Origin of the sequence: Heyndrickxia coagulans 36D1 (genome assembly GCF_000169195.2) — a bacterium.
Lineage (GTDB): Bacteria > Bacillota > Bacilli > Bacillales > Bacillaceae_C > Weizmannia > Weizmannia faecalis.
This window is the reverse complement of sequence record NC_016023.1, coordinates 1,038,089-1,095,759: the sequence shown is the minus strand read 5'-3', so window position 1 is coordinate 1,095,759 and position 57,671 is coordinate 1,038,089. Positions and strand designations below refer to the sequence as shown.

The window sequence follows — 57,671 nt, the reverse complement described above, 5'->3', positions numbered from 1 at the left end:
GAAATTAGATAGTAATAATCATTCAGTATTCCTACTGCATTATCACCTTGTATTGGTTGTAAAATACCGTAGACAAGTATTCGATAGCGAAATATCTGATTTTGCAAAAGATATGTTCGCTGAGATTGGAAGTAAATAGGGCTTGCTGAACGAATCAAATTTGGTCAGATACAAGCCAAATTCCGATTATCAAAATATAAAATAGTGTTGTGTAAAAATTTCAAAAAAAGAACCCTGAGCTTGCGCTCCAGATTCAGTATGAGGAATTGAAGGGCTACTACTGTTTCGCTGGTCTCCTGAAGGCGTGCTCGAATAAGGCCCAGCCCATACTTGCGCTTGCCTTCGCCAAATTTGCCTTCAACGGCATTACGTTCAGAGGCATCCTGCCTTGCGACATGTTCTAAGGTTTTGTCTTCCATTTTGGATGGACGTCCTAACCTTGGCCCACTCCGACGAATGCCAAGAGATTTACAGTATGCCAGATTATTACGGTTTCGGTAAATTTTATCTGCCAAGATCGCTTCCGGATAAAATCCGAACCGGTTGTAGTAGTTTTCAACAAATTCCTTGAGAGTGGTCCCTTCATTGTAATTTTCCCAGTCGAGGTGCTCAATCAAGGCATAACCATCTACGACACTGATGGCGACTTTTGAACCGAACTCCACGTTCGCTTTTGCCTTGTCGCGCACAATTGGACGTACATGTGGCTGAGATATGCTAATAATCCGGTGTGTCTTTGTCCGGTACATTTTTTTGTTTCCGGTAAAGTTCATGAATAGCCAAAAGTTGTCTGTATTCATATTTCCTCAATAAGGATAATCTGTTTCCGCTGTCGTAACTTTGCGATCGATAGGTATTTTTTTCTTGCTCGTTATCAATAAGTCCGTGGCTTTTTTATAGTTCCTTTTAATGGTTCATGTAAGACATCAATGATATGATCTAGTTTTTCACTTGTTTCGTTCAATAGTTTAAAATCGGTGGGGTAGGAAATATCAGCCAGTGCACAAGTTGCATCTAGAATCAGTTCTCCTCAATTTTCTTTTGTATCGGAAACATTGTTATCTGTTTGGGCCTTATTAACAGAATAGTCGTTACCATCATTATTGTCTTGATTGTTATTTTGATTCTGCTCCCTCTATTCTCTATACGTGTAGTATATAATATTCATGATAAATACCCAATGTAATAAATATTTATAACTACAAGATATAGTCGTAAATTATAAAAAAAAGACGGTAATTCATCTCCCCATTAAATTACGGAGGATAATGACCGCTTTACCTAAATGCCCTTGAGAACCTTTTCCTTGTTTTTTTAAATGTCACAGAACTAGTTTTATATTGTTGGTTTTCCTGGTTGTCTTGGGAATACAAAATAGGAAAGGGAAATAAGTAAATCAATGATTAAAACAAGCGACCAAATCCCCAGTACTTGAATAAGCGCCTTTGTCCGTTCATAGTCATTAATAAAATAGTAAATAATTCCAATTAAACTTGCCCCAATTAAGTACGAAAGAAGATGACGCCCCCAGCTTTTCAAATTCTGTTTGGCAAATTGTAATCCATATAATTTAACCGGTTTTGGTCCGGTTTTTGTGATATAGTACTGAAAATGCTCATCAGCCCAACGAATCATGCTTTTTCCAAATCCAACAGAAATACCAATATAGATAGCTGCGAGTGCATGAGCTTTTGTTGCCGTCGTCCCGCTATAAAGGTCGAAAGTTGCAGCAATTATCAAGATCAGGTCTACAACAGGTGTTAGTGCCAAAAAGATGAAACCCAGCTTCTCCTTCTTCAATAAATAACGGAAACTCAACCCAAGTAAAATAAAAACCCAAAAGCCGATTTCACAAGCAATTATTAACCAAATTATCCAATTCATTTCCATCACCTTTTTTTACAAAATAAGAATCAAAATACAGGGAAAAATTTTGATAACGATTTTTCCCAAACACCAGGCATCACCGTTTTTTAATACAAATGTGCTAAATAAATCATAACAAACATTTTTATTTAATACAAGTGTATTATTTAAATTTTTATGGTAAACTGATAGTATGCCAAAAATTGTTGATCATGATAATAGAAAAAAAGCAATTGCTGAAGCGACTTGGCAAGTTATTTTAGAGCAAGGAATGAAAGGGGCGACAGTACGAAATATTGCTAGGAAAGCGGGGCTATCATTAGGCGCTCTTAGACACTATTTCTCCACCCAAGAAGAATTGTTAATTTACGCGATGGATCTGGTGAAAGAGAGAGTGGCTGAACGGGTTGAAAAAATTGCTTTAAAAAACTTGCCGCCAAAGGAAATGATTTTACAGATGCTTTTGGAAATTGTTCCGACAAATGAAACGACAAGAGCTGAAATGGAGGTTTGGCTTGAATTTGTATTATATTTCCGCAATAAAGGAAACAGGGAAAGCCAAAATGATGGGATTTTGGAGGGGATTCAAAAGCTGTTGGATTCACTGGATCGGGCGCAATTTCTAAAAAAAGAGATCGACAAAGATTTGGAAACGGAGAGATTGTGTGCATTAATTGACGGATTGGCTATTCACGCCATCTTGAACCCAACAAGACTGACAAAAGAGCGGATTATCTCGATATTGGCTCATCATATCGACGAAATTTGTCATTTTTAATTTTCGGTACATTTAAGGGGTTAGAAAACACGCCCCTTTTCATTCGCGGTGTCTCTCTTCTATATTTTGATTCATTTTCAAGTATAATGTTTAAGAAGTTTTATGTTTCAGAGCCCTTGCCAAAATGCTATATCCCCTGAAACTGTAAGCAGTCAGACAATTAAAGGTCGTTGATTTATTCCACTAAAGAAAAAAGACGTTTGTAGGAACATTATGACAAATGTAAAAAGAAATTGTGAGTTTTTGATTTTAATGGGGTAAATTTATTTATGATAAGTGTCTAAATTTTTCCACTTTGGTCGGTTTTAGGCGGGTTTCAATAGATTAAGCTACTCATTCCTGTGGTAAATATTGTAAAACGGAAAAGGATGATTTTTTTTGAAAAAAAAGAGCCATGAAAGCCACTCCTTTGTTAAGATATAAGTACGACCAAATATCCAGGGAGTGATTTCATGACTATTTCTATTCTAACACAAACCAGAGACTTTTCAATACAACAAAATTTGATTCCCCACAATTGGCAAGACTATGCCGATATACCATTTGTCATTCCATCCATGTGTTTCCCATGGGAGATTTTTAAGCCGATTGAACGAGAATACTACACCCTTTTATATTTGCACCTAAAAAATGAAAGAGCACATGATCCTTCTAATGAAATACAACCGGCACTATTTTCAATAACGGAGGAAGAAGACAAGTCTGCGTCTTCATTATTTCATCTCCCTTCCACTGGGAGAAAACCGCATCCTTTCATGCCCTTTTTTCGTGCTTTTGAACTGGCCTCTTTACAGTATATTGAAGTGATGGTGGAGAGTGTCTATTTGCAAGTGAAATCAAACCCGCTATTTGCCACCATGTGTGGATTTACGGAGAAAATTCCGAGCTACCGTTCCTTTGCTCGTTTTGATCAAATCATGACAACAAATGGTCTTTGGGAAAAAGCCCGGCTATTGGTTGTTGAATATCATAAAGGGGAAGGCGTGGTTGAAACGAATGAGGAAGCAGCCGCCGTGGATACATCGCATATAGAGGCAGAAGCAACCTTGAATAAAACAAGGAAGACGTGTTCTTGTGAGGGTAATTGCGATTGCCCCAGAGTCCTTACGGACGACAATGTAGGGGTAATGCGTAAAAGTAATGCAGTCTCCTATATTGCGCATAAATTATCAATGGTAAGCGGGGTGAGATCCGGTTTGCCTTTGACGCGGGAAGTATTTAAAGGAAATACACCCGATGGGAAAACATTAGAACCGACATTGGAAACGTTTAAGGCAGAGCACCCCGAGATGGCTGAGCAGTTGAGCTTTATCCTGGCAGATGGAATCTACCAAACGCCGGAAAATCAAAAAGTGACAAAGGATGTATTACAGGCGAAATTGGTGGCACCGATCAATCCACGGAACCGTAAAGATAAACCAACTACCGCCCGGGGGATTGAAAAAATCAACCGGTACGGCACTCCCATCTGTATCAGTGGACATAAAATGGAACTTAGAGGATCTGATCGGGAAAAGGGGCAATATATTTACACTTGTCCTGTATTTCATCCAAATGCCAAGCAAGAAGGTCTCACCTGCCCGCTAGCGAATCACGCGGAATGTTGTAATGGGGCAGCACAAGGAAGAGTATTTAGGATAGACTTTGATCAAACGCCTCAAGTAGATGTCGAGTTGCCGCAACATGGGCGCACATTTGAAGTGTTATATAGTGCCAGAACGGTCATCGAACGAATCTTTGGCATTCTAAAAGACGGATACAGTCTCCGTCGTGTTCACAAGCGTGGGAAACAGGCAGTTGAAGCTCATGTAGATCGATGCATGATATCTATGCATATCATGGCAAATATGGCGTACCATCAGACTGGAAAGGCCAATTGTGGATGGACACGCAATCGGCTGCAAAGAGCAAATTAAGTTATTCACAGGTGAATGTGTGAATAACTCAAATGAACGTTTTCTTTCCACAAAGGGTAGTGAAAAAAACCATTTTGTGAAGGCGGGATACGTATGCCCTTTTTTTGAAGAAAAATGACCGTTTTACTTCTATTTGAATTGAAAATCTGGATGTGAATTGAAAATCTGGATGAAAAGGCAAAAAAATCGGGATAATTAATTTTCCAGAGCCTCGCTCAAGGGTATATTTTTATTTTGGCAGAGGCTCTCATCATAAGTCAAAAGAATTAGCTTCTAACTTTGATGCTGTCGTGATTGAGGACTTGAACATGAAAGGGATGTCTCAAGCCCTTCACTTTGGGAAAAGCGTTCACGACAACGGTTGGGGGATGTTCACTACTTTCTTAGCGTATAAGCTAAAAGAACAAGGGAAACAACTTGTGAAAATTGATAAGTGGTTTCCCTCCACTAAGAAGTGTTCTTGTTGTGGTGCAGAAAAACCTGTGAAACTATCTGAACGCACCTACCGTTGTTCGTGCGGTTATGCGGCAGATCGCGACTATAATTCAGCAATCAATATCAAAAATGAAGGTATACGTTTATTAGCGTTATCATAAGTAACAAAACTCTTGGAACAAGAGGGATAGCTCGGTCAGTTTTCGTTGGCTAGTAAAAGCAACGATAAGTCAAGAAGCCCCCACTTCAATTAGACCGCAAGGTCAATAAGTGGTGGGTAGTTCACTTCTGAAATCACGAACACACCTGCCATGCGAAACAAATTTTGCAATCATGAAACAGGAAAAATCATCTGAAAAATCGTAAACTATTACTCGAAGGGAGATGGAGCTATGGAAGACTATTTGATGTACTTGAATGGTGAATGGACGGGGGAAGGACTGCCAAAAATCAAAGTGGACAACCCTGCGTCCGGCGAAGTGATTGCGACGATTCCAAAAGGCGGGGAAAAGGAAGCTAAGCTCGCTGTTGACGCGGCGCATGCGGCTTTTCCGGCGTGGGCGGCGCTTTCTGCCTATGAACGAAGTGCCTACCTCCGCACGTGGTTTGAACTGATCCGTCAACATGAAAACGAGCTTGCCAGGACGATGACCATTGAACAGGGCAAGCCGCTCAAGGAAGCACTCGGGGAAATGCGTTACGCAAATGGCTTTATCGAGTGGTTTGCCGAAGAAGGAAAGCGTGTGTATGGCGAAACGATTCCGGCATCCGCTACCAATAAACGCCTGTTTGTCCATAAACAGCCGGTCGGCGTTGTCGCGGCAATTACCCCGTGGAATTTCCCGGCTGCCATGATTACCCGCAAAGTTGCACCTGCGCTTGCTGCCGGCTGCACCGTTGTCATCAAACCGGCAAAGCAGACACCGCTTACTGCCTTGAAGCTTGCTGAGCTTGCTGCAAAAGCCGGCATTCCGAAAGGCGTCATGAATGTGATAACCGGGAGTGCGAAGGAAATCGGGGACACGTGGCTTGCCGATGAGCGTGTCCGCAAACTTACTTTTACCGGATCGACCGAAATCGGGAAAGAGCTGATGCGCGGTTCAGCTGACACGGTGAAAAAAGTGTCGCTGGAACTTGGCGGGCATGCACCGGTTATCATCACGAAACATGCGGATCTCGATAAAGCTGCTGAGGGCACGGTCGCTGCAAAATTCCGCAACGCCGGCCAGACTTGTGTATGCTCGAACCGCATATATGTACAGGAAGAAGTGTATGAAGCTTTTACCAAGAAATTCACAGAAAAAGTGAAAGCGCTCCGTGTCGGGGACGGACTTGCAGAAGGCACGGATATCGGGCCGCTGATTGACCGGAATGCGGTTGAAAAAGTAGAACATCACGTCAAAGACGCGGTGGAAAAGGGAGCTACCGTGGAAACAGGCGGCAGCGCGAAAGATGGGCTTTTCTTTGAACCAACTGTCATTTCCAATGTTACCGATGAGATGATATGCATGAAAGAAGAAACATTCGGGCCGCTTGCACCGGTAACGAAATTTACGGATATTGATGAAGCGATCCGGCGTGCCAATGATTCCATTTACGGTCTTGCTGCGTATGTATTTACGGAAAATATTTCGGAAGGCATTCAAATTGCAGAGGGGCTGGAGTATGGCATTGTCGGGCTGAACGATGGGCTTCCGTCCACGCCGCAGGCTCCATTCGGCGGTTTCAAGCAGAGCGGCCTCGGCAGGGAAGGCGGCCGTTACGGTATAGAAGAATTTTTGGAAGTCAAATATATTTCCCTCGGTTTATAAGTGCCTGGCCCGGCACACCGAAATAGGCGGGATCCCTAAATGGGGGTTCCGCTTTTTTGGTTCCAAACCGATTGCGGGAAGAGGACGAAATATTTCGGCAAAAAAGAATTAAACTTGGTTCCCAATGCCGGGAAGCCTACTAAGATCCGGGTAGTGCCCGTTAGTCTTTTAGAGTTCTTCGACAAGACAAAGGCCATCCCAACCACGGTTCAAGAAAACTTTAAAAAAAGATTCAGGCCTAGGTCCCAATGCCCCAGCCTCAGGACAAAGGGCATCCGGGCAGTGGCCGGTAAAAAGACAAAATGCAGCAAATTTCCCGGGAAAGCGTCCTTTATGGTAAAAAGAAGATAAAACAAACACGATGAGAGACAACTTGCAACAAAATTTTCGACACGTGGGCAATGAAAGACATATCGCAACAAACTCACGCGCATTGGCTCCGCGGAAGATCAAATGTCCTGTTGGGGCGTCTTTCACTTGCAGGATGAAGCAAAGCCGGTGAAAATTTTGTATAGAAATGTTTTTCGACGCCATCATCATGACAAAAGACACCAAGTTTCCCCGGGAAATGATTTTTATAGAGGATTAAAAATGACAAATATTCGGAAATCATCATCCGAAAAAAACGCCTCTGCTGCAAGAGGGATAAAACAGCCGGCACGTATTTTCAGGACACCCATCCATGCTGCGGCGGGTGCGGCGACACCAGAGAACGAAAATGGGCAAACGCATATTTTCAAAATAGAAGCCTGCCGCATTGGATACGGAATGGGCAAAAGAATGAAAATAGGCCGGCACAATTTTTAGGGTAGGCCAAAGAACATTTCTTCACCAAACAAGCACTACAGCTACTCTCCAGGATTCAGACTGGGATTGCAAAGATTCGACCGGAATTCGGTTTTCTTCAGACAAAGGAAAGATTTCCGCGCAGATTCTCTCTCTGAATTGATCGAGCATTACAACAGTACGCATTTGTCTTTGCCCTTGATCCGTTTCGCATTTTGAAACCCGCTGATTTCTACATTTTTCAAGATAACATTTTTTGCACGGTACTGGATGGCGACAACAGGATTTCCCTTGAAATCGTAATCCGGGTCGCCAAGTGCTGTCAGCCCGTTAATGACAACGTTCCGATAAGCGGAAACAACGAGGCTGCGCGGCGTTGAACCTTCATATAAATCCGTAAACACCGGCGCGATGGAAACAAGATTGGCCGCCACAATATGGTCCGCGCTTTTCGAATCGCTATCCTTACCTTTATGGTGACCGATATGCCGGAAATTGAAAGAACGGTTGTCGCGGACAGAAAGATGGCCGTAAAGGTGGACATGAGAAGCAGCCGAAGCATTGTGATGGGCTTTGATTTCGACACCTCCGAAACAGCCGCTTGAAGCATTATTGTAAAGCCAGACATGGCGCGACCCGTCATCAATCTCAATGCCATTGGAGTTGGAAAACCCTTTTTTGTGGGCCTTTCCACTCGGGTTGTAACAGAAAGAATTTGAAATAAAGCAATAGTCGCTATGGTGGGTGGTAATGCCGTCATCACCGAATCCGCTTGCCGTAAGCCCGTCCAGCCAGATATAGCGGCTCCTTCCCGGGGCGAGAAAGCCGTCGCCCAAATAATGATACCGGGCAGACGATACATCAAAACCATGCAGGCCGGCCCCCGCCGCCTCCACATTTTTCACCCAGCCGAACGTGACGTGCGCAAAAGTCAGACAGCTTGAACGGTTATTTCCTGCTGCCGTTCTTTCCTCATTTCCGAGCCTTTCGACATTCCAGTCCAGCGAGAGCCCTTCCACCGATATATGGTGATTGCCGCGGTGGAAATGGGCGTTTTGGATAAGACGCGTTTTTTTCGGCGCATGCGGATGGAGTTTGATGACTGTTACGCCTTTTCCGCTGCCGCAAAGGCATGTCCATGAAGGCAGCTTAAGCCCCTTTACAAGATAAATGCCTTCCGGTACGATCACTTTCACGCGGCCGTTTCCCAGTGCTTTTTGGAATGCCGCTGTGCAGTCGGTTTTTCCATCGCCGGCAGCCCCGAAATCTGCCACATTGACTGTACGGGATGCCACAGACAGCAGCCGGCTGTATTCTTGATCCAATATCGTTTTCCATTCCGGGTAGACAAGGCCGTTCTGATCTGCAAGGGTTTTATACGGTTCAACCGGATATCTCCGGTTCAGCAGCAGCCGTGAAAGGGAAAACGGTTTGTGAAATTCCGGCTGGCAGTATTTTTGAAAAAGCGCTTCATTTTCCTGGATTAGGGTACCCGGCTGGACTGCCCTGCGTGAAAGCTGGCGCAGCAGCATGCCGTTTGTCCGGGGGTCATGATGCTTATCCAAATGAATCATTTTTTCACCCCGCTTTGGCTTCATTCAGTCTCTGTCATTGGATATATGTAGTTTACCCCCGCAGGTTGGAAAACGCACTGAAAAAGGAAGACTCTTTTCTAAATCATTGTTGTTGGCATAAAAAAGATTGAATTTCATGTTAAAATCGAAGAAAAGGAAAGTGGAAGTCAATGAGCCTGCCAAAATGTTCTGATTGTAACCATCCATTTAAGTGGATTTATATCTTTTTTCCCTGCTTTGCTTTTTCAGCTCATTTGGACTAATGATATTGGGCATTCCAAAAATTGCATTCATAACACTAATCATCATTATTTGGGCTTGTTTGATTCTTATGATGCCTTATGTTTATTCGTTTGATCATAAAGAAAGGCTTCTATGGTAAAAGGGAACGAATAGTTGTCGCCCTTTTAAATGGCTTCAAAAATCCAGGTGATGATGAAACGCGGAGCTGAGCCGGTACGCCGCAAGTTTAAAGGTGAATTGATGAACCGATTTGGTACAGAGCAAGATTTGAAAAAAACACATGCAAGTAAAGATTGGAAACCATTTCATCAAATGAGAAAGAAAAAGGTGGCCCAAAACTACATGTAACACTTTTCGTGAAAATGGGCCTTATTTTCTTTATCAGAATTTTTCGTTGACGAATAGCATAAGAAGGTATACAATAAACTTCAAGCTTATATGTTGTTATTTTCTTATCAAGAGAGGTGGAGGGAAGGGCCCTGTGAAGCCTCGGCAGCAGGTCCGAAAACGGGTACTGTGCCAATTCCTGCAGGTGGTGGCCTGAAAGATAAGAAGATTTCCCGGGAATGGATATCTTCTTACTTCAGGGTAAGAAGATTTTTGTCGTTTAATCCTTAGTAATCGAATAAGAAAGAAGGGAATAGAGTGGAGCAAACGCGGCTCACATATGAACAGTTTACGTCGGATCCGTTTGCAGTGTTCGTGCCGGAAGATGAAACAAAGGGCGCATTGGAAATTTTGCAGTGGGCATATGGCACGTACGGTAAATCAGTGGTATATGCGTGCAGCTTCGGCGCAGAAGGAATGGTGCTGATTGATCTCATTTCGAAAGTCAGAGAAGATGCGGATATCGTATTTTTGGATACGGACCTGCACTTTCCGCAAACTTACGAATTGATTGAAAAAGTGAAAAAGAAATATCCGGCTTTAAATATCCAAATGAAAAAACCGTCGCTTACGCTTGATGAACAGGCGGCGCAATACGGATCTGCCCTTTGGAAAAGGGATCCGGACCAATGCTGCTATATCCGGAAAATCAAGCCGCTTGAAGAAACGCTGCAGGGAGCGTCGGCCTGGATATCCGGCTTGCGGCGGGAGCAATCGCCGACAAGGGCGAAAACGAATTTTGTCAATAAAGATGAAAGGTTCCATTCGATTAAAATTTGCCCGCTGATTCATTGGACATGGGATGACGTTTGGAACTATATCAAGTCCCATCATCTTCCGTATAACGAATTGCATGACCAGGGATATCCGAGCATCGGCTGTTTCCCGTGCACACGTGCTGCTGGAAACAGCGACTCAAGAGCAGGAAGATGGGCGGGCTTTCATAAAACCGAATGCGGGCTGCATACGGTTCAGAAAAAATAAGGCTGCTATATAAAATGACATAGGTAATAAGAGTAAGCATCAGTCTGCATGACAAGATTTCGTTCATTTTACAAAATTCCTAGATTTGGTAAGGATGCGGCAATTAAAGGCAAATCGGTTTTATGAAAAAACCAGGGAAAAAATTGCACTTGGAAGCTGATTCAGCGTATAGAGAAGACAAAATCGCATTTTCGAAGATGGATTCTTTTATATTTTGAGATGGAGCTTGCTGATAAATTGGGTACAAACGCAGAATTGGACCCGTTCGGCAAGCTCAGCGGCAAAAGCAGCCAGCTTTTTCAGGTGCCCGCTTGTAGCCAATCCAGACTAGGATCGTTCAAGTGCTCGCATCAACCGAAACAACGAGTCCGATTAAGTTTAAAGCAGGTGAAGAAATGAGAAAAGTATATTTAGTCGGGGCAGGACCCGGCGATCTGGAGCTGATTACAGTGAAAGGATTGCGCCTGATCCGGGAAGCGGATGTCATTTTATATGACCGGCTGGTGAATCCGGATCTGTTAAAAGAGGCAAGGCTGGATGCAGAACTTGTCTACTGCGGGAAAAAACCGGATGCCCATACGATGACGCAGGATATGATCAACCACCTGCTTGTGAAATTTGCTAACCAAGGCAAAACGGTTGTCCGTTTAAAAGGCGGTGATCCGTTTATATTCGGTAGAGGCGGGGAGGAAGCGGAAGTCCTGGTGCAAAAACATATTCCGTTTGAAATCGTGCCGGGAATTACAGCCGGTTCCGCTGTGCCCGCCTATGCCGGCATTCCGCTCACCCACCGCGGGCTCAGTACATCCGTTGCTTTTATCGCGGGCGTCACGAAAAAAGGCGAAGATCTTGATGCGTATTGGTCCAAATATGCGGGAATTGATACACTTTGCATTTATATGGGCGTGAAAAATCTGCCACTCATCTGTGCGCAACTGATAAAGCACGGCAAATCACCGGACATGCCGGCTGCACTAATCCGCTGGGGCACGACTGAAAAACAGGAAACCGCGGTCGGCACGCTTGGAAATTTAAGTAAAAAGGCGGCTGGGCTGCGCAACCCATCGCTTTTGATCATCGGAGAAGTGGTAAAACTGCGCGAAGAGTTAAAATGGTTTGAACAGCTTTCCGCTGCTTCGGCCTGTACCGGGTGAACGGGTATGAAACAAGGCGTTTTATATGTCAGCCATGGCAGCCGTGTGCCCGAAACCGCCCGGGAAGCAACAGCGACGATCCGGCAAGCAATGGCGCAGGTGGATGCGGATCTCCAGGAAATTTGTTATCTGGAAATTGCAGAACCGGATATTGCGGCAGGGATTGATGCGCTTGTCCGGGGCGGCACAGGGCGCATTGCTGTTGTGCCGGTATTGTTGCTGAGTGCCGGGCATTATTATGAGGATATCCCGCGTGCGATTCGGGAAGCGAAACAACGTTATCCGCATATTGTGTTTACGTACGGCCGCCCGCTCGGTGTCGGGGACCGGATCATCGGAATTCTGACGGAAAATATTATGGAAACCGGCATGCCTCCGGGTGCCTGGATTCTGCTTGTTGGACGCGGCAGCCGCAACCCGGAAACACTGTGCGATTTTGCAAAAATTGCTGCCAGGTTGTGCGCGCAATTGGGGACAGAGCAGATCAAAACGGCTTATTTGGCGGTGCTTGAGCCCCGTTTTGATGATGCGCTGAAGGAGCTGACCGCAACCGGGCGCCCGGTAGTTGTGGCCCCTTATCTTTGGTTTACCGGCGTGCTCGTCCGGTCGCTGGAAAAGAAAGTGGGCATGCTGCAGCGGGAAGGATATGATATCCGGCTAGCACGGTATCTCGGCTGCCATCCGGATATGGCGGATGCATTGGCCGTTCGGGCAAAAGAAGCGTTGGGCGCAGAGGATTTTATTTGAGATCACGGGATTTTTACCCAGTCAAGCCTGCGGTGTTTTCTATTGTGCACCCCGGACTTTTTGGGGCGATGCAGTTTAAAAGGTGCCGGGGTGCAGCATTCATTGCGCGTACCGGCACTTTTTTGGGCCCGATGCAGTTTGAAAAATGCCCGCGGCCCGGCGTTTTCCATTGCGCGTGCCGGCACTTACCCGCTTCCGGCTTTCCAGGAAACGCTGGAATGGGAGCATGCCAAGCAGGGAGAACGGCGGGCTTTTTGCAATGGATAAACTGGAAAGGAGATCAGGAATGGTTTGGGTACCGGTTATGGTCGATTTAGACGGGAAGCAGGCTGTGGTTATCGGCGGTGGAAAAGTGGCGGCACGCAGATTCCGGCTTTTGCAGGAAGCGGGGGCATGCGTTACTGTCGTGAGCCCGCACCTGAACGATGAATTGCAGGATTTGGCTCAACAACGCGCATTCATTTGGAAACAGAAAACATTCGAACCAGAAGACATCCGGCAGGCCGATGTGGTTATTGCAGCGACAAATGATCCGGAGACAAACAGCCGGATTGTTGCCCATGCCCCGGCCAAAGCCCTCGTGAACGATGCCGGCCATGCGGGAAATGGCAACCTTGCTTTTCCGGCGTTTTTCCAAAAGGGCAGGCTTTCCATCAGTGTTTCTACAGCCGGGGCAAGCCCGAAACTGGCTTCCAAAATTGCAAATGAATTATCCGAACATTATGATACGAACTACGCCCAATATGTGGATTTTTTATATGAGTGCCGCCAGCTTCTGAAGCAGCCGCAGTTTTCTGCATCGGAAAAAAGTGAGTGGCTGGAGAAGCTGCTTGGAGAAGCATACCGCCAGCCTGAAAAGCAGCAGGAAATCTTGTCTTTCTTTCACAGCCGCATACAGGGGAATACCCGTTGAAAGACGAATGAAGCTGAAGCTTTGGGAAGTCAGCCGGTGTGCCCGGCGAAAAACTTGGCAAGCCTGTTTGCAACCCGGAATGGCTTCCGTTACAATGGGGTTAAAAATTTTCACAAAAAGGAGTGTCGCCATATGTCATTGGAAGATGTCAAAGCCTATTTTAAGCAGTGGGATCGGGAAGAAGATGTTCTCGTCCTGCCGTCATCAAGCGCGACGGTTGAACTTGCAGCTGAGGCGCTGAACACGGAACCGGAACGGATTGCAAAAACGCTTGCGTTCAGGGGTACCGGTGAGGAAGAAGCCCTTCTTGTTGTCACCGCGGGAGATGCGAAAATCGACAATAAAAAATTCCGGCAAACATTCGGCGGGAAAGCGCGGATGCTGTCACCGGAAGAAACGCTTGAGCATACCGGCCATGCTGTCGGCGGCGTCTGCCCGTTCGGTTTGAAAAAAGATTTGCCGGTCTATATGGACGTCTCACTCAAACGGTTCACGACCGTATTTCCGGCATGCGGGAGCGGCAACTCGGCAATTGAATTGACCTGCGAAGAATTGTATACATACGGGAAGGCCGAAAAATGGGTGGACGTCTGCAAGGGCTGGGAACCGGCGGAAGATTACCAGCATGCAGCTGGGACTGGTGTCTTATCGGATCCGCAATAATCTACGTGTCGCTTCAGACCTGCTTTTGAGATGGAAAGGGGCCCCGGGCACGCGCCGGAAAATGCATGATATATAACTTAGGGCTTGCTGAATAAGCAAAATTCCTAGATTTGGCAAGGATGCTGACAGCTTTGGTATAAATTTAATGCGAGGCCTTCGTTTTTGCTTGCTTTCTTAATGTAGACGCGCCTTATGTGAAGGAAGGCCATCTTTTTTTCGTGCTTACTTAACGTAGACGGGCTCTATGTTAAGAAAGGCCGTCAATTTTTCGTACTTCCTTAACGTAGACGCCCTCTATGTGAAGAAAGACCTTCAATTTTCCGTGCTTCCTTAACATAGACGGACTCTATGTGAAGAAAGGTCATCTTTTTTTCGTGCTATCTTAACGTAGACGCGCCCTATGTAAAGGAAGGTCTTCGTTTTTGCTTGCTTTCTTAACGTAGACGGGCTCTATGTTAAGGAAGGCCATCTTTTTTTCGTGCTATCTTAACGTAGACGGGCTCTATGTGAAGAAAGGCCGTCAATTTTTCGTACTTCCTTAACGTAGACGCCCTCTATGTGAAGAAAGACCTTCAATTTTCCGTGCTTCCTTAACATAGACGGACTCTATGTGAAGAAAGGTCATCTTTTTTTCGTGCTATCTTAACGTAGACGCGCCCTATGTAAAGGAAGGTCTTCGTTTTTGCTTGCTTTCTTAACGTAGACGGGCTCTATGTTAAGGAAGGCCATCTTTTTTTCGTGCTATCTTAACGTAGACGGGCTCTATGTGAAGAAAGGCCCTCGTTTTTCCGCGCTTCCTTAACGTAGACGCCCTCTATGTTAAGAAAGACCTTCAATTTTTCGTGCTTTTTTAACGTAGACGGGCTCTATGTTAAGAAAAGCCGTCAATTTTCCACCCTTCCTTAACATAAGGCTTGCTGAATAAGCAAAATTCCTAGATTTGGCAAGGATGCTGACAGCTTTGGCAAAAATTTTAGCTTGCACTTGAAAGCTGATTCAATGTATAGCGAGGACTGAATAGCATTCTCGAAGATGGATCTTTCTAGAGCTTACTGACAAATTGGGTACAAACGCAGAATCGGATTCGTTCAGCAAGCCCTAACTTAAGTTCATATGATATAGACAAAAACGGCGGGACACACGATCGTGTTTTCCCGCCGTTTTTGTGGTGGATTCACATATGCTGCTTTGATTTAATCATGGTACTTTTCGGCAATGGCGTTGGCGGCAACAATGGCATTGTACACATCTTCAGGCGTAACCGGGAATGGTTCGTTGCCCATTGTGTCATCCTCGGCACAAGCATCTTCCGCCACTTTCCGCCATTCGGCTTCCACAAATTCTTCCACGCCGAGGTCCTTCAGTGTCAGCGGCAGGCCGACTGCTTTGATAAAGCGGATTACAGTTTCAAGCTCTTCTTTCGGCGCATTTTCAAGGACGAGCTGTGCGAGCAAGCCGAATGTCACTTTTTCGCCGTGCTGTGCACGATGGAGGGCAGGGACAGCTGTCATGCCGTTATGGATGGCGTGTGCTGCGGCAAGACCGCCGGATTCCGCACCGACACCGCTCAAATAGATGGTCGCTTCAATGGTATCCTGCACTGCCCGGGTTGGCACTTTGTTTTTCACGGCTTCCACTGCTTTTACGCCGTTTTCGAGAATCGTTTCGTAACAAGTGCGGGCAATGGCCAGGCCGGTGAGAGATGGCTTCATTAAAACAAGGTTGTCGCCGTTTGCCGCGTAGCAGGCGCGTGCTTCAAAATAAGTGGCAAGCGCATCCCCGATCCCGGCGGCGAAAAAGCGAACCGGTGCCGCAGCTAAAATTTCCGTGTCTGCTAGCACGACATCCGGATTGCTCGGCAAGAACAAATAACGGTCAAAAGCGCCGTCTTCTTTGTAAATAACGGCAAGGGCCGTGCACGGTGCGTCAGTGGAGGCAATTGTCGGAAAAATGACAACCGGAAGTTTTTCATAATAAGCGGTTGCTTTTGCGGTATCAAGCGTTTTTCCGCCGCCGATGCCGACAATGACATTGGCGCCTACTTCACGTGCAAGCCGGCGGTTACGGTCCACTTCTTCCTGGGTAGTTTGATAATTAAACTTTTCGAAAGTTGCTTTCCCGCCGCCTTCCTGAATAGATTTCCCGGCTTCTTCTTTTGCGCGGTCGAGGATGAACTCGTCACAAATCAAATAGGCATTGTCACCCAAATCTTTTATGTACGCATATAAATTGGCAAGCAGGCCGTTTCCGACGATAAATTTTTTCGGCGATGTAACGGATTTTACAGGAATTTTCATAACATGTACTGCCTCCTAAAATTTTTTTCTTTCTACACTCTCATTATATTAAAAATGTAAGCGGAAACCAAGGTAAAAGATGTGAAAATAAGATCATCCGATGTTATAAAAAAACAAATAAATATGATGATTGAAAACGCGTTCAAAAAATTTTATAATATTGTTATACAACAGTGCTGGTTTTTAAACAGCAAGGGGAAACAGGGAGAAAATGAAAACGGGAGGGGAGTCCATGAACGTGCCATTGGTGTTGACGGAATTTCTGGATCGCGCGGTGCTTTTGTACGGCGGGAAAACAGCGGTGTATTGCGGGGACCGGGCGTTTACATACCGGGAGCTGAACGGCAGGGTGAACCGGCTGTCGTACGGGTTAAAAAATCTTGGCATTGAAAAAGGGGATCGGGTGGCCTATCTCGCGCCGAATACAGTGGAAATGCTGGAAGGCTTTTACGGGATTTTCCAGCTGGGGGCGGTGATGGTGCCGCTGAATATCCGGCTGACCCCGGAAGACTACCGGTTTATTTTAAATCACAGCGGATCGAAAGTATTGTTTGTGGACCAGGAGATGTACCATTTGATCGAGCCGGTAAAGGATGAGCTTGAAACGGTGGAGCAAATTATTATCCACTATAAAGAGGATGACTGTGCTGAAATTGATTATGACCGCTGGCTGGACAGATTTCCGCCGGATCCGTTCCCGCGTGCCGGCCTCGATGAAAACGATGTGTGCAGCCTGCTTTATACGAGCGGGACGACCGGAAATCCTAAGGGCGTGATGCTTACCCACCGCAATAATTATTTGCATGCATTAAGCGCGATGCACCATTTGCGCGTTACGGACCGCGATGTCTATTTGCATGTGCTCCCGATGTTCCATGTAAACGGATGGGGCTCGCCGTTTTACTATACAGCAAACGGGGCGACCCATGTCTGCCTCCGCAAACCGTCGGCGGAAGCCATTTTCACGGAAATCATCAGGCATAATGTGACGGTGGTGCATATGGCGCCAACTGTGCTGAACAGCCTGTTGCAGTACAACGCGGAACACCATCCCGCTATTGAACAGGACGTGCGTGTTGTCATCGCCGGAGCTGCACCGCCGCCCGCATTTGTGGAACGCGTGGAAAAAGAACTCGGCTGGGAATTCATCCAGGTGTACGGCATGACGGAGTCAACACCGCTCACCCTTGTATCTGTCATTCGTTCGCAGCTTGGCGGGCTGGACCGTGATACACAATTGCGGTTGCGGGCGAAAGCCGGGTTTCCGATGATCGGAAGCGATGTCCGGGTTTTACGGGAAAATGACGAAGAAGTGGCCCATGACGGGAGAGAAATCGGCGAGGTCACGGTAAGAGGCCATGGTGTTATGCTCGGATACTGGAAAAACCCGGAAGAAACGATGAAAACGATCCGGAACGGGCGGCTCTATACAGGGGATATGGCGACCGTTGATGAATACGGCTATATCGATATCGTCGACCGTAAAAAAGACATTATTATCAGTGGCGGAGAGAATATATCCTCTATAGAAGTGGAAGGAGTGCTGTATGAGCATCCGGCTGTCCTTGAAGCAGCGGTGATTGCTGTTCCACATGAAAAATGGGGGGAGACCCCGCATGCGTTTGTCGTCCGGAAAGCAGATGCGGCCGCAACAGAAGAAGACATCATCCGTTTTTCAAGGGAAAGGCTTGCCCATTTCAAAGCCGTGACGGGTGTGACATTTGTGGATGAGTTGCCGAAAACGGCATCCGGGAAAATCCAGAAAGTCCGCCTGCGCAATGAATACTGGGAAAAGCTCGGGAAAACAGAGCGGTTTGTAAATTAGGGCTTGCTGAACGAATCCGATTCTGCGTTTGTCCCAATTGATCAGCAAGCTCAGAAGAATCTATCTACGACAATGCGTGATTCTGTCTTCTCTAATACGTTGAATCAGCTTTCGAGTGCAAGCTTTTTCCTAGATTTTTTGTAAAACGCTCGCATTTAAATTTCGACCAAAGTTGTCAGCCTCCTTTCCAATTTAAAAATTTTGCTTACTCAGCAAGCCCTAATGAACATGTCGGAAACAGATCCGGCAAAACGCAAGGCCGCTGAAAAGCACAGGACAACGCGTTACATTTCGGCGTAAAACAGAGGAAAACATTTCACATCCATGCCCCTTGCTTCAGCGATGAGGCGGGGGGCGTTGGCGGAATCGCCATAAACGATTTCAGCAGCTGCAGACGGCAAATTTTAACCGAATTGCCCTTTCTTATCCTTTGACTGATGGTTTCTTTTGGACAGAAATACAGTATAATAGGATAAAAGACCTATATCAAAGGGGCAAATCCATTGAAAAATGGAGACGCAAAACTACAGGGGCTACCGGTTTTCTAACCATGCCAGCCAGTTGCTAACGCGTAGTGAAAAGCCGAAGTTTGGCCTTTGTTTTCATTTGCAAGTTCCCCGGAGATTGATCAGAAAGGCGGGGCGGAAATGGGCAGGAAAATCGAGACATTGGAAGATTTTAAAAGAATCCTTTATCTTTGGATCAGCCCGCTTTTGATCGCTGCCCTTGCGATTTACAATTTGGCCCCTCACACAGGCACCCGTACAGCTTTATTTTATCTCGCCACGACGCGGATCCTGATTGCCTGGAACGTTCTGTTTCTCATCTGCATGGTTTTCAAGCGTTATTTCCGCTTGTTTGACTATGTGAATCTCGTGATCCTCACGGTTTATTATCTTGCCATCGTGATGGACTGTGTTTTTCAATACATGGTTCCGGGAAAAGAGGGAGCCATCGGAATTTCGATCATTTGGAGCCCGCTTCTGTTTCTCTATATTTTTATCACGTTGAAAAAGCGGAACGGGATCATTTATTCGCTCGCTTTGTTCGTGACTACGCTTCTGATCGGAATGCCGCAGTTCCGCCATTTTTCCTTTGACTATAAAATATCCATGCTGATCTTTTACTTTGCCAATCTCGTCTATATCGCCATCTTTTGCATTTCTCATTATCTCTTAAAAGTATTTAGAGAATTGGAAGAGGAAAAGAAAAAGGCTTATTCGGACATGTTGACCGGGATTGCCAACCGGCGCCAGGTGCAGGCATGGCTGGATGCTGCGGTTAAACACGCGGACAAAACCGGCACATCATTTTCCGTGATTTTTTTCGATATCGACTATTTTAAACAGGTGAATGACCAGTTCGGGCACCAGACAGGAGATGAGGTGCTGAAGGAATTTGTCCGTCTTTCCTCCCGGGTGATTTCAGCGAATGATTACATCGGACGCTGGGGCGGTGAAGAATTCATCATCATTACAAAGGATGAATTGCCCCAGGCAGAGGAACTGGCGGAATATTTGAAAGCAAGCATTAGCCGCCATTCATTTGGGCATGCGGGAAAGCTGTCCGCAAGTTTCGGTGTGACTGCATATACACCGGGGGATACAGCAGAAACCATTGTAAGGCGGGTGGACGAAGGGCTATACAAGTCGAAGGGTCAGGGCAGAAACCGGATTACGGTGTTGTAAGGCAGGGGGAGAGCGGATTTTCTTCATTGCATGTGGCGAACATTTTAGCTGGCGGGTTTGCGATCAAAAAACCGTATGACAGCGGTAGTCCATTTAATTAACAGACTTGCTGCTCATAAACTGGGGTATGCGATTTGGCATGGAGAGTGCCTATAACCGCGGACGAACCTCAAAATTTGCAAAATCACTACGCGAGGCAGGGCATACGTTTACGGCGGCACACTTCCGCTTGCGGAGCCTAAGCGGGGACTGCCATTTAGAAGTTCGCCGGTTTGCCCTGCCAGATGCTTTTTATACGGCGTATATATAATTTTCCATAAATGCATAAACCTGCTCGGCATCCGGCGGCTGTATGTTCAGCCGTTTTTCACAGTCTTCCAGATACGGCTTGAGCGTGCTGTCGTTTTTTGCCTCTTTGAGCGTAAGGCTGCCCTGTACGAGGCGGATTGCCGCTTCTTTTACCGTGTTATCATCCGTTTGAAACAAAAGATATGCCAAGCAACTGTACCGATCCATTGTTCTGCCTCCCGGAACCTTTTTATTCCCTTTTCGATAAAAGCGGCAAAAATTCCTGCAAATTTGCAAAAAAAGAAACAAAAAAGCAAGACCGGTGCGACAGGCCTTGCCTTATGATGCTATTTTAATCCGATATATTTTTTGGCGTTTCCATCCGGGGTGCGAGGCGCATCCTTTCCGGGAGCAACGAAATGGCAATTGCAGCCAGAATCAGGGCGCCGCCGAGAAAGAAGCGGCCGTTCAGGTTTTCATGGAGCAAAAGCCAGCCGAGAAAAGAGCCGGTGACAGGCTGCAAAAACATAAACAGTGACCCGCTGCCGGCCTCTACCATTTCAAGCCCTTTGTTCCACAAGAAGAAAGCGCCGGCTGTAGAGATGACGCCGAGATACAAAATACCTGCCATCCCCCAAAAACCGCCCGATGATACAGGCCAGGCCATCATGGCTTCGCGGGCGGCAAAAGGCGTTGTAAACAGCAGCCCGAACAAAATGGCATATGTTGTAATGGTTAACGAATCCATTTTCCAGGAAGCCACTTTTACATAAACGGACAGAAGTGCCCATGTAATCATCGCTCCAGCCAGAATCAGGCTGCCCCAAAAATAGGTTTGCACGTGAATGTCCCAGCCGATCACGATGACAACGCCCGCGGATGCGGTAATCAGCGCCAGTATTTTGCGCGCGGTCAATTTTTCTTTTAAAATGAAGCGCGCGAATATCACGATAAAAACCGGAGAAGCGGATGTAATGATCGCGCCGGTATGGGCGTCCGCTTTTTGCGTCCCGATAAACTGCATGGCAACGGATGCAAAATAGCCGATAAACCCGATCCAGGCGAGCAGCAGCCAGTCTTTTTTTGTAAGGCTTACCTTTTCCTTTTTCTTTCTGCCGGCATGCAATATCGCGTACAGTGCGGCAAAACCGATCATATACCGCAGCCATAAAAGCGTAAGCGGCGGTACGAAGTTTAAGACATATTTACTGACCACATACATCCCGCCCCAGATGCCGGATGCAAGCGTGAGGCAAAGTGCGCCTGCCCATTTGTTTTTCACAATCATCAACCTCCGTCTTTATTTTTTATCTAACAGCCAGACGGGGGTTTCGAAGCGGCTGTTCGTCCCCCGCATCAGGAACGAACAGGCTGGTCATTTTCAAACCGATCAAAATACAGACGCACAAACAGCACCTCCCACTACAATATTCTTAATTTTAACATATTTATTCTCCCACTGCGAATAAAATAAAAAAAATCATTAAAAAAGGGGAAGTTGGACGTGATTGTAAAACAGCGGGAATACCCCGCGCAAATCCGGGCGGGAGAGGCGCTGCTGGGGAGGCTGCCCGAAAGGCATCCGCTGTATGGGCAGATTGCTAGGGATGTAAAAAAGTGGGATGCAAAATATAAAAGGGAGAAGCGGGCAGACCGGTTTTTGGAGATTCTTCCGTCTGGCCAATTCTATGTTTACCATGCACTCCCCATAACAAACACATGCCTGGACGGGTTGATTCTCACACGAAATTTTGTGTTGATTACAGGCTACAATCATTTATCCGGCGCGATTTTTCCGGATCCGGCTTTTGCCCAGCTTATCCAGCAAAAAGGCGGGAAGGAAAAAGGCTGGCCGGAACCATTTGCACGCCTGCAAAAACAAAAAGAAATCTTATGTACATGGGCCCGAATGCGGCATTTGCCCGAATTGCCGCTAGAGTATTTGCTTGTCCTTTGCCATGAGGGGGCCGAGCTGAAAATGCCTGTTGCCAATTCAGCAGATGAATTGAAGATCTGTCCGGCAAGCCAGGTTGTTTATAAAGTGACAAAGATGCAGGAAACATACAGCCAGCCGGTCCTGGACGGCAAGCATTTTAAAAAATGGCACAAGCATTTGCTGGAATGCCGCGAAAATCCGGGGATCTGTCCGTGGCCGGTTGACCAAAGCGAAATGTATACGGGGGTCGGGTGCCCGCTGTGCCGCCGTTTTGAAATGGATTTTAACAATGGCGCATGGCACTGCCAGGTTTGCGGGCATGCCAGTAAAGATGCGCATCGTAAAGCGATAGAAGAGTTCTATTTGCTTTTTGGCCGGGATGCGCCAGATGAAGCGCTTTGTTCCTTTTTGCGCGTGGATGCACTAACAGCGGCACAAATCGTGCGCGAGGCAGCGCATTAGACCGTAAACTGTAATGCCACCGGAGGCCCGGCACTTTGCTGGAAGGCCGCCGGAAAAAATTTTTATCCGGTTACAGGGGAACAGAATAAAGCCCGAATGATTGGCTGCCCCGATAAAAAAGCAATCTTGGAATTTCGGTTTCTGAATCATAAACTAAGAAGCATTGGCCTGGCGTACAAGTAGCCCAAATCTATGCGTTCCCCCCGCTGCCCATTTGGCGGCTGTATAGAAAACCGGCGGGTGCATAAGCTATTGAAAAACGTTAACGCTGATTGCGAGGATCAAACATGATTGGGTATGTTGTTTCCCTCATTGTTTTTAATCTGGCTGTTTTTTGTGCCAATAAGCGGCTTTCCCCCGGGCAGATCGTACAGATTTGGACGTTTACCATAGCTTCCCACCTGGCTTTTGATGTATATATCGATTACAAGTACCATGGCTACTGGTATTTTACAAAAGGGGTGGACTGGGAGAATCTCCCGGGTATGATTTGTTTGCTTCCGCCTGTGAATATTTTGTATCTTAACTGGTTTCCGTTTGGAAAAAGATGGCCAAAAAAGATACTTTATATTGCTGTTTGGGAAGTGCTGATGCTGGGGTATGAGTGGATCACCCTGCTGCCGGCACCATGGGGCTATTTTCATTACGGATGGTGGAGCTTTATGGTTTCGGCACTCGTGAATCCAGTTCTCTTGCTCATTGTGGCCGGGTTTTACAAATGGGTTGTCTGGCTGGAAAACAAAAATACTGTACCTGCTGAGCAGCAGCTACAGTGAAACAGTCCGGTTTTTCTGCCGGAGATAATCGGTATGGTCATGGATGGCGGGGTCTTCTGTCTGGATGGTTGTATGGCGGATGCCGTATTTTTGTTCGAGCATCTGATTTACAGCTAAAATGACGCGCATCGGTTCGGATGAATGCTTGACAAAGACATGGGCGGTCAGCGAACAATGGTCGGAAGTAATGTTCCAAAGATGCATGTCATGGACGTCTTCAATGCCCTCAATTTGAGACATATCTGTGCGGATCTGTTCTAAATCAAACCCTTCTGGCACGGTGTCCATCAGGATCAAATAGGAAGCGCGGATGATTTTGGCGCCGCCGTAAAAAATGACGCCGCCGATTGCGATGCTGATGAGCGGATCAAAGAAGTGCATTCCCGTAAAATAAATGAGCAGGGCGGAAACAATCACGCCGGCCGAATTCAATAAGTCACCGATAAAATGCCATAACGCGCTTTTGACATTTAAGTTTTCTTCTTCTTTTGTGCTCCGGTGCAGCACAATGGTGAGGATAATATTCACAACAAGCCCAGTCACGGCAATGCTAAACATCCACTTAAAATCAATGGGTTGCGGATGGACGAGGCGCTTGATCCCTTCAATGAAAATGCCGATTGAAATGCCCGTGAGCGCAAGCCCGTTCAGGAACGATGCGATGATTTCAAAGCGCAAATAGCCAAATGTATATTTGCGGTTTGGCGGGCGTGTCGCCATGAACAAAGCAAGCATGCTGAAGAGGAGCGCAATGACATCTGAAGCCATATGTGCCGAGTCGGAAAGCAAAGCAAGCGAATGCGAAATCAGGCCGCCGATCATTTCAACAAACGTGAAAAGCAAGGTCAGGACAAGCGTTGCCCATAACGCTTTTTTTGATGCGGACTGGACTTTGACATGCGGAAGGTGGTGATAATCATATTCCGGCATCATCGCACACCTCTTCCTGAGTAAACTTATTTCACCTGTATTGTAGCACGAAGAATAGAAAAAGAATAGCGTTTATTCTCAATTAATATAAACTTTTTTGAATAATTGAGAATGGGAATCAATATGGATTAGGGGTTATTGCTGTAAATAAAAAGAAATGGAATTATTTATAATGCTTATTATATGATAAAAAATCAAATGGGAGCCTGCCCCGAAAGAGAAAAAACCGCCAGGATCCTTTTCCCGGGCGGTTTTTGTGTGAAAGGCATGGACTGAAAAAGTTTCACGCGATTTCCCTTTACTCGACGGTTAAACTCTTCGCCAGGTTGCGCGGGCGGTCAACGTCATAGCCGCGTACGATGCCGGCATAATAAGCAAGCAGCTGCAGCGGGATGGCGGCCAGGACCGGCATGAGAAACGGGTGTGCTTCCGGAATGTAGAGCACTTCGTCCACAACGGCGCTCACTTCGTCATCTCCCGTTGTCGTAATCCCGACGACATATGCATCGCGTGCCTTTACTTCTTTAATATTGTTTATGGCCTTGTCGCGCAAATGTTCCTGGGTGGCAAGGGCAATGACCGGAACACCCGGCGTGATCAAAGCCATCGTGCCGTGTTTCATTTCTCCCGCCGCGTAGGCATCCGCATGGAGATAGGCGACTTCCTGGAGTTTAAGCGCCCCTTCAAGCGCCAGCACATAATCGAGCCCGCGGCCAATCAGGAATAGATGCTCCTGGTCGTTTGTGACCTGTGCAAACTGATCGATGGCATCCTGTGTCATCACCAGGCATTTTTCCACGTCATCAGCAAGTGAATGAAGGGCATCGAGCAGGGCGGGGATTTGGCCTTCGCCGGAACCGTGCAGTTTTTTTGCCAGGACAATCGAAAGCAGGACGAGCGCCGTAATCTGGGTTGTATAGGCTTTTGTTGCAGCAACCGCCAGTTCCGGCCCTGCATGCGTATAAATTACGCAATCCGATTTCCGCGCCAGCGTGCTCTTTCGGTAATTGCTGATCGCGATCACCGCTGCCCCGGACTTTTTCGCTTCTTTCAAGGCGGAAATGGTATCCGCCGTTTCTCCTGATTGGCTGATGGCAATGACGAGCGTTTTTTCGTCCAACCGCCCGTGCTCACATCTGAATTCAGATGCAATCGCGGCTTCAACCGGTATATCAAGCATGGTTTCGAGAATCTTTTTGCCGATCATGCCGGCGTGATGGGAGGTGCCGCTTGCGACAATGGTGATTCTCTCCGGATCTGTAAGCTTGCGCCTTGCGAAAAAATCGTCCACCTCGGGTATTACGACACCGCTTTCTGTCAGCCGGTCTTTTAACGTGCGCTTGATTGCTTCCGGCTGCTCCATGATTTCTTTTAACATGTAGTGACCGTAATCCTGCAGGTTGAGTTCGTCTTGGTTCCAGCGCACGGATGTTTTTTCCGGCAAAATTTTTTCCCCGGAAAGTGTCTTAATTTCCACATTGGTCTGAGTCAAAATGGCCATTTCGCCGTTTTTAATTGGATAAATTTCTTTTGTATACGAAAGCAGCGCCGGGATATCCGAGGAGAGATACGCTTCCCCGCTGCCAAAGCCGATAATGAGCGGATTATCATAAGAAATGGCGATAATCTGGTTCGGGTGATCTTTTGCCATGATCGCAAGCGCAAACGCACCTTTTAATTGCGGAATGACGATCCGCACGGTTTCTTCAAAATTGCCGGTATCATAATGCGCGAGAAGATATGGAATGACTTCTGTGTCGGTGTCCGTTTGTAAACGATGCCCCTGCGCGATAAGGAATTTTTTTAATTGCTGGTAGTTTTCAATAATTCCGTTATGAACAACGTAGAAACGTGCTTCTTCATCACATAACGGATGGGAATTTTCAACGGTCGGCATTCCGTGTGATGCCCACCTTGTGTGGCCGATCCCAAGGCATCCGGCGGGAATCGGTTCGAGCTGGAGGGAAGCTTCCAGATCTTCGACGCGCCCTTTTTCTTTGCGGACGCCGATGGTTTTCATATCGGAGACGGCAATGCCTGCTGAATCATAGCCCCGGTAATCCAGTTTTTTCAGGCAATCGAGCAGAACCGGCTGTGCCGAATGTCTGCCAATGTACCCAACGATTCCACTCATCTTCTTCACCTCAACGTATCGCTTTCCTTCTATCACGTGTATTCCTATCTTCATGCTAACATGAACCGAGCGGGGAATAAAGCGATTGTGCTGCAGGCAGCAATGCCAGAATTTCCAAAGTATACCAGGAGGGATATTCGAGCACACGGACAAAAAGCGCAACCCGATCGGATTGCGCCTTTTGCCTCATCCAAATCTGATATTCAGATGACGTCCAGTACGGACTTATCCAAACCTGGCCTCAGATAAGTCCGGGGCTTCAAATAGTAGGCGGACACGAACCTTCACCGAAAGTATATCGGTTCCGGACGGTTGTCCCACTTGCCCGCTGGACAAATGCAGTGCCAAATACGGAAGATGAAGTTGCTGTCAAGTCTTTCATCAAAAACTTTACCAGTCCCTTCTTTTAAGATGTATTGGCCTTGCACTGCTCCTATTCCCGGCAGGCACGAAATAAAACAAACCAAAATATGGAAATCATGCTCTTTTCCGCTGCTCCGCCGCAGCCGGGATGATCGAAACATTCCCATACTTTGTGACCGACAGCTCCCCGCATCTGCCATAGTTTCCGAGTTTCGCATGCGGATCGGCATGAAGGCGGAGTTTTTTCAGCAAAGTGCCGGCTTTGACCTCAAGAAAAAGATCCACCGTCTGCTGTAATGCAAGCCAGTCCGCTAAAAGCGCAATATCAACGGCAGCAACAAAGCGCATCCTTCTTTGCGGCAACAGCCGGATCACAGCCGGAATCCGCCGCTCCTCCTTTGTGGTGCGGTTTTGCAAAATCACCGTGATGCCCGCTTCCTGCTTTGAGCGCGGCGGCAAATAGCCGATCTGGCCGAACCCTTTTAAAGAAAGGGCGCGGTTGCATAAGTCGCCGGCAAGCAGTTCCGCTTTTTCCGGTTGTAACCCAGGCGGCACGCGGACAGCGTCAGGAAGCAGATGGTCGAAATCATGCTTTCCTTTAAAGGCGCGGAAATCAAAGCAGCCGTCCGGCGTTACCGGCAAATACCCGCGCGAAACGCTTGCTGTTGCCGCAAATTCAAACGGCATTCCGTTGCGCAGGAAGAAATAGCGCGCCCGCACCAGCTCCGGTTCCGGCACATAGTCGAACGCCCGCTCGTCAATGTCCTGCAAATAATGGTTTACAAGCGGAAAAAAGCGGCGCCGGGCATGCGGCAGGTAGCGATACAAATTCGAAGCATAACGCGTAAAATCGAGGATAGCCCGGATATCTTTAATGTAACGGTGGCCGAGCAGCCCCTGTGCCATTAAAAACCGATCAATTTCCCGGTGGATGCGCACCCGGTCGGCGACAGCGCGGAACATAAAATTCTTTTGCGTAATCGACAAATTACGCAAAGATTCGCGTTTCCGCCAGTGGTAATGCGTGCCGCAATGGATGAACACTTTTTTTGCAAGGTACAGGCAGCAGGTGATAAAGTGGACATCTTCAAAACGGCAGCCTTCAAGAAAACGAAGCCCGTTCCGCGTTAAAAAATCCCGTTTGAAAATTTTATTGGCAGGCCCCAGGTTATGGATCAGGTTTTTCGTTTCGTACAAGTTTGTCAGCCGGCTTTCCTCAAACAGCCCGAGCAGTTTAAACGTATACACCTGCCATTTTTGCCTGGAATTGAATTTGTATATATTCGTCACGACGATATCGGGGTCGTGCTTGCGGATGCAGGCAAATGAACTTTCGTAAAAGTCATGGTCAATATAATCGTCCGGATCAAGAAAATGAATGTAATCGCCGGTGGCAAGCGCAAGCCCTTTGTTCCGGGGGCCGCCCGGTGCGCCGCTATGCTTCTGGCGGATGATTTTCAGCTGCGGGAGGCGCGCTGCCCACTTTTTCAAAACTTTCCGGCTCCCGTCTTTTGAACCGTCATCAACGGCAATGATTTCATAAGCCGGCAAGGTCTGGCGGGCGAGGCTTTCCATGCAGTCATCCAAATAATTTGCAACATTGTAAACGGGAAGTATGACGCTGACTTTCACAAAACATCCTCCTTATCACTTCCATTATGTTCAAATCGTTGCGCTTTTATTGCAAATAAGATCAATTTTCGATAGAATGGACGGGGAATCACGATACCGTGAAATAAATCCTGTGATCGCTCTGTTTGTGGATAGCCTCACAACCATGAGCGGTTATTTTTTGGCACCGATTTAAAAAATGGATTCTCTCGTTTCATCACCTGTAGAAACGGGAATGGGCACAGCAATCTTTCCACATCCGTCGCAAAAGGCGGATGCACGGACACAGCCCTTAAGTGAATTTCGCACGAACCGGTTTTATAAGTACCGGATTACAGCTGGATTTCCAACGGCCGGTTTTCTTTTGGAACTTTCGGGAATCCGGCCCATATTTTCATATATATGCTCAAGGCCCAAACCATTGTCATCACGCGTCCTGTTGCGATAAAATAGGCATTGTCGAAAAGTGGCGATACTGGATTGAATAGGATAAACAGGTTTGCCAGCGACTCCTTCACCGCTGGATAACATAGATGACTTTTTTGCTGTATGGCACCTTTTAAGGAGCGGCACAATGAAGGGCTTTTTTGAAAAAAATTTTCCCGAAAACCGCGCATCGGTCTGGCAAGGGAAAGCGAGGGGTAAACATGATGAAAATTCCCGGCAATACAGCAACCGGGACGGCACACGGAAAATTAATTTTAGCGGGGGAACATGCTGTCGTTTACGGGCAACCGGCGATCGCGCTTCCATTTGATCATGTGAAAATTGAAACGGCAGTTATCCAAAAACAAGGCCCGCTCTCCATTGACTGCCGGTTTTACAAAGGGGCACTGGATAAAGCGCCGGAAAGGCTTCACGGAATCAGAGCATGTGTCAAAGAAATCCTCCGTACGTTAAAAAAGCCGGCCGAAAATTTGGCGATTAAACTGGAGTCGACCATTCCGATCGGGCGCGGGCTTGGCTCGAGTGCCGCTGTTGCCGTTGCCATTGTCCGCGGGCTGTATGCTTTTTTTGAAAAACAATTAACGAAAATGGAACTCGAACGGTTTGTCCAAATTGCTGAGAATTTTGCCCACGGGAATCCGAGTGGCATCGATATGATGGCGGTCATCAGCAATGATCCGATCTGGTTTGAAAAAGGGAAGGCGGCCCGGCCGCTTCCGTTTTCGCTTCCGTTTTATCTGGTGGTCGCCGATTCCGGGCGCGTGCATAATACGGCAATGGCGGTCGGGAGCATCCGCGAAAAAAGCGGTTCTGACCCGAAAACGGTGGAGTCCGCTATCAACCGTTTAGGCGAAATCGTGCACGAAGCGGGAAGGGCATTGATTGAAAAAGACGGATTGCATCTCGGCCGATTATTTAATGAAGCACATGCACAACTTTCCGTTTTGGGTGTCAGCGACGAAGGGCTTAACGCATTGTGCGCTGCAGCACGCTCAGCCGGCGCACTCGGTGCCAAACTGACCGGCGCGGGCCGGGGTGGTTGCATTATTTCGCTCGCCGAAAGCAGGAAAAAAGCTTCAGCAGTGGCCCAAGCCCTGCAAAAAGCAGGCGCCGCGCAAGTATGGCAATTTTCGCTGGAAGGATGACCGTGATCCCGCAATAGAAACATGATAGCACAGCCCCGTAAACAGGAGATGCTTCATGGAAAGAGGCTGCCTGTTTTTGCTTGTAGCGGGCAGCTCTTTTTGTCCGGCAGTGATGGGAAGGAAGAAGGTGGCCCTTTGAAGCCGGGCGGATCATGAGAAGGCATTTTCCGTTAAAGCGGCTGGCAAAGGGGCCCCTTTTATCCGGCAGCGGTGCGAAGGCTGCTGAGAATGGGGAATCGCGGGCAGTTGCCTCTTGCCATAAAATGTTTGAGGCATTTTCCTTTGGAGGCAGTTGGCCAAAGCGCTTTTTTGTCCGGCAGCGGGAATAGAATTGGCAGAACGGTGCCCTTTTCAAAGCAGCTCTCTCAGGAAGGCATTTTGACTGGAAGGAACGATGAAAGATGGAGGCAACAGCGAGGGCCCATACGAATATTGCCCTGATCAAGTACTGGGGGAAACGGGACGAAAAGCTTTTTCTCCCGATGAACAGCAGCCTGTCCATTACGCTGGACAGGTTTTATACGACAACAAAGGTGGCTTATGATCCCGCTTTAAAAGCGGATGTGTTTTTTTTGAACGGAAAACCGGCCATTGATGCGGAAACAGCGAAAATTTCCCGCTTTATGGATAAGATCAGGGCATTTGCGGGAGAAAAAAGATATGCATATATAGAATCGCAAAACGAAGTGCCGATCGCTGCCGGGCTTGCCTCTTCCGCATCCGGTATGGCGGCGCTTGCAGCTGCGGCTGTTAAAGCGCTCGGCATTGAGGTGGACGGGCGCACGCTGTCAATCTTGGCGCGCCAAGGTTCCGGGTCCGCCTGCCGCAGCATCTACGGCGGTTTTGTTGAGTGGCAAAAAGGTGAAAAAGCGGATGGTTCCGATTCGTACGCGGTTCCGATTCTTGGCGAAGACGATTGGAATCTCAGCATTTTATCTTGCCTGGTGGAATCAAAGCAGAAAAAAATTTCGAGCAGGGAAGGGATGAAACGGACGGTCACCACGTCGCCGTTTTATAAAGCCTGGATGGAAACCGTGGAAAAAGATTTGGCCGCCGCAAAATCCGCGATTGCAGCGCGCGATTTTGCGCTTTTGGGGCGCGTGCTTGAAGCCAATGCGTTAAAAATGCATGCGACAACGATCAGCGCCGACCCGCCCTTTTTATACTGGCAAAGTGCGACGCTCGATGTTATGCAGGAAGTGGCGCTTTTGCGCGAACGCGGGATTGAAGCTTATTTTACAATTGACGCCGGGCCGAATGTAAAAGTGCTGTGTGAACGAAAAGATGAAGAGACGGTGTACAATGCGCTTGCAGCCGTCCCGTCCGTCCGCGAGGTGCTGGTTTGCCATCCGGGTCCGGGCATTCAATACGGCCCGTTTTAATTTTTTCCGGGACTTTGGAACGCCGGCAGGGAAGCTCCAAAACATCCATGTTAGGGCATTCTTTCGTGATTATAAAATGCCGCTTTCCTTCTGCAGCTGCGGCTGAAAAACCATTTCGGCCTGTTTCGCGCTATTTGGCGGCGCCATGCCCGTAACCGGGTTGCGGCTGTGCGAATGTAACCCTTTTCACACGGCTTTTGGAAACACCTTGGGGATTGCTTTTGACGCGGGAAACGCCCGGATTGCCGTTCGCCAGTTAGACAGAGGATGTGTCCGCAAAAGCGGGTGTAGCAGGCGGGCATTGGACGCGATGTTTGCAAATTTGACGGGTAAACCGACCTAAAAAGGATTGAAAGAGATGAACGGGATGCAATTTCAAGTAAAGGCGCCGGGCAAATTGATGATTGCCGGCGAATATGCGGTCATTGAACCCGGTTGCCCTGCTGTGGTTGCCGCGGTAGACCGGTACATCACAATAGAGGTAAAAGAAAGCACGGAGAATCTTTTTTCTTTGCCGCAGATTGGCATTCCGCATGCAGCGTGGCGTGTGGAGAACGGGGAAGTCCGCTTTGACCACGATGACTCGAAACTCCGGTTTATCCAAAATGCACTCGCCGTTTTTTACCGGCTGCTTATGGAAAAATCGATACCGCTCCGCCCGCTTCACATCACGGTAACGAGTGAATTGGATGATCCCGCAACAGGGCAAAAATACGGGCTCGGTTCCAGTGCAGCGATTCTTTCTGCCGTCCTTGCCGCCCTTTTGCATGCCCATCAAGGGATGCCGGATACGAAGGAAGCGATTTTTAAACTGGCCGCCGTGGCCCATCTGAAAACACAGGGCAACGGGTCCGGCGCGGATCTTGCTGCTTCCGTGTACGGCGGCATGCTGAAATATGCCGCATTCAGGCCGGATTGGATTTTTTCCCGGTTGGAAGCGGGCTGCACGATTTCGGAATTGCTGGCAGAAACATGGCCGCATTTGGCCATTTCCAAATTGGAACTTCCCCCGGGCCTCATTTTTTGCACAGGCTGGACCGGGAAAGCGGTGGCAACCGGGCCGATGGTGGAGCGTATCGGCAAATTGCGGGAGGCGGCAACCGAAACATACACGGCATTTTTGCAAGAAAGTACCGCCGCAGTGGATAAACTGGCGGAAAGTTTCATGCAGCAGGATGCGGCCGGCGTATTTGAAAGTATCCGGCAAAACCGGCGTGCTTTGCAGAAGCTCGAAGCAGCAGCCCACACCGCCATTGAAACGGCGCCATTGAAGCAACTTGCAGACATTGCCGGCCGTTTCGGTGCCGGAAAATCATCGGGCTCGGGCGGCGGAGACTGCGGCATTGCATTTGCAGCGGGGGAAGAGAAAGCTGCCGCCTTGAAAGCAGCATGGGAAGCGGCAGGCATTACCCCGCTTGCGCTTCATATTTCTAAAAAAGGTGTGTCCATTATGGAGTGAAAATCCGCGGAAAGATGCGGATTTTTTGCTTTGCCGGGGAAACAATGGAAGTTCCAGCCCTAAGTATGCAGCATCCACGCCCCGTCTTCATCATTTGCTTCTCCGTTTTCTATTTGAAATAATGGAAGAAAACGAAAGGAGATGGACTGAATGAAAGTACTTGTTGCTGGCGCAAACGGCAAGATCGGTAAAATCCTTGTGGACCTTTTACAAAAAAGTGACCGCCATATCCCGCGCGCCATGGTGCGGAAAGAAGAACAGGCCCAATTTTTCAGGCAAAAAGGTGTGGACGCGGTCCTATCCGATTTGGAAGGCACCGTCGATGAACTGGCAGAAGCGGCAAAGGGCTGCGATTGCATTGTGTTTACTGCCGGTTCGGGCGGGCACACAGGCGCGGACAAAACGCTGCTTATCGATTTGGACGGCGCGGTGAAAACGATGGAGGCGGCAGAAAAGGCCGGCATCAGCCGGTTCATGATCGTGAGTGCGCTCCAGGCTAACCACCGCGAAAATTGGAGTGAGGCCATCAAGCCGTATTATGTTGCCAAGCATTATGCAGACCGCGTGCTCCAGTCGACCAAGCTGAACTACACGATCATCCGTCCCGGCGGTTTGCTGAACGATCCCGGCACCGGAAAAATCGAAGCATCAGAAAACTTAAAACGCGGTACCATTCCGCGTGAAGACGTCGCGCGCACCATTCTTGCAAGCCTCGACGAACCGAAAACATACCGGAAAGCATTTGACCTCGTTTCGGGGAATACACCGATTGAGGAAGAGCTGAAACGCTTATAGAAATGTGCAAATCAAAAAAGTAGCGATTGTTGAAAACTCCTTACTCCCTGCTTCATTAAGAAGGGGGTTTAATATATGTCCCGGCTTGCTGGATGAATGCATTCAGCAAGCCCTGCTTCATTTGTGTTTTGCTTTTTTCCTTTTTTTCGCTTGAAAACTTATGCCGGCTGTTTTTCATACCCCAACCATCCGATGCATTTTCTCCATTTGACTGTTCTATATTTCTCCGTTTGCCATAACCAAACTCTTCATAGTCTGAAAGAAAATTTTTTCTAGAATAATGGTGAAAAACCAAGAATTTTGGCAAATGCTCTGCATAATTTTTTGATTATTCCAATATGAAAAATATTTTCATCGGATTTTGCCGAAAAGTTTCCGCATCTTCTGCTATAATATGAGTGATGATGAGGATAAAATTTTTGAAATGAATACGAAGGGAGTGAACATGGAATGTTTTTAAAAAATGACATCTTGGTTTACTTAAGTAAAGAAACTGAAAAATTTGATTGGGAACATCCCTCAGAACAGTTAACTGCGAACGGCATGCAGAAAGTATTCCATGTCAAACGCAATACGGTCAGCACATACCTGAATCAATTGGTTAAGGAAAACCTGGTCATAAAAATCAATACAAGGCCTGTATATTTTTTAAGCCGGTCCGTTTTTGAGAAAAAATTTTTTAACATTCCGGCAAGCATCCTGGATAGTTTTCAGGAATTAAAGGAGTATGAACCGCCAAAAAATGACAAGCATGATGTATTTGATGAATTAATCGGTGCGGAAGGGAGTTTAAAAAAAGCCATCACACAAATTAAAACGTCCATTTTTTATCCGGGCGGCTTGCCGATTATGCTTTGCGGGCCGACCGGGGTAGGCAAAAGTTACACTGCGGAATTAATCTACAAATGCTGTGTGGAAAATGAGGTGTTGCCCCCGCATTCCCTCTTTATCAGTTTTAACTGTGCGCAATATGCCAATAACCCCGAACTTTTATCCAGCAACTTATTTGGCTATATATTTACATGTTTTTAACGGCTTTCCGAAAGAAGTCTCCCATCCTCAAGGAATGTGAAGGTGCGAATCGCACCAATGAGTAGGTGGGAGATGAATTTCGGTTGGCTTTAGCCAAAGTTATTTTTCCAATCCTTTTCTCAACAATTCTAAGATTGCGCCTGTTCTAGTTGGAATCCCATTTTCTTTTTGATATTGCTCCAATTTTTCTAATATCGTCTTAGGCATACGAATTTCTACACGTTCTTTCTCTTCTCTCATGATTATCACCTCATATTGATTGTACGGATTTTTACGATATAATCAATATATACGAAATTTTTCCGCACAAAGTGAGGTGAATTGATATGGCCAAGCAAAACAAAGCTTTCAAGTTTCGTTTGTTACCAAACAAAGAACAATCCGCACTATTAGCTAAGACATTTGGTTGTGTTCGCTTTGTCTACAATAAGATGTTAGCTGAACGCAAAGAAACGTATGAAAAGTTCAAGGATGATAAAGAATTGCTTAAAAAGCAAAAGTTTCCGACTCCTGCAAAATATAAAAGTGAATTTCCATTCCTAAAAGAAGTGGATTCTTTAGCTTTGGCAAATGCACAAATGAACTTACAGACTGCTTATAAGAATTTCTTTGAAGGAAATGCGGATTTTCCAAAGTTCAAAAATCGTAAAGCAAAACAATCCTATACAACTAATATGGTCAACGGAAATATTAAGCTAGAAAATGGTCATATCAAACTGCCAAAAATCAAAAAGCCAATAAAAATGAAACAGCATAGAGAGATACCTGCTGGTTATAAAATCAAATCTTGCACTATTTCTAAAACAAAGACAGGCAAGTACTACATTTCAATTTTGACAGAATATGAGAAAGATATTCGTCCAGTTAAAATACAGAAAGTTGTTGGTTTGGATTTTGCTATGGATGGTCTATATGTCGAGAGTGAACAGGGTAAGAAAGCCAATTACCCACGTTACTATCGGCAAGCCTTAAATAAATTAGCAAAAGCACAACGAATTCTTTCTCGAAGAAAGAAAGGTTCTGCACGTTGGAACAAGCAACGACTAGTAGTGGCTAAGTTACATGAGAAAGTGGCGAACCAACGCATGAATTTTCTTCATCATAAGTCAAAAGAATTAGCTTCTAACTTTGATGCTGTCGTGATTGAGGACTTGAACATGAAAGGGATGTCTCAAGCCCTTCACTTTGGGAAAAGCGTTCATGATAACGGCTGGGGTATGTTCACTACTTTCTTAGCGTATAAGCTAAAAGAACAAGGGAAACAACTTGTGAAAATTGATAAGTGGTTTCCCTCCACTAAGAAGTGTTCATGTTGCGGCAAGGAAAAAGAAATGCCATTATCTGAACGTGTATATAAATGTTCTTGCGGCTTTGTATTAGATCGCGATCACAATTCAGCAATCAATATCAAAAATGAAGGTATACGCTTATTAGCGTTATCATAAGTAACAAAACTTTTGGAACAAGAGGGTTAGCTCGGTCAATTTTCTGTCATTAGACGGGATTACCCGAGAAGCCCCCACTTCAATCAGACCGTAAGGTTGATAAGTGGAGGGTAGTTCACTACATCAAAAGAAAAGGCTGATATCCTGCTTCAATTGATAACAGCAAACGTGCAAGAAACGATCCAGTACCTTGAAAAAAGCAATAACATCCGGTTTAACGGCAACAATATTTAGGGCTAGCAGAAAATACTGACCCTTCCAAATAAAACTCCTTCATCCCGCATTGTAAGCGCCCAAAACCCGGGCCGGCCCAAAGTTTTTTGGGCCGGCCTTTTCCTTACGCAAAGGCCTTTTCGAGCCTGTTTAAGCCTTCCATCAAAATTTTGCGTGGGCAGGCGATGTTCATGCGGATAAAGCCTTCTCCGCCAGGGCCGAATTTGCTGCCAATTTCGACGCCGAGCTTTGCCTTTTTCCATAAACGGTCTTTCAATGCTTCTTCTTCCAGGCCATATGTGCGGCAGTCGAGCCACATTAAATACGTACCTTCTGTTTCCATCACCCGGATTTCCGGCAGGCGTTCCGCGATGAACCGTGCCGCTGTATCAATATTTTCCTTCAAGTAAACAAGGAGCGCATCCAGCCATTCGCTGCCGTGTCGGTATGCTGCTTCCATGCCGACAATGCCAAATGTATTCAAGGCAGATGTCCCGTTTACCGCCTGCACATCTTTGAACTTTTTGCGCAGTTCCGGGTTCGGAATGATGACGGCAGAAGCTTTGATCCCGGCTAGATTAAACGTTTTTGTCGGCGCAATGCAGGTGATGGTCATATCGCGGTACTTGTCCCCGAGAGAAGCAACCGGCACATGGGTATGCGGCGGGTATACAAGGTCGGAGTGGATTTCATCGGACAAAAACAAACAGTTATACTGCGCGCAAAGATCCGCCATTTTCATAAGCTCGTCTTTCGTCCAGACGCGCCCGCCCGGATTATGCGGATTGCAGCCTAAAAACAGCTTTGCCCCTTCTTTTAGCCGCGCTTCAACCTGCTCCCAGTCGATTTCAAACCGGTTTTCCACAAGCTTCAGCTGCGCGTTTACGACAACGCGGCCGTTTTTTTCAACCATATGGAAAAACGGATGGTACACCGGAGACATCAGCAGTACTTTATCGCCCGGTTCAGTAAATGCCTGAATGGCTGTGCTGATTGCCGGCACAATGCCGGTGCAGTACGCGATCCACGCCGGGTGGATGTCCCAGTTATGGCGCTTTTTCAGCCATGCCTGAATCGCTTCTGCAGTGGAATCCGGCACAAACGCATATCCGAGGATTTCGTGTTCAACCCGCTTTTTAATCGCTTCCGCCACTTCATACGGCGGGTTGAAATCCATATCGGCCACCCACATCGGGAGCACATCTTCTTCCCCGAAGACCTGTTTGACCTGCTCCCATTTAACAGAAGCGGTATTTTTTCTCTCAATGACTGTATCAAAATCAAACAAAACCATCACCATCCTGATATTGATCTTCTTCCCATTTTACCACACAAAAGCAGATGAATATTCATTTTCAGATGGAAGGGCTATAATGAAAAACAAGTATTCCAATTGGGAGGAGTGTCCTTTATGTCGTATTATGAAAAAGATATGCTGCAACATCTATCGAAATTAAAAGACCTTGCGCCGGAACAGGCGGCTGCTTTTGACCGCCTCAATGCCGAAGTGTTTAAAGACGGTGCCGTTTCTGCCCGGGACAAAGAAATCATCGCCGTCGCCGTGGCCCATGCGACAAAATGCCCGTATTGCCTCGACATTCATACGAAAAAAGCAAAAGCAGCGGGTGTCAGTCTCGAAGAACTTACAGAAGCGGCGTTTGTGGCAGCGGCACTGGAAGCAGGCGGCGCGGTGGCCCACAGTGTCCATATGCAGCTTGCCCTGATTGAAGATGCCAGTGATACGATTTACAAAAAATCCAATATGAAAAAACTTGCCAACATGAACCATCTTGCCAAAGACGGTTTCGCGGCCTACAATGCGTTCGGTGCTGCTGCTATGAAAGTCGGCAAACTGCCTGCACTTGTCAAAGAACTGGCTGCTGTTGCGGTCGCCCATATTACCGAGTGCCCGTATTGCATTGATTTTCATTCCAAACAGGCGCAAAAAGCGGGCGCAACGGAAGAACAACTTGCGGAAGCCATCCTTGTTGCGGGCGCGCTTGCAGCAGGCGGCGCCTACACGCATATCGCGAATATGATTGACAGCTACGAAAGCTAAGCCTGGGCAGTGCAAAGAAAAAACAGTTTGAGCGCAGGATCGTTGTTGACATGCTTTAAGCAGGCAGTGCCTACACCGCATATCACGAATATGATTGACAGCAGAAAGCTGACCCGGGTGGCGGAAGAACAGCTTTTAACATATGATTTTTAGCAGACGGCGTCTCCACTCAGATTAGAATTATGCAACGAAAAACCGGCTTGCGGGTGCCGGTCTCGTTGCCGGTGTGCTTGTTCTCTATATGATACTGAAAGTTTGCGAAAATCCGTTTCCGGCGAAAAGGGCAGCAGGGGAGTTTCAATCTTGCTGCCCTATTTTTTAATGAAAAATTCCAAAAATATACATAGACAAGACCGGAAAAATTTGTGATAGTAAGGATATGAATTTTTTTACAAAACAGGAGTGGACAAAATGAGAGCAATTTTGACAGTAATCGGCAAAGATCAGGTTGGCATCATTGCCGGTGTCAGCACACAGCTGGCAGAATTAAAGATTAATATTCTCGATGTCAGCCAGACCATCATGAGCGGTTATTTCACGATGATGATGATGCTCGATTTGTCGAATGCTGAAGCGAATTTTGATGAAATCAAACAAGCCCTTGCGAAAAAAGGCGAAGCACTGCAAGTCCAAATCAAAATTCAGCGCGAAGAAATTTTCCAATCGATGCACAGCTTGTAAAAACGGGGGACAATCATGGAAACGAAACAAATACTTGAAACCATCCGGATGATTGAAGAAGAAAAACTCGATATCCGCACCATCACAATGGGCATTTCGCTCCTCGACTGCATTGACGCGGACGGGGAAAAGGTGCGACGGAAGATTTATGATAAAATAACGCGATTGGCAGAAAACCTTGTCCGAACCGGGGAAGAGATTGAATCGGAATACGGTATCCCGATCATTAACAAACGCATCTCGGTCACGCCGATTTCCCTCATCGCCGGGGCAACGGACGAAAAAGATTACATTGCTTTTGCCAAGACCCTTGATGCGGCTGCGAAAAAAGTCGGCGTTCACTTTATTGGCGGCTTTTCGGCGCTGGTGCAAAAAGGCTGCCACAAAGGCGATAAAATATTGATAGATTCGATTCCAAGGGCACTGGCTGAAACCGAACGGGTCTGTGCCTCGGTCAATGTCGGCTCGACTCGCTCCGGTATTAACATGAACGCGGTCCGTGATATGGGTGTCATCATCAAAAAGACGGCCGAGCTGACTGCCGATACGCAAGGGCTCGGCTGTGCAAAACTCGTTGTGTTCGCGAATGCGGTGGAAGACAATCCGTTTATGGCTGGCGCGTTCCACGGTGTTGGTGAAGCGGATGTCGTCATCAACGTCGGCGTCAGCGGCCCGGGTGTGGTAAAACGCGCCCTTGAAAAAGTGAAAGGCGAACCGTTTGATGTCGTTGCGGAAACGGTCAAGAAAACCGCATTTAAAATTACGCGGATGGGCCAGCTTGTCGGCATGGAAGCATCCAAACGGCTCGGTGTTCCGTTCGGGATTGTCGACTTGTCGCTTGCCCCGACACCGGCTGTTGGAGACTCTGTGGCCCATATTTTGGAAGAAATGGGCCTTGCGTCTGTCGGTACACACGGAACAACGGCGGCGCTCGCTTTGCTGAATGATGCCGTGAAAAAAGGCGGTGTCATGGCATGCGGCCATGTTGGCGGCTTAAGCGGCGCATTCATTCCGGTTTCTGAAGACGCCGGCATGATCGATGCGGTCAACCGCGGGTCCTTGAATCTCGAAAAACTGGAGGCGATGACCGCGATCTGCTCCGTCGGCCTTGACATGATTGCAATTCCGGGCGATGTTCCGGCAGAAACGATTTCAGCAATGATCGCGGACGAAGCTGCAATTGGCGTCATTAACAATAAAACGACAGCGGTCCGCATCATTCCGGCACCGGGCACAAAGGTTGGCGATACGATCGAATTTGGCGGCCTGCTCGGACATGCGCCGGTGATGGGCGTCCATTCCTTTTCATCAGCGGACTTCATTGCCCGCGGCGGCAGAATCCCGGCCCCGATTCACTCATTTAAAAACTGAGCTCTTGAAAAAGAGCTCTTTTTCATATGCTGCGGCACAAAACCGGGAGGAGTCGGAAAAAATTTCCGTTCATTTTTGATTGACAGCTCCTCTCACTTTGTTATAATGAAGTCAAATGGTACCGGTTTCATTTTAAAGATGGATGGTAAACAACATGAGGGGAAAAGAAGCGAAAGTCACGATTTACGATGTGGCAAAAAAAGCTGGCGTGTCGAAATCGACCGTTTCGAGATATTTAGGCGGCCGGTTTCATGAATTGTCACCGAAAACCCAGCAAAAAATCAAGCAGGTGATCGATGAACTCCAATACCGCCCGAATAATTTGGCGAGAGGGCTGAAAAGCAGCCACAGCTACTTGATTGGCGCGCTGGTTGCGGATATTACCAACCCGTATACAACGGCGATTTTAAGGGGAGCTGAGGATGTCTGCAAGCAGCATGGCTACAGTTTGCTGATTTGCAACTCTGATAACCAGCCGGCAAAAGAACGCGAGTATATCTCCATGCTGCAGTCCCACAAGATTGATGGGCTGCTGATTCAAACAACAGGAGGAAACAGCGACTTTTTGGAAACCTTGTCGGAAAACGGCAAAACCCCGATTGTCCTGGTTGACCGTAAAATTCCTGAGCTGCCGTTTGATACCGTTGAAATTGATAACCGCGGGGCCGTGATGCAGGCCGTGTCCTATCTGATAAAGAAAAATTATAAAAGAATCGGCTATTTTACAGAGCCGGTTGCACATTTCAGCCCGCGGCACGAACGGTATACAGGATTTCAGGAGGCTTTACGGCTTGTTAATCCCAGTCACCCGAGCCTGGAAGATTTGTTTGAAGTGGATCTCAATGACGAAAGCCAATTGGAGAAAAAGCTCAATACGTTTTTGTCCCGCACCAGCAAAGAACCAAGGGCCATCATTGCCGGAAACAGTGTCATCGCGTTAAAAATCATTATCAAACTGAAAGAACAGGGCTATAAAATTCCTGACGATACCGGTTTTCTGAGCTTTGACAATCCGGAGTGGGCAGCTGCCGTATTTTCAGGCATTACCACCATTGAACAGCCGACTTATCAAATTGGTAAAACAGTAATGGAACTCATTTTAAAACGGCTGGCGGACAACGAATCGCCGGTCCAGACGATCTCTTACCAGACGCGTTTGATTGAAAGGGAATCTGCCCCGGGGAGATAACTTCCCCCCTAAGGAAAAATGAGATCGGTTTCACCGAAAGAGGCGACGATACAGGCTGAAATCCTGCATCAAAGGATCAGCTCGCAGGATTGAAAAGCTGTCAACATGGGATTGGCCAAGACAAAAGTGGCAGCTTCCCCTTTTGATGGTAACGGTCCCATAAAAAAAGAAAGAGAGCTCCCGGAAAGATCAAAAACAGGAAAAACGATAAATAGAGTAAACGGGAAAATCCAAAAAACATCCCCACATCGCACTGCTCATGGAAATTTTGCAAACTATATAAGTTGTACTTAAGTTCCCAAGCACCAATTTGCACGATGACTATTTTTTACAGCAGGCAACAGAGCTGCGATATTTTATTCAATTTATAAAATACAGATCCGGCATTTGAAAAATGGTATCGGTCCCAAGAAATTCGGTTCCAACACACAAGAAAAGAGGAAACACCAATGGCCCATTTATTTGTCACCATGAATGCATTTCAGGATACTGCCATTTTATCTTACCCGGTGTTATTCGCCGCCATACGCAAGGCCGGATGTGACGGGGTGGAAATCCGGCGGGAGCTGCTTGAAGACCCGTCTTCTCTTTTACCCGCGGTGAAAGGCATGCTCGATAAGGCGGGGCTGATCCCTTACTATTCCTGCCCGGTTTCTTTATTTGGGGAGGATCATCAAGTTATCGATGTGGCGCCTTATAGGCAGGAGGCTGTGGAGCTCGGGGCAAAACTCATCAAATTTTCATTGGGCAACTACCGGGAGGGTCTATCTGATGTGGATACGCTTGCCAAAGCTGCCGCCTGCTTTTCGAATGCCGGCATCCTGGTGACCATCGAGAATGATCAAACGGACCTCGGGGGAAAAACAGAGCGGCTCGCGCCATTTTTTGCAGCATGCCGCAGCAAGGCCATTCCGATCCGTTTTACCTGTGATATCGGCAACTGGGCTTACACAGGGGAAGATGCTGAAGAGGCCGCTGCCGCTTTAAAAAACGAGGTAGTATACATTCACGTGAAAGAAGTGGTGGAAACGGCATCCGGTTATGCAACGATCCCAATTGGCCAAAACGGCAGGCAAAAATGGAAACGGTTGCTGCATCTGTTGCCAAAAGAAGCCGCGATTGCGTTAGAATTTCCGATTACAAGTGATTTGAAAGATTACATCGAACTGCTGAAAGAAGAGGTGTTCGTAAATGAAAGTGTATGATGTGCTGACATTCGGAGAAGCGATGGGCATGTTTATTGCGGAAGAACCCGGACAGCTCGCCTCGGTCCGGCATTTTACAAAAGAACTGGCAGGGGCGGAAACAAATGTGGCAATCGGACTTTCTCGCCTCGGGTACCGGGTACTGTGGCTGAGCAAAGTCGGAACAGACCCGCTTGGCGATTATATCATCCAGGAACTGCAGCGTGAAAAAGTGGATACTTCCTTGATTAAAAGAGACGAAGAAAACTTGACGGGATTTCAATTGAAAGAAAAAGTATCGGAAGGCGATCCGGGTGTTTATTACTACCGTAAAAACTCCGCCGCAAGCCTGATGGGGATCAAAGATTTCCCTGAACTCAGAGAAATGCATGCAAAACATTATCACTTAACGGGGATCCCGCTCGCACTCTCCCCGTCTGTACGGGAACTGAGCGAAGCTTTCATACAAAAAGCCAAAAAAGAAGGCAGTATCGTTTCGTTTGATCCGAATTTGCGCCCTTCCATGTGGAAAGACGAAAAAACGATGGCGGAAACGATTCAAAGATACGCCTGCCAGGCCGACATTGTTTTTCCCGGTATCAAAGAAGGGAAAATTTTGACCGGCTATCAAGCGCCTGAAGATATCGCGAAATATTATCTTGAACACGGTGCCAAAATGGTGTTTGTCAAACTCGGGGCAAAAGGCGCCTATGTGGCAACGGAAAAGAAAGCGCATACCGTTCCAGGCTTCCCGGTTACCAAAGTGGTGGATACGGTTGGTGCTGGAGACGGATTTGCAGCCGGTGTATTAAGCGGCCTGTTCGACGGTTTAACTCCATTTGAAGCAGCGGAAAGAGGGAATGCAATCGGCGCTTTACAAACCATGTCTTCCGGGGATAAAAACGGGCTTCCGACCCGGGAAGAACTGTTGGCATTTATGAACGGGCATTCGGTGAAAAACGGTTAAACCCACAACAAAGGAGTGTTTTGGAATGGAAAAGTCGTTGAGAAATGTCGCAAGCAAGAAGAGATTTTTGCATCTGGTTCCAATCGCTTTCATTACCTACAGCCTTGCCTATTTCGACCGGGCGAATTACAGCTTTGGCGCAGCGGGCGGAATGGCGCACGATTTAAATATAACTACAGGTGTTGCCTCCTTTTTATCGGCATTATTTTTTCTCGGTTATTTCTTCTTTCAAATTCCGGGCGCGGCGTATGCAGAAAAAAGAAGTGCCAAGAAGCTCGTATTTGTCAGCCTGATTCTCTGGGGCCTGCTTGCTTCTGCAACCGGTCTGGTCCATAATGTCGCATGGCTGTATCCGATCCGGTTCTTCCTCGGTGTCGTGGAATCTGCCGTGATGCCGGCAATGCTCGTCTTTTTGAGCAACTGGTTTTTAAAAGAAGAGCGTTCCCGTGCCAACACCTTCTTAATTTTGGGCAATCCTGTCACCGTTTTATGGATGTCCATTGTTTCCGGTTATTTGTTAAAGGTGCTTGACTGGAGGGGAATGTTTATTGTGGAAGGAATTCCGGCCATCGTTTGGGCATTTTTCTGGTGGAAGCTGGTTGAAAATAAGCCGGAAGAAGCAAAGTGGCTGACGGATGAGGAAAAGGAAAACATCGCATCTGAAATGAAAGAAGAACAAAAAGGAATGATCAAAGTAGCGGGGTATAAAGAAATGTTCCGCAATAAAACGGTGCTCATTCTCGCGGTTCAGTATTTTGCATGGAGCATCGGCGTCTACGGATTTGTCATGTGGCTGCCGTCCATGATAAAAGCGGCCTCCCATATGGATATTGTGGCAACGGGCTGGCTGTCTGCCGCTCCATACTTACTGGCGACAATCGGGATGATCGCTGTTTCCTATTTTTCCGATAAAACGCTAAATCGCAAAACATTTGTCTGGGTATCGCTATTGATCGGCACCATTGCCTTCTACGGTTCTTATTTGATCGGTTCATCCAATTTCTGGTTCTCTTACGCGCTGCTTGTCATTGCAGGAGGCGCCATGTATGCACCATACGGGCCGTTTTTCGCAATCATGCCGGAAATTTTGCCGAAAAATGTATCAGGAAGTGCCAATGCGTTTATCAACAGCATGGGTGCTTTAGGCTCTTTTGTTGGCGCATACATTGTCGGATTTTTAAACGGGGCAACGGGCAGCACGCAGGCATCTTTTATCTTTATGGCGATCTCGCTCCTTGTCTCGGTTCTGTTAACCTTGATGGTCCGGGCAAAAAAACAGGCGTCTCCCCTGGCGCCGGAAAATCTTGAAGCAAAGGCGGTTTTAAAATGAAGATTCAACTGGCATTAGACCGATTCACGATTCAGGAAGCAATCGAAATTGCAGCGAAAGCGGAAAAAGCGATAGAATGGATTGAAGTCGGCACATCGTTAATTAAAGAATTCGGCGTCAAAAGCATTTATGACATAAAAAACCGGTTTCCGGACAAAACGGTGGTAGCCGATATCAAGACGTTCGACAATGCGAAGTACGAATTTGAACTTTGTTTTCGGGCGGGAGCCGACATTGCGACTGTGATGGGGGCGGCCCCTCCTGTCACGCTCCGTACGTGTTTGGATACGGCTGGGCAGTTTGATAGACAAGTGATGGTTGACCTTTTGAATACAGCGGCGCATCAACAGAAGGAGATTGCCCGTTTGGAAAACATCATCGTCTGCCAGCATATCAGCAAGGACCAGCAGGAAGAAGGCGGAGGCGGAACGTGGGGGCGCCGCGCAGCATCACGCAACCAGCAGCTTGCAGTAGCCGGGGGCATTTCACTGGAAAATTTGGCTGCCGTCCGCGCCCTTCAGCCGGATGTGCTCATTATTGGTTCAGCAATCAGCAAGGCAAGTGATCCTTTGCTTGCGGCACAAAAGATAAAAGAAGCTTGGGAGGCATTGAAATGAATCGGGAAATAGAAGTCATTTTAAATGAAATTCAAACGGTGTTTTCAAAAATAGACGGGGAACAAGTGGAAAAGCTGGCGGATATGCTTGCTTCTCCGAAAAGCATTTTTGTATTGGGCGAGGGGCGTTCGGGGCTGATGGCCAAGTCTTTTGCGATGCGGCTCATGCATCTTGGTTTCCATGTGTTTGTCGTCGGCGAGACGATCACTCCTTCGATTCAGCCGGGAGATTTATTGATTGCAGTTTCTGGTTCCGGCACGACTTCCAATGTGGTGCAAGCGGCGGAAAAATCGAAAAAGAATGGTGTATCTGTTGTGGGTGTGACTTCTGATCCGTCTTCGAGACTTGCGCAAACTTCGGATAGCGTGGTTCATATTCCGTCTGCTACGAAATACCGGAGGCCGGGAGAAATTGAAAGCAGACAGCCGCTCAGCTCATTGTTCGACCAGTCTGTTCATCTGTTTTTTGACGCGGTTTGCCTGAAAATTGCCGAACAGCAGAAATCGGGGAATGAAGCAGCGTTGAACCGGCACAGCAATCTCGAATAGGGCGTTAAAAACAATAGGCCGGAGCAAGCCGGTAGATTTGGCCATTCGGCTTCTGAATAAGTGGAACACAGAAAAAAACAGCGGGTATGGCTTGTCTCACCGTTGGATATAGTGGGGCCGGATCCGGTTCATTCCGGTTGCGGACTGCTCGCTGTACCGTTTAAAGGATATACCGCGGATGAACAATCGATCCGCGGTTTTCCATTCTTTTATCCGGAACATTACACCGGCTGATTTTCATCCTTCTGCGGGCGCTATTTATTTTGCCGCCGGGCGATTACCCTGAAAATACGGGTCGTTCCACCGCTGGTACGCATTTATTGCAGCATGGGCGCCTATGTCGGTGGGTGACTTGCTGGCACTGCATTCAATGGGTATGGCTTTCTCCCTGAAAATAGGCACTGGCTGATTTCTGTTCCTGCGCTGGTGCTGCATTCATTGCGGCATGGAGCCTATCTTGTTGGATGACTTTCATTCTACGGCTGGTGTCATATTCAAGCATGGCTGTCTATCCCGAAAATTTGCAACTGGATTTTCATTCTTCCGCTGGTACCAGATTCTTTGCGGCATTGGCGTCTGCCCTGAAAATAGGTACCGGCTGATTTCTGTTCCTTTGCACTGGTGCTGCATTTATTGCGGCATGGTGCCTATTTCGCTAAATGACTTTCCTTGTTCGGCTGATGCCGTATTCATGCATGGCTGTCTACCCTGAAAATTTGCGACGGGATTTTCATTCTTTCGCTGGTACCAGATTCTTTGCGGCGTTGGCATCTACCCTGAAAATAGGTACCGGCTGATTTCTGTTCCTGCACTGGTGCTGCATTTATTGCAGCATGTGTGCCGGTTCACTCGCTAGTGCCGCATTTAATGCAGCACGGGCGCCGGATTCTTCACTCTTCTTCCCGCATTTGCAGCGCCCGGTTGGCATTCCGGACATCGTTGTTCAGCAATTGGCTTAAGTTGTAGGCCTGGTACATACCATGTTCATGCATATAGTTGAATACGCGCGCATGCCAGTCGATCGCGCTGTTCAAATGGCGGACAAGCACGGTGCGCAATGCCGGCGTGGCTGTTTCTGTAATGGCAGTCGCATAATTTCGTACAGCCGTTTTGGAAGCGGTCAGCAGTTCACCGGCCTGAAAACCGGGATTGGTTTGCCGCTCCTCGTTTTCTTCTATTTCCTCTTCCCGCGGCGCCTGCGGATAAAACTGCAGAAGGTCGCGAATATTTTTTTCAAGTGCCCGGATCGAAAACGTATACAGTTCCCGGAGCCCTGCATCGGACACATTTCTTACGACTGATTTAAACCGGATCAAACAAATCGTCTGGGATGCAACCAGCTCATGAATTTCCAATGTTTCATGCCAAGCTAACGTTCTTGCCACAATAACCCCTCCTTTTTCTCTCACACGTTCCCATTTGTATGCAAACAGCTCGCACATGTGCCTGTTTGACCGGAAACCGAAATATTTTTACATTTCTTTTTGATTTGCTATGATAAGGATTGAAATCTGAAGAGAAAGGCGGAGGTAAGATGGAAAAACAAAGAAGACTCGGCAAATCGGATTTGTATGTCAACCCGGTCGGCCTCGGCACAAATGCGGTCGGCGGACATAATATTCACCCGAATCTCAATGATGAAACCGGGAAAGAAGTTGTGCGCACGGCAATTGACCACGGCATCAATTTTCTTGACACTGCGTTTATTTACGGGCCAAAACGTTCGGAAGAGTTGATCGGCGAGGTGCTAAAAGAACACGGCGGCCGTGACAAGGTCGTGCTTGCCACAAAAGGTGCACATAAATTTGTCGATGGAAAAGTGGTGTTCGACAACTCCCCTGCATTTTTAAAAGAAGCGGTCGAAAGCAGCCTGAAACGCCTGCAAACCGATTATATTGATTTGTTTTATATCCATTTCCCGGATGACCATACTCCGAAAGACGAAGCAGTCGGCGCCTTAAAAGAACTGAAAGATGAAGGGAAAATCCGTGCAATCGGTGTTTCCAATTTTTCCATTGAACAATTGAAAGAGGCAAACAAAGACGGATATGTCGATGTGCTGCAGTCGGAGTACAATTTATTCAAACGCGAGGCTGAAAAAGACTTACTTCCGTACACAGCGGAAAACGGTATTTCGTTTATCCCGTATTTTCCGCTCGCATCCGGGCTGCTCGCCGGCAAATATACAAAAGATACCAAATTTGAAGGCGGCCGTGCGAAAAATCCGCTTTACCAAGGGGAAACCTATCTCCGTAATTTGGAAAAGGTTGAAAAGCTCCGCCCGATTGCGAAAGAAAAAGGCGTGGATGTCGCACATGTTGTCCTTGCTTGGTATCTCTCCCAGCCTTCCATTGATGCTGTCATTCCGGGTGCCAAACGGCCGGAACAGGTGATTGACAATCTGAAAACATTGGAAGTCAGCCTGACGGAAGCGGACGTGCAAAAGATCAGTACCATTTTTCAATAATGTATTTCCACGGTGGAAAAATGTTTTTTGTTGATTGACGTATTTTCCTGCCTTATACTTAAACTAGTATGGCTAAAGGAGTTGGGAAAATGGGTGTCATGGATCTGATCAAATCGCGCCGTTCCATCGGTGTGACAGACAATAAAGAGGTGCCCGATGATGTGATTGGAACATTGCTCGAAGCTGCCACATGGGCGCCAAACCATAAGAAAACAGAACCGTGGAAATTCCGCGTGTTTAAAGGAGAAGGGCGTGTCAAACTCGGGGAGGAAATGGCTCGGATTGCAGCCCAGAAAGCGGAAGGCCTGAGTGAAGAAGAAGCGGCGAAAAAGATTGAAAAAGCGCGCAAAGGGCCACTGCGGGCGCCGGTGGTTATTGCGGTTGCCGTCAGCCCTTCCGGCATTGTTCCGGAAATTGAGGAAATCGTTGCGACCGGTTGTGCGATTCAAAACCTGCTGCTTACGGCAACCGAGCTCGGTTTGGCTACAATCGTGAGGACCGGTGACATCGCGCATGAACCCGAATTGAAAAACTATCTTAATCTCGAACCGGCAGATAAAATTGCCGGGCTCATCTATGTCGGCTATCCGAAAAGAGAATTGGACATCAAAGCGCAACGGACACCAGCAGAAGAAAAAACGCAATGGTTTGCTTAAACCCAGGCTTGCCGGCTCTTTTCATGGGCCGGTTCGCTTCTGCATGCTAAATTTTCTCAAAAATGAGAAGTTTTAATCCGTCCTTTTGAAAGCGAAAACAAAAAAGAGGTCCCATAACACCCGTACACAACCGTGGGAGGATCTTGCACATACGGTTTGCTTTTTACCCGCAACAAATAAGAATATTGTGATATAATCAAATTTATACATAGATAAGGAGTTGATCGGTATGGATCAAAGCCCGAATGGACAAGAGCTGAGTCGCGGGCTGAAAAACCGCCATATTCAATTGATTGCGATCGGGGGCGCAATTGGAACGGGGCTTTTCCTTGGTTCCGGCAAATCGATTCACTTTGCCGGCCCGTCTATTATGCTCGTATACTTCGTAATCGGCTTAGCCCTTTTCTTTATGATGCGGGCACTCGGCGAACTGCTGATGTACAAGCCGATTACCGGATCGTTTACCCATTTTGCTGAAACATTTATCGGACCGTGGGCAGGCTTTATTACCGGCTGGACCTATTGGTTTTGCTGGATTGTAACCGGTATTGCCGAAATTACCGCAGTCGGTATGTATGTTCAATTTTGGGTACCCGATCTGCCACAGTGGATTCCTGCTTTGATTTGCGTCGCTGTTTTGTTTCTCATCAATATTGCGACAGTCAAAGCATTCGGGGAAATGGAATTTTGGTTTGCTATTATTAAAGTTGTCACCATTATTGCCCTGATTGTTATCGGCATTCTCCTCGTGTTCGCTGGTTTTCAAAGCAATGGGGGGCACGCCTCTTTTACAAACCTGTGGCAGCACGGCGGCTTTTTCCCGAATGGCTCAAAAGGGTTTTTGCTAGCGTTTGAAATGGCCGTCTTTTCATTTGTCGGGATTGAACTGGTCGGCGTAACAGCCGGGGAAGCAGAGGATCCATCAAAGACGCTGCCAAAAGCGATCAACCAGATTCCGCTGCGGATTTTACTGTTTTATGTCGGCGCTTTGTTTGTCATCATGTCGATTTATCCTTGGAACCGGCTGAATCCGGATGCGAGCCCGTTTGTCCGGGTATTTGCTGATATCGGTCTGCCGGCTGCAGCAGGTATCATCAATTTTGTGGTGCTCACTTCGGCGGCTTCCTCGTGCAACAGCGGCATTTTCAGTACAAGCCGTATGCTGTATTCTCTTGCAGAAGATGGAAAAGCACCGAAAATATTTAAAAAGTTAAACAAGCGGAATGTCCCGGCACCTGCTTTGCTTGGTTCAACGATCATGCTGTTAATCGGCGTTATGCTGAATTATTTTATGAAGAGCACGCAAGTCTTTACGCTTGTCACAAGCATTTCATCCATCTGTTTTGTCTGGGTGTGGGGCGTCATTATGGTTGCCCACTTGCGTTTCCGGAAAAATATGCCGGAAGAAGCGGCCAAAATCTCTTTTAAATTGCCGTTTGCCCCGGTCATCAACTGGATTGTACTCTTGTTCTTTGTTTTTGTCCTCGTGGTTCTGGGGATAGCAAAAGATACGCGTGTTGCCTTATTTGTGACACCGGTATGGTTCATCCTGCTTGTCATCGCTTACGGCCTGACACGAAAGAAGAAAAGCATTTAACAAAAACCCGTTTGGAAAGAGGATTTCCAAACGGGTTTTTCTCTTTTATATAGGGTCAACAACCTGTGTCTTAAAATATAAAAGACTTCATCTTTGAAAATACGATTTTGTCTTCTCTATACCTTGAATCAGCTTTCAAGTGCAAGCTTTTCTCTGGACTTTCTAAAAAAACCATTTAAATTTTTGCCAAAACTGTCAGCATCCTTGCCAAATCTAGGAATTTTGCGTGTTCAGCAAGCCCTACGTTAAGGAGTCGTGGAAAAATGAAGGCCTTTCTTTACATAGAGGGCGTCTACGTTAAGGAAGCGTGAAAAAACGAGGCTCTTCCTTAACCTAGAGGGCGTCTACGTTAAGGAAGCGTGAAAAAACGAGGCTCTTCCTTAACCTAGAGGGCGTCTACGTTAAGGAAGCGTGAAAAAACGAGGCTCTTCCTTAACCTAGAGGGCGTCTACGTTAAGGAAGCGTGAAAAAACGAGGCTTTTCCTTAACCTAGAGGGCGTCTACGTTAAGGAAGCACGAAAAAACGAGGCTTTTCCTTCACCTAGAGGGCGTCTACGTTAAGGATAAGGAAGAGCAGAAAAACGAAGGCCTTTCTTAACCTAGAGCCCGCCTAGGTTAAGGAAGCAAGCAAAAACGAGGCTCTTCCTTAACCTAGAGGGCGTCTACGTTAAGGAAGCGCGGAAAAACGAAGGCCTTCCTTAACCTAGAGCGCGCCTAGGTTAAGGAAGCGTGAAAAAACGAGGCTCTTCCTTAACCTAGAGGGCGTTTATGTTAAGAAAGCGTGCAAAAATGAAGGCTTTTCTTTACATAGGGCCCATCTACGTTAAGGGAAGATGACTATGATGCAGCCGAGGAACTTGTATCCCAGCAAGATGATCTTAAAACGCAACTCGATACTTTGAACAAACAGGTCGATGTTGCACAAGCTGACTTGAAAAATGCAAAATCAGAATTAAAATCCACTCAAAGCAAAGTGGATGCCAAGAAAAAGGACCTTGCTTCATTGACAGGACAGGTGCAGAAAGCGAAAAGTGCACCAAAGACGTTGGCAGCCGGCAGATATGAAGTTGGCAAAGACATCCCGGAAGGAAGGTATAAAGCCACGCCGGTTGGTGAAGGATCGAACTTCGTCACTTTTGACGGAGAAGGTGTACCAGATGTGAATACGATTCTTGGCGTAAATGGCGAAGCTTCCTATACGTTTATGGTGTATGACGGCTACACCGTCCAGACAGAAGCAACGGTTAAGCTTACCCCAATCGATTAGCATCCACTCCAATTGTTACACGGCACATACCAGCAAATCCATTAAAAAAACCGGGGACCAATGCCCCGGTTTTTCATCACTTCATCTATTATTTTATCCCTCTCATCAGCCGTTTGATAACCGGTGCGTAGAGGAGCAGGAATATGCCCAAAATGACCGAAACAAGGCCGACGCCGCCGAAGTAGATCACTTCATGGTTGGCGCTGTACAGTTTGACAAGCTGGGCGTTCAACGTTTGGGCCGCAGCATCAGACAAGTTCCAGAGGCTGAGCATTTGCGCCGAGAATGCGGCTGGCGCCAGCTTTGTCGATACACTCAAACCAACCGGTGACAAGCAAAGTTCCCCGATCACGACAAGGAAGTAGCTCAATACAAGCCAGAGCGGGCTCACGAGCGACGAAGAGCCGTTAAAGTAAGCCGGGGCCACCATGACCATATAGGACAAACCAGCAAGGATAAGCCCAAACGAAAATTTAACCGGTGTAGACGGCTGCCTGTCTCCCAGCTTCACCCAAAGCGAAGCCAAAACCGGCGCAAAGACGACGATAAACAGCGGATTCAATGTCTGAAACCAGGACGGTAAAATATGAATGCCGGCAAAATTCAGCTGTGTCCGCTTGTCCGCATAGACGGCGAGCAAACTCGCGCCTTGTTCTTCAATCGCCCAGAAGACGATGGAAGCAATAAATAAAGGAATATAAGCCAAAATGCGTGAGCGTTCGTCTTTCGATGTTTTTTTGCTAAAGTACATCATAAAGAAGTACCAGGCAGGAATCAAAAATCCTAAAATGCTGACGATGGTAATAAAGCTGTTCAGATTTAAAATCCGTGTCGGAATGGTAATCGCCAGCAAAATAATCAGGACGACAGCTCCTACGCCGATTTTGGTGAAAGTCGATCTTCTTTCTTCCGGCTTCAACGGGTTGTGCACAACAGAGCCGGCAAGCCCAAGATTTTTCTTCCTGGACATGGTGAATGCGATCAAACCGAAAAACATTCCGATCGCTGCAATACTGAAGCCGAGATGGTAATTGTACCCCTGACCGATTGTTCCGACAATGAGTGGCGCAATGAAGGCCCCGAGGTTAACCGCCATGTAGTAAATGCTGAAACCGGAATCGCGCCGCAAGTCTTTTTCATCATACAATTCCCCGACGGTTGAAGCGGCATTTGGTTTTAACAAGCCTGTCCCAAGCACAATCAGCACCATGGAAACGATCAGCGCCGGGAACCCTCCCGGAAAGGACAACGCAATATGCCCGAGCATAATCAGCACTCCGCCGTAAAAAACGGTTTTGGCGGAACCGAGCAGACGGTCTGAAATCCAGCCGCCGATAATCCCCGACATATAAACAAGCGCGCCGTAAATCGAAGCAATCGATGCGGCTGTTGTCGGGTCCAATCCCAACCCGCCGTTTGACAGGCGGTCATACATGTAGTAAATCAGAATCCCTTTCATCCCGTAGTAAGAGAATCTCTCCCAAAACTCTAGGAAAAATAAAGTCGACAACCCTTTTGGATGACCAAAAAATCCGGTCTGTGGAACAGTTGCCAGAACTTTTTTCTTGTCGATTGTTGACATGCCATTGCCTCCTTGTAAAAATCACATATTGGCATAATTTGTGAAATTAACTGAAAAATAAGTGCTGGTTTTTTCGGGGAATGAATGCGATAGATAAAATATTAACGTAAAATGAGAAAAAAATAAAGATTAATTTTTTGGCAAATTTGTGTGCGCCATTGTTAAAAAAGGCTGGAACCCGCATGAAATAAAGGATTCTGAGCTAGGAAAATATTTAAAATGAATTTTTTCCTAGATAAAGGAAACGTTTTCATAAATTAAAATAAAGGTAAATTTCATATAATTTATGTTAAAAGTAAGTTTCTGATGAAAGGAAAAAACCTGCGGCAGCCACCGCAGGTTTTTCCGTTAGGATTCTCGGTTAAAATCGCATTCCTGTAAAGAAACGACTTTTGTCTTTTTCACAAATTTATAAATGAGCCATACGGCAATAAAGATGGGCAGGCCGATATACGAGACAAACACGCTTTCCCACTTAATATGGTCTCCCAGAAATGCCTGGTAGTTTTGCCCGAGAATGACGACCGTACAAACGGCAAACGCAAATAGCGGTCCGAATGGGAACCATCTCGAACGGTAAGGCAGGTCGCTCAACGCTTTTCCTTGCGCCACATATGCACGGCGGAACCGGTAATGGCTGATGGCAATCCCGAGCCAGGCGATAAAGCCGGATAAGCCGGATGCGTTCAGGAGCCAGTTGTACACTGCCCCGTCACCGAAGAAAGATGCAAGGAAAGCCACCGTTCCAACAAGCGAAGTGACAATCAGTGCATTCACCGGTACCCCGCGTTTATTCAGTTTTCCGAGGAATTTCGGCGCTTTGCCGTCACGCGCCAGTTCCCAGAGCATTCGCGTTGACGCGTACATACCCGAGTTGCCGGCAGAAAGAACAGCCGTTAAAATAATCGCATTCATGACAGAAGCAGCAAAGGCAATGCCGGCACGCTGAAATACAATTGTGAACGGGCTCATCGTAATGTCGTCGGCGGTTAGTCTCGAATCCGTGAACGGAATCAGCAGGCCGATGACAAAAATCGCCAGAATATAGAAAAGCAAAATTCTCCAAAAAACAGATTTCACAGCATGCGGAATGGTTTTTTCCGGATCTTCACTTTCACCGGCCGCAACCCCGAGCAGTTCTGTTCCCTGGAACGAAAACCCGGCTGCCATAAAAATCCCGAGTACGGCCAGGAATCCGCCGTGGACCGGGCCGTCTGCAATCGTAAGGTTATGGAAGCCGATTGCTTTTCCACCCATAATCCCGAAAATCATCAGTGCGCCGACAATGATAAAGGCAATGACGGTCACGACTTTTATGATTGCAAACCAGTATTCTGCTTCCCCGAACCCTTTTACAGATAAATAATTTAATAAGAACATGATGAGAAGGCAGGCCGCACTCCACACGATCGAAGGCGTATGCGGGAACCAGAATTTCATGATAATGGTTGCTGCCGATAATTCGGCCGCAATCGTGATCGCCCAGTTATACCAATAGTTCCAGCCAAGCGCAAATCCAAGTGCCGGGTCAACAAATTTCGTCGCGTACGTGCTGAAGGTGCCTGCAACCGGCATGTAGGCGGCCATTTCCGCAAGACTTGTCATTAAAAAGTACACCATGACGCCAATTAATGCATAAGCGAGAAGCGCCCCGCCCGGCCCCGCGCTGTGGATTGCCCCGCCGCTTGCCAGAAAAAGCCCGGTTCCGATTGATCCGCCGAGGGAAATCATGGTCAGGTGGCGGGATTTTAATTTTCGCTTTAGTTTTGTCACTTCACCCTTTTTCGTAACGGGAACCGCTCCAGCTGTAGTGCTTTGCCCATGATAGAAGTCATCCATCCTTGATACACTCCTTTTTATATAGGAAGGAGCAGGGAATAAACAAAAATGCCGCAGTCGTGGAGACGCGGCATCAAAGCGTATACCCTCCATCAACCTTCCGAAGATAGCTCAACACATATGCGAGGGGGAATCGCATATGTGACAGTTCTGTTCCTGTTCGGAAACAGCCCCAACATGGCACCGCGGGATCCGGCACCACATTTCGGCAGCTTTTCCTTTCAACCGGAGTCTTAAACTTTACCCGTGTCTCGTCCGATTTACTCATAAAAGCTGCGACCTCTACCTCACCGGATTTGATGAGGATTTTTTTATTCAATTTGATTTACATATAATTATAGTTATGTTTTTAGGGAAAATCAATAGAAAAGGCAGCAGAACGGGGTGGCAAAAATAGGTGTTATATAAAATGGATTTCAGTTTTTACGTCAAGCCCGGCGCCAGTTTGCATGATTGACTTTTTGCAGCAGGCAACAGCGCGGCCATATTTTATATGCGGGCTTATTTTTACAAACATCTGCCTCTCTGTAAGAAAACGCCCGAGTGGGATTGTTCGTTTTCATAAACCGGCTGGAAAGGAGGGGAGCCGAGACAGCAGGGGGACGACCGTGATGCGTGTTTTTTTCAAAAAAACCTTTACATCTGCCTGCTTTTTTGTATAATACATATGAAAGTAAACTTAAAGTTTAACAAAACAAAACTTCCTTGCCTTTGAGTTTACAAATGCTAAACAAAATGGAAGGTTTTATGATGAAGATCGGGAAAAAAATTAAAAACTTAAGGTTAAAAAAAGGACTCACCCAAGAGGAACTTGGAGAGCGCACGGACTTAAGCAAAGGCTATATTTCCCAGCTTGAGCGGGATTTAAGCTCCCCTTCGATTGACACGTTTTTTAATATATTGGAAGTGCTCGGCTGCACGCCGAAAGAATTTTTTGACGAAGAAGAGCGTGAACAAAAAGTCGTATACGGGGAAGAAGACCAGACCGATTATCTCGATGAAGAGCGCGGTTATAAAATCCAGTGGCTCGTCCCGGAATCGAATGAAAAGGAAATGGAACCGATCCTGCTTACGCTTGAGGAAAAAGGGGAGTTTAAAACGTTTGAACCTTCTTTATCGGAAACCTTTGCCTATGTACTGGAAGGCCGGATTGCGGTGCGGCTTGGCAAACGCCTGTACCGTGCAAAAGCCGGAGAAGCCATTTATTATCATGCATCCGATGAGCATCAGATCCTGAATGACGCGGAAGGCCGGTCCAGGCTTGTACTCGTTGCTACGGAATCGTATCTGTAAGCTGAACATAGAAGAGGAGGACAGCAATGAACAGCGATATCATCATTCGTTTTGAACATGTCACAAAACAATACGACGATGATCCTGCTATTTTGGATGACGTCAGTTTTGAAATAGAACGCGGAAAATTTTACACTCTGCTCGGACCGTCGGGTTGCGGAAAAACAACGATTTTGCGCCTGATTGCGGGATTTATTGCGCCGACAAAAGGAAATATTTACATCAATGGAAAAATCGTGAATGACGTGCCAGCCAACCGGCGCCAGGTCAATACCGTTTTCCAGGATTATGCGCTATTTCCTCATTTAAATGTGTATGAAAACGTCGCATTTGGGCTGCGCATTAAAAAAATGAAGGCAGCTGTGATTGAACAAAAAGTAAAAGAAGCCTTGAAGTTTGTGAATCTGGAAGGCTATGAAAACCGGGAAATCAGCGAAATGTCAGGCGGGCAGCGGCAGCGTGTCGCGATTGCGCGCGCGATTGTCAATGAACCGGAAGTGATTTTGCTGGACGAACCGCTTTCCGCGCTGGATTTGAAG

At 47.1% G+C, this 57,671-nt stretch carries 50 protein-coding genes, 3 pseudogenes and 3 riboswitches (2 of these 56 running past the window's edge); of the genes and pseudogenes, 38 read left to right on the top strand and 15 right to left on the bottom strand.

Translation table 11 applies throughout. The features are described 5' to 3' along the window. Positions 1-127 (top strand): annotated as a pseudogene (locus BCOA_RS34585) (transposase) (its annotated part extends 2 nt beyond the left edge of the window); the annotation flags it as partial. Between the two features lie 37 nt (positions 128-164). Here BCOA_RS34585 and BCOA_RS34580 read toward each other — a convergent pair. Then, a pseudogene (locus BCOA_RS34580) lies at positions 165-1,036 on the bottom strand (transposase); the annotation flags it as partial. A 299-nt stretch (positions 1,037-1,335) separates the two neighbouring features. Beyond that, positions 1,336-1,884 carry a hypothetical protein gene (locus BCOA_RS22250; protein WP_014096362.1) on the bottom strand — a complete coding sequence of 183 codons (549 nt, stop codon included), beginning with the start codon at positions 1,882-1,884 and terminating at the stop codon, positions 1,336-1,338. 175 nt (positions 1,885-2,059) lie between these two features. On the opposite strand from BCOA_RS22250, the gene BCOA_RS22245 reads away from it, so the two are divergent. From BCOA_RS22245 to BCOA_RS22220, 5 genes and pseudogenes are all read left to right on the top strand, one after another. Beyond that, the gene (locus tag BCOA_RS22245) at positions 2,060-2,644 is read left to right on the top strand and encodes a TetR/AcrR family transcriptional regulator (RefSeq protein ID WP_029143158.1); all 585 of its coding nucleotides are present in this window, start codon (positions 2,060-2,062) and stop codon (positions 2,642-2,644) included. 452 nt (positions 2,645-3,096) lie between these two features. Then, positions 3,097-4,560, top strand: a complete 1,464-nt coding sequence (locus tag BCOA_RS22240) for a transposase (protein ID WP_014096360.1) — start codon at positions 3,097-3,099, stop codon at positions 4,558-4,560. Between the two features lie 248 nt (positions 4,561-4,808). Further along, a pseudogene (locus BCOA_RS22235) lies at positions 4,809-5,156 on the top strand (RNA-guided endonuclease InsQ/TnpB family protein); the annotation flags it as partial. A gap of 231 nt (positions 5,157-5,387) precedes the next feature. Further along, entirely contained in the window at positions 5,388-6,806 is a 1,419-nt protein-coding gene (locus tag BCOA_RS22230) for an NAD-dependent succinate-semialdehyde dehydrogenase (RefSeq protein ID WP_014096358.1), read from the top strand. A 477-nt stretch (positions 6,807-7,283) separates the two neighbouring features. Then, positions 7,284-7,613 (top strand): hypothetical protein, encoded by a 330-nt coding sequence (locus BCOA_RS22220; protein WP_029142939.1) that lies wholly within the window; start codon positions 7,284-7,286, stop codon positions 7,611-7,613. Between the two features lie 149 nt (positions 7,614-7,762). Here the strand turns inward: BCOA_RS22220 and BCOA_RS22215 are convergent, their stop codons facing one another. Next, positions 7,763-9,166: a glycosyl hydrolase family 28-related protein gene (locus tag BCOA_RS22215; protein ID WP_041818239.1), complete on the bottom strand. Its 1,404-nt coding sequence runs from the start codon at positions 9,164-9,166 to the stop codon at positions 7,763-7,765. 411 nt (positions 9,167-9,577) lie between these two features. Between BCOA_RS22215 and BCOA_RS22210 the strand changes: the two genes are divergently transcribed. The 6 genes from BCOA_RS22210 to BCOA_RS22180 all read left to right on the top strand — a co-directional run bounded on the left by BCOA_RS22210 (position 9,578) and on the right by BCOA_RS22180 (position 14,257). Then, the gene (locus BCOA_RS22210) at positions 9,578-9,757 is read left to right on the top strand and encodes a hypothetical protein (RefSeq protein WP_019720423.1); all 180 of its coding nucleotides are present in this window, start codon (positions 9,578-9,580) and stop codon (positions 9,755-9,757) included. 101 nt (positions 9,758-9,858) lie between these two features. Next, positions 9,859-9,963, top strand: a riboswitch (SAM riboswitch). A 91-nt stretch (positions 9,964-10,054) separates the two neighbouring features. Further along, the gene (locus BCOA_RS22205; protein ID WP_014096354.1) at positions 10,055-10,780 is read left to right on the top strand and encodes a phosphoadenylyl-sulfate reductase; all 726 of its coding nucleotides are present in this window, start codon (positions 10,055-10,057) and stop codon (positions 10,778-10,780) included. A 395-nt stretch (positions 10,781-11,175) separates the two neighbouring features. Then, positions 11,176-11,934, top strand: coding sequence for a uroporphyrinogen-III C-methyltransferase (gene cobA / locus BCOA_RS22200; RefSeq protein WP_014096353.1), 759 nt, complete (start codon positions 11,176-11,178; stop codon positions 11,932-11,934). A 6-nt stretch (positions 11,935-11,940) separates the two neighbouring features. Beyond that, on the top strand, positions 11,941-12,681 hold the full coding sequence (locus BCOA_RS22195; RefSeq protein ID WP_014096352.1) for a sirohydrochlorin chelatase: 741 nt from the start codon (positions 11,941-11,943) through the stop codon (positions 12,679-12,681). Between the two features lie 226 nt (positions 12,682-12,907). Continuing rightward, positions 12,908-13,594: an NAD(P)-binding protein gene (locus BCOA_RS22185; protein ID WP_258435247.1), complete on the top strand. Its 687-nt coding sequence runs from the start codon at positions 12,908-12,910 to the stop codon at positions 13,592-13,594. Positions 13,595-13,726: 132 nt separating this feature from the next. Continuing rightward, positions 13,727-14,257, top strand: coding sequence for a YbaK/EbsC family protein (locus tag BCOA_RS22180; protein WP_014096350.1), 531 nt, complete (start codon positions 13,727-13,729; stop codon positions 14,255-14,257). A gap of 1,193 nt (positions 14,258-15,450) precedes the next feature. Here BCOA_RS22180 and BCOA_RS22175 read toward each other — a convergent pair. Continuing rightward, positions 15,451-16,554, bottom strand: coding sequence for a glycerol dehydrogenase (locus BCOA_RS22175; RefSeq protein WP_014096349.1), 1,104 nt, complete (start codon positions 16,552-16,554; stop codon positions 15,451-15,453). 232 nt (positions 16,555-16,786) lie between these two features. Here BCOA_RS22175 and BCOA_RS22170 point away from each other — a divergent pair, with 232 nt between their 5' ends. Both BCOA_RS22170 and BCOA_RS22165 read left to right on the top strand, forming a co-directional pair. Continuing rightward, the gene (locus BCOA_RS22170; protein ID WP_014096348.1) at positions 16,787-18,379 is read left to right on the top strand and encodes a long-chain-fatty-acid--CoA ligase; all 1,593 of its coding nucleotides are present in this window, start codon (positions 16,787-16,789) and stop codon (positions 18,377-18,379) included. A 483-nt stretch (positions 18,380-18,862) separates the two neighbouring features. Next, a riboswitch (cyclic di-GMP riboswitch) is annotated at positions 18,863-18,948 on the top strand. Between the two features lie 78 nt (positions 18,949-19,026). Next, complete coding sequence (locus BCOA_RS22165) at positions 19,027-20,067, top strand: GGDEF domain-containing protein (protein WP_014096347.1); 1,041 nt, start codon at positions 19,027-19,029, stop codon at positions 20,065-20,067. A gap of 291 nt (positions 20,068-20,358) precedes the next feature. Here BCOA_RS22165 and BCOA_RS22160 read toward each other — a convergent pair whose 3' ends face one another. Further along, entirely contained in the window at positions 20,359-20,583 is a 225-nt protein-coding gene (locus BCOA_RS22160) for a hypothetical protein (RefSeq protein WP_014096346.1), read from the bottom strand. 124 nt (positions 20,584-20,707) lie between these two features. Beyond that, the gene (locus BCOA_RS22155; RefSeq protein WP_014096345.1) at positions 20,708-21,637 is read right to left on the bottom strand and encodes a DMT family transporter; all 930 of its coding nucleotides are present in this window, start codon (positions 21,635-21,637) and stop codon (positions 20,708-20,710) included. A gap of 222 nt (positions 21,638-21,859) precedes the next feature. On the opposite strand from BCOA_RS22155, the gene BCOA_RS22150 reads away from it, so the two are divergent. Next, a complete protein-coding gene (locus BCOA_RS22150) occupies positions 21,860-22,753 on the top strand; it encodes an NERD domain-containing protein (protein WP_041817950.1) in 894 nt (297 codons plus the stop codon). Positions 22,754-23,040: 287 nt separating this feature from the next. Beyond that, entirely contained in the window at positions 23,041-23,529 is a 489-nt protein-coding gene (locus tag BCOA_RS22145) for a hypothetical protein (RefSeq protein ID WP_014096343.1), read from the top strand. Here BCOA_RS22145 and BCOA_RS22140 read toward each other — a convergent pair. The 3 genes from BCOA_RS22140 to BCOA_RS22130 form a co-directional block, all read right to left on the bottom strand. Next, complete coding sequence (locus BCOA_RS22140; RefSeq protein WP_041817948.1) at positions 23,521-24,462, bottom strand: cation diffusion facilitator family transporter; 942 nt, start codon at positions 24,460-24,462, stop codon at positions 23,521-23,523. The genes BCOA_RS22145 and BCOA_RS22140 overlap by 9 nt on opposite strands. 295 nt (positions 24,463-24,757) lie before the next feature. Next, complete coding sequence (glmS, locus tag BCOA_RS22135) at positions 24,758-26,593, bottom strand: glutamine--fructose-6-phosphate transaminase (isomerizing) (protein ID WP_014096341.1); 1,836 nt, start codon at positions 26,591-26,593, stop codon at positions 24,758-24,760. A 477-nt stretch (positions 26,594-27,070) separates the two neighbouring features. After that, complete coding sequence (locus BCOA_RS22130) at positions 27,071-28,588, bottom strand: glycosyltransferase family 2 protein (RefSeq protein ID WP_014096340.1); 1,518 nt, start codon at positions 28,586-28,588, stop codon at positions 27,071-27,073. Positions 28,589-29,214: 626 nt separating this feature from the next. Between BCOA_RS22130 and mvk the strand changes: the two genes are divergently transcribed. From mvk to BCOA_RS22105, 5 genes are all read left to right on the top strand, one after another. Beyond that, positions 29,215-30,159 (top strand): mevalonate kinase, encoded by a 945-nt coding sequence (mvk, locus tag BCOA_RS22125; protein WP_014096339.1) that lies wholly within the window; start codon positions 29,215-29,217, stop codon positions 30,157-30,159. A gap of 401 nt (positions 30,160-30,560) precedes the next feature. Then, positions 30,561-31,541 carry a diphosphomevalonate decarboxylase gene (gene mvaD / locus BCOA_RS22120; protein WP_014096338.1) on the top strand — a complete coding sequence of 327 codons (981 nt, stop codon included), beginning with the start codon at positions 30,561-30,563 and terminating at the stop codon, positions 31,539-31,541. Between the two features lie 358 nt (positions 31,542-31,899). After that, positions 31,900-33,000 carry a phosphomevalonate kinase gene (locus BCOA_RS22115; RefSeq protein WP_014096337.1) on the top strand — a complete coding sequence of 367 codons (1,101 nt, stop codon included), beginning with the start codon at positions 31,900-31,902 and terminating at the stop codon, positions 32,998-33,000. Between the two features lie 150 nt (positions 33,001-33,150). After that, on the top strand, positions 33,151-33,795 hold the full coding sequence (locus BCOA_RS22110) for an SDR family oxidoreductase (RefSeq protein ID WP_014096336.1): 645 nt from the start codon (positions 33,151-33,153) through the stop codon (positions 33,793-33,795). Between the two features lie 450 nt (positions 33,796-34,245). Then, a complete protein-coding gene (locus BCOA_RS22105) occupies positions 34,246-34,827 on the top strand; it encodes a sigma 54-interacting transcriptional regulator (protein ID WP_014096335.1) in 582 nt (193 codons plus the stop codon). A gap of 99 nt (positions 34,828-34,926) precedes the next feature. Here BCOA_RS22105 and BCOA_RS35295 read toward each other — a convergent pair whose 3' ends face one another. After that, the gene (locus BCOA_RS35295; RefSeq protein WP_014095675.1) at positions 34,927-35,067 is read right to left on the bottom strand and encodes a hypothetical protein; all 141 of its coding nucleotides are present in this window, start codon (positions 35,065-35,067) and stop codon (positions 34,927-34,929) included. A gap of 86 nt (positions 35,068-35,153) precedes the next feature. Here BCOA_RS35295 and BCOA_RS22100 point away from each other — a divergent pair, with 86 nt between their 5' ends. Then, positions 35,154-36,272: an RNA-guided endonuclease InsQ/TnpB family protein gene (locus BCOA_RS22100; protein ID WP_014096334.1), complete on the top strand. Its 1,119-nt coding sequence runs from the start codon at positions 35,154-35,156 to the stop codon at positions 36,270-36,272. Between the two features lie 337 nt (positions 36,273-36,609). Here BCOA_RS22100 and BCOA_RS22095 read toward each other — a convergent pair whose 3' ends face one another. Beyond that, positions 36,610-37,779, bottom strand: coding sequence for a MalY/PatB family protein (locus BCOA_RS22095; protein ID WP_014096333.1), 1,170 nt, complete (start codon positions 37,777-37,779; stop codon positions 36,610-36,612). Between the two features lie 117 nt (positions 37,780-37,896). Between BCOA_RS22095 and BCOA_RS22090 the strand changes: the two genes are divergently transcribed. From BCOA_RS22090 to BCOA_RS35290, 10 genes are all read left to right on the top strand, one after another. Further along, positions 37,897-38,544, top strand: coding sequence for a carboxymuconolactone decarboxylase family protein (locus tag BCOA_RS22090; protein ID WP_014096332.1), 648 nt, complete (start codon positions 37,897-37,899; stop codon positions 38,542-38,544). A 411-nt stretch (positions 38,545-38,955) separates the two neighbouring features. Further along, the gene (locus BCOA_RS22085; RefSeq protein ID WP_013858224.1) at positions 38,956-39,225 is read left to right on the top strand and encodes an ACT domain-containing protein; all 270 of its coding nucleotides are present in this window, start codon (positions 38,956-38,958) and stop codon (positions 39,223-39,225) included. Positions 39,226-39,240: 15 nt separating this feature from the next. After that, entirely contained in the window at positions 39,241-40,596 is a 1,356-nt protein-coding gene (locus BCOA_RS22080; protein WP_014096331.1) for a PFL family protein, read from the top strand. A gap of 154 nt (positions 40,597-40,750) precedes the next feature. Then, complete coding sequence (locus BCOA_RS22075) at positions 40,751-41,785, top strand: LacI family DNA-binding transcriptional regulator (RefSeq protein WP_014096330.1); 1,035 nt, start codon at positions 40,751-40,753, stop codon at positions 41,783-41,785. Positions 41,786-42,234: 449 nt separating this feature from the next. Continuing rightward, positions 42,235-42,990, top strand: a complete 756-nt coding sequence (locus BCOA_RS22070; protein WP_014096329.1) for a sugar phosphate isomerase/epimerase family protein — start codon at positions 42,235-42,237, stop codon at positions 42,988-42,990. Further along, on the top strand, positions 42,977-43,936 hold the full coding sequence (locus tag BCOA_RS22065) for a sugar kinase (RefSeq protein ID WP_014096328.1): 960 nt from the start codon (positions 42,977-42,979) through the stop codon (positions 43,934-43,936). The genes BCOA_RS22070 and BCOA_RS22065 overlap by 14 nt, the downstream gene beginning before the upstream one ends. Positions 43,937-43,961: 25 nt before the next feature. Further along, positions 43,962-45,266 carry an MFS transporter gene (locus tag BCOA_RS22060; protein WP_014096327.1) on the top strand — a complete coding sequence of 435 codons (1,305 nt, stop codon included), beginning with the start codon at positions 43,962-43,964 and terminating at the stop codon, positions 45,264-45,266. Next, complete coding sequence (gene hxlA, locus BCOA_RS22055; protein ID WP_014096326.1) at positions 45,263-45,883, top strand: 3-hexulose-6-phosphate synthase; 621 nt, start codon at positions 45,263-45,265, stop codon at positions 45,881-45,883. Before BCOA_RS22060 ends, hxlA begins: the two co-directional genes overlap by 4 nt. Further along, entirely contained in the window at positions 45,880-46,431 is a 552-nt protein-coding gene (gene hxlB / locus BCOA_RS22050; RefSeq protein ID WP_014096325.1) for a 6-phospho-3-hexuloisomerase, read from the top strand. The genes hxlA and hxlB overlap by 4 nt, the downstream gene beginning before the upstream one ends. A 60-nt stretch (positions 46,432-46,491) precedes the next feature. After that, on the top strand, positions 46,492-46,665 hold the full coding sequence (locus tag BCOA_RS35290; protein ID WP_155375942.1) for a hypothetical protein: 174 nt from the start codon (positions 46,492-46,494) through the stop codon (positions 46,663-46,665). Between the two features lie 133 nt (positions 46,666-46,798). Here the strand turns inward: BCOA_RS35290 and BCOA_RS35535 are convergent, their stop codons facing one another. Together BCOA_RS35535 and BCOA_RS22045 are read right to left on the bottom strand one after the other, a co-directional pair. Then, entirely contained in the window at positions 46,799-46,933 is a 135-nt protein-coding gene (locus tag BCOA_RS35535; RefSeq protein WP_258435242.1) for a hypothetical protein, read from the bottom strand. A gap of 388 nt (positions 46,934-47,321) precedes the next feature. Further along, positions 47,322-47,816 (bottom strand): spore coat protein, encoded by a 495-nt coding sequence (locus BCOA_RS22045; protein ID WP_014096324.1) that lies wholly within the window; start codon positions 47,814-47,816, stop codon positions 47,322-47,324. A gap of 149 nt (positions 47,817-47,965) precedes the next feature. Here BCOA_RS22045 and BCOA_RS22040 point away from each other — a divergent pair, with 149 nt between their 5' ends. The 4 genes from BCOA_RS22040 to BCOA_RS22025 all read left to right on the top strand — a co-directional run bounded on the left by BCOA_RS22040 (position 47,966) and on the right by BCOA_RS22025 (position 52,418). After that, positions 47,966-48,898 carry an aldo/keto reductase gene (locus tag BCOA_RS22040; protein WP_014096323.1) on the top strand — a complete coding sequence of 311 codons (933 nt, stop codon included), beginning with the start codon at positions 47,966-47,968 and terminating at the stop codon, positions 48,896-48,898. 89 nt (positions 48,899-48,987) lie between these two features. Then, on the top strand, positions 48,988-49,554 hold the full coding sequence (locus BCOA_RS22035) for a nitroreductase family protein (RefSeq protein WP_014096322.1): 567 nt from the start codon (positions 48,988-48,990) through the stop codon (positions 49,552-49,554). Positions 49,555-49,783: 229 nt separating this feature from the next. Next, on the top strand, positions 49,784-51,151 hold the full coding sequence (locus BCOA_RS22030) for an amino acid permease (protein ID WP_014096321.1): 1,368 nt from the start codon (positions 49,784-49,786) through the stop codon (positions 51,149-51,151). Between the two features lie 898 nt (positions 51,152-52,049). Then, positions 52,050-52,418: a hypothetical protein gene (locus tag BCOA_RS22025; RefSeq protein ID WP_041817942.1), complete on the top strand. Its 369-nt coding sequence runs from the start codon at positions 52,050-52,052 to the stop codon at positions 52,416-52,418. Between the two features lie 88 nt (positions 52,419-52,506). Here BCOA_RS22025 and BCOA_RS22020 read toward each other — a convergent pair whose 3' ends face one another. Next, positions 52,507-54,000, bottom strand: a complete 1,494-nt coding sequence (locus BCOA_RS22020; RefSeq protein ID WP_014096319.1) for a peptide MFS transporter — start codon at positions 53,998-54,000, stop codon at positions 52,507-52,509. Positions 54,001-54,348: 348 nt separating this feature from the next. Continuing rightward, positions 54,349-55,839 carry an amino acid permease gene (locus BCOA_RS22015; RefSeq protein ID WP_014096318.1) on the bottom strand — a complete coding sequence of 497 codons (1,491 nt, stop codon included), beginning with the start codon at positions 55,837-55,839 and terminating at the stop codon, positions 54,349-54,351. 99 nt (positions 55,840-55,938) lie between these two features. Further along, positions 55,939-56,132: riboswitch (Lysine riboswitch) on the bottom strand. Between the two features lie 457 nt (positions 56,133-56,589). Between BCOA_RS22015 and BCOA_RS22010 the strand changes: the two genes are divergently transcribed. Together BCOA_RS22010 and BCOA_RS22005 are read left to right on the top strand one after the other, a co-directional pair. Beyond that, entirely contained in the window at positions 56,590-57,132 is a 543-nt protein-coding gene (locus BCOA_RS22010; protein WP_026104558.1) for a helix-turn-helix domain-containing protein, read from the top strand. A gap of 26 nt (positions 57,133-57,158) precedes the next feature. Then, positions 57,159-57,671: the 5' end (the start) of an ABC transporter ATP-binding protein gene (locus BCOA_RS22005; RefSeq protein ID WP_014096316.1), read on the top strand. It continues 588 nt past the right edge of the window; the window shows 513 of its 1,101 coding nt (coding positions 1-513); it begins with the start codon at positions 57,159-57,161; its stop codon lies off the right edge, out of view.

What these genes read in the sequence shown, in the direction of transcription:
- BCOA_RS22250 (WP_014096362.1), bottom strand. Translation starts at nt 1,884, where the DNA reads ATGAATTGGATAATTTGGTTAATAATTGCTTGTGAAATCGGCTTTTGG.
- BCOA_RS22245 (WP_029143158.1), top strand. Translation starts at nt 2,060, where the DNA reads ATGCCAAAAATTGTTGATCATGATAATAGAAAAAAAGCAATTGCTGAA.
- BCOA_RS22240 (WP_014096360.1), top strand. Translation starts at nt 3,097, where the DNA reads ATGACTATTTCTATTCTAACACAAACCAGAGACTTTTCAATACAACAA.
- BCOA_RS22230 (WP_014096358.1), top strand. Translation starts at nt 5,388, where the DNA reads ATGGAAGACTATTTGATGTACTTGAATGGTGAATGGACGGGGGAAGGA.
- BCOA_RS22215 (WP_041818239.1), bottom strand. Translation starts at nt 9,166, where the DNA reads ATGATTCATTTGGATAAGCATCATGACCCCCGGACAAACGGCATGCTG.
- BCOA_RS22210 (WP_019720423.1), top strand. Translation starts at nt 9,578, where the DNA reads ATGGCTTCAAAAATCCAGGTGATGATGAAACGCGGAGCTGAGCCGGTA.
- cobA (WP_014096353.1), top strand. Translation starts at nt 11,176, where the DNA reads ATGAGAAAAGTATATTTAGTCGGGGCAGGACCCGGCGATCTGGAGCTG.
- BCOA_RS22195 (WP_014096352.1), top strand. Translation starts at nt 11,941, where the DNA reads ATGAAACAAGGCGTTTTATATGTCAGCCATGGCAGCCGTGTGCCCGAA.
- BCOA_RS22185 (WP_258435247.1), top strand. Translation starts at nt 12,908, where the DNA reads ATGCCAAGCAGGGAGAACGGCGGGCTTTTTGCAATGGATAAACTGGAA.
- BCOA_RS22180 (WP_014096350.1), top strand. Translation starts at nt 13,727, where the DNA reads ATGTCATTGGAAGATGTCAAAGCCTATTTTAAGCAGTGGGATCGGGAA.
- BCOA_RS22175 (WP_014096349.1), bottom strand. Translation starts at nt 16,554, where the DNA reads ATGAAAATTCCTGTAAAATCCGTTACATCGCCGAAAAAATTTATCGTC.
- BCOA_RS22170 (WP_014096348.1), top strand. Translation starts at nt 16,787, where the DNA reads ATGAACGTGCCATTGGTGTTGACGGAATTTCTGGATCGCGCGGTGCTT.
- BCOA_RS22165 (WP_014096347.1), top strand. Translation starts at nt 19,027, where the DNA reads ATGGGCAGGAAAATCGAGACATTGGAAGATTTTAAAAGAATCCTTTAT.
- BCOA_RS22160 (WP_014096346.1), bottom strand. Translation starts at nt 20,583, where the DNA reads ATGGATCGGTACAGTTGCTTGGCATATCTTTTGTTTCAAACGGATGAT.
- BCOA_RS22145 (WP_014096343.1), top strand. Translation starts at nt 23,041, where the DNA reads ATGATTGGGTATGTTGTTTCCCTCATTGTTTTTAATCTGGCTGTTTTT.
- BCOA_RS22140 (WP_041817948.1), bottom strand. Translation starts at nt 24,462, where the DNA reads ATGATGCCGGAATATGATTATCACCACCTTCCGCATGTCAAAGTCCAG.
- glmS (WP_014096341.1), bottom strand. Translation starts at nt 26,593, where the DNA reads ATGAGTGGAATCGTTGGGTACATTGGCAGACATTCGGCACAGCCGGTT.
- mvk (WP_014096339.1), top strand. Translation starts at nt 29,215, where the DNA reads ATGATGAAAATTCCCGGCAATACAGCAACCGGGACGGCACACGGAAAA.
- mvaD (WP_014096338.1), top strand. Translation starts at nt 30,561, where the DNA reads ATGGAGGCAACAGCGAGGGCCCATACGAATATTGCCCTGATCAAGTAC.
- BCOA_RS22115 (WP_014096337.1), top strand. Translation starts at nt 31,900, where the DNA reads ATGAACGGGATGCAATTTCAAGTAAAGGCGCCGGGCAAATTGATGATT.
- BCOA_RS22110 (WP_014096336.1), top strand. Translation starts at nt 33,151, where the DNA reads ATGAAAGTACTTGTTGCTGGCGCAAACGGCAAGATCGGTAAAATCCTT.
- BCOA_RS22105 (WP_014096335.1), top strand. Translation starts at nt 34,246, where the DNA reads ATGTTTTTAAAAAATGACATCTTGGTTTACTTAAGTAAAGAAACTGAA.
- BCOA_RS35295 (WP_014095675.1), bottom strand. Translation starts at nt 35,067, where the DNA reads ATGAGAGAAGAGAAAGAACGTGTAGAAATTCGTATGCCTAAGACGATA.
- BCOA_RS22100 (WP_014096334.1), top strand. Translation starts at nt 35,154, where the DNA reads ATGGCCAAGCAAAACAAAGCTTTCAAGTTTCGTTTGTTACCAAACAAA.
- BCOA_RS22095 (WP_014096333.1), bottom strand. Translation starts at nt 37,779, where the DNA reads ATGGTTTTGTTTGATTTTGATACAGTCATTGAGAGAAAAAATACCGCT.
- BCOA_RS22090 (WP_014096332.1), top strand. Translation starts at nt 37,897, where the DNA reads ATGTCGTATTATGAAAAAGATATGCTGCAACATCTATCGAAATTAAAA.
- BCOA_RS22085 (WP_013858224.1), top strand. Translation starts at nt 38,956, where the DNA reads ATGAGAGCAATTTTGACAGTAATCGGCAAAGATCAGGTTGGCATCATT.
- BCOA_RS22080 (WP_014096331.1), top strand. Translation starts at nt 39,241, where the DNA reads ATGGAAACGAAACAAATACTTGAAACCATCCGGATGATTGAAGAAGAA.
- BCOA_RS22075 (WP_014096330.1), top strand. Translation starts at nt 40,751, where the DNA reads ATGAGGGGAAAAGAAGCGAAAGTCACGATTTACGATGTGGCAAAAAAA.
- BCOA_RS22070 (WP_014096329.1), top strand. Translation starts at nt 42,235, where the DNA reads ATGGCCCATTTATTTGTCACCATGAATGCATTTCAGGATACTGCCATT.
- BCOA_RS22065 (WP_014096328.1), top strand. Translation starts at nt 42,977, where the DNA reads ATGAAAGTGTATGATGTGCTGACATTCGGAGAAGCGATGGGCATGTTT.
- BCOA_RS22060 (WP_014096327.1), top strand. Translation starts at nt 43,962, where the DNA reads ATGGAAAAGTCGTTGAGAAATGTCGCAAGCAAGAAGAGATTTTTGCAT.
- hxlA (WP_014096326.1), top strand. Translation starts at nt 45,263, where the DNA reads ATGAAGATTCAACTGGCATTAGACCGATTCACGATTCAGGAAGCAATC.
- hxlB (WP_014096325.1), top strand. Translation starts at nt 45,880, where the DNA reads ATGAATCGGGAAATAGAAGTCATTTTAAATGAAATTCAAACGGTGTTT.
- BCOA_RS35535 (WP_258435242.1), bottom strand. Translation starts at nt 46,933, where the DNA reads ATGCTTGAATATGACACCAGCCGTAGAATGAAAGTCATCCAACAAGAT.
- BCOA_RS22040 (WP_014096323.1), top strand. Translation starts at nt 47,966, where the DNA reads ATGGAAAAACAAAGAAGACTCGGCAAATCGGATTTGTATGTCAACCCG.
- BCOA_RS22035 (WP_014096322.1), top strand. Translation starts at nt 48,988, where the DNA reads ATGGGTGTCATGGATCTGATCAAATCGCGCCGTTCCATCGGTGTGACA.
- BCOA_RS22030 (WP_014096321.1), top strand. Translation starts at nt 49,784, where the DNA reads ATGGATCAAAGCCCGAATGGACAAGAGCTGAGTCGCGGGCTGAAAAAC.
- BCOA_RS22020 (WP_014096319.1), bottom strand. Translation starts at nt 54,000, where the DNA reads ATGTCAACAATCGACAAGAAAAAAGTTCTGGCAACTGTTCCACAGACC.
- BCOA_RS22015 (WP_014096318.1), bottom strand. Translation starts at nt 55,839, where the DNA reads ATGGATGACTTCTATCATGGGCAAAGCACTACAGCTGGAGCGGTTCCC.
- BCOA_RS22010 (WP_026104558.1), top strand. Translation starts at nt 56,590, where the DNA reads ATGAAGATCGGGAAAAAAATTAAAAACTTAAGGTTAAAAAAAGGACTC.